Genomic DNA, 51,393 nt, shown 5'->3' on the forward strand with positions numbered 1-51,393 from the left:
AACAACTTTGGGCTGGGTAACTCGGGTGTTGGAAACACGGGCATCGGGAACGCGGCCGGTGGAAACACTGGCTTCGGGAATGGCGGGAGCGGTAACACCGGATTTGGGGATGCGGGCGCCGACAACACCGGCTTCTTCAACGCAGGCAGCGCCAACACCGGCTTCTGGAACTCCAGTGACGCCAATACGGGCAACGGGAACTCGGGCGTAGCCAATACCGGTTTCTGGAACTCTGGCAACGCCAATACGGGCTTCGGCAACACCACCAACAGCGGCGCGACCAACTCGGGCTACGACAACACCGGCACCTATGTCTCGGGCTTCGGGAACACGGCCAGCGGCGGCCAGGTTAACAATGGCATCTCGGGCGTTGGCAATAGGGCCTCCGGCGGCGCAGAAAACGTGTCTGTCTCCGGCTTCTTCAACACCTTCACCGCTGGCAATTACATTAACGGTTACGGCTCCGGCATAGGAAACACCGGCCTCGCGCTCAGCCTCCCGGACTTCGGCCTTCCGGGTGCCACTTACAGCGGGTCGACCTCGGGGTTTTTCAACATGGGCAGCGATTTGTCGGGCATCTTCAGCCTCGGCGCACTGTGAGCGAACACCCTTTTCGAACCCGTGCTATCGCGTTTGCGAAACGGCTAAAAGCCGGCCGGGCGGTACTGGAGGCACGAATGAAAACTCCAACGGGTCACAGGCCAGGGCACTGGACGGCTACACCTCAGGCATTGGCAACACCGTAAACATCAGCAGCAACACCTCGTTGTTGAATGGCGGCAACTCAGGCTTCTTCAACACCGGGTCCCTGAACCCTCTCATTACCATTCCTGGCCAAATCGGTGCCAACTCGGGCTTGTTCAATACCGGCACCTTTATCTCGGGCCTCTTCGGCCTCGCTCACCTGTAACACACGCATCACGGGTGCTGGCTGGAAACCGAAATCACCTCTCCGGTCAGGTAACTCGAGTAGTCGCTGGCCAGAAACGCAATGGTGGCCGCGACCTCCCAGGGCTCGGCGGCGCGCCCGAATGCCTCACCGGCCGACAGCCGGTCGAGCAGCTCGGACGACGACGTCTTCTCCAGGAACTTGTGCCGCGCGATGCTCGGCGACACCGCGTTGATGCGCACGCCATACTCTGCGGCTTCGATTGCGCTGCAACGGGTTAGCGCCATCACGCCGGCCTTGGCGGCCGCATAGTGGGACTGCGAGTGCTGCGCCCGCCAGCCCAGCACGCTGGCGTTGTTGACGATCACCCCACCGTGGCGCGCCTCACGGAAGTACCGCAGCACCGCCCGCGTGGCCCGGAACACCGACGTCAGTGTTACGTCCAGGACGCGATCCCACTCCTCGTCGGTCATGTCGGCCACCGGGGTCTGCCCGCCCAGCCCTGCGTTGTTGACCAGCACGTCGATGCGGCCCAGCCGGGCGGTGGCCGACGAGATCAACGCGTCCACCTGTGCGGTGGACGTCACGTCACACACCACGCTCTCGATCCGTCCAAGGCCCAGCCCCGCCAGTTCGTCGGCGGTCTCCCTCAGCCGCCGTTCGTGGTGGTCTGAGACGACGACGTCGGCGCCCTCGGCCAGCGCCCGCCGCGCGGTCGCCGAGCCGATTCCGGTGCCCGCGGCGGCCGTCACGACCACCACCTTGCCTTCCAGAAGTCCGTGTCCGGCAATCTCTTTCGGCACCTCGGACAGACTCATCCCTTAGCCTCTCGGGGTAATCCGAGCACCCGCTCGGCGATGATATTGCGCTGGATCTCGTTGGAACCGCCGTAGATGGTGTCGGCGCGGCTGAACAGAAACAGCCGCTGCCATTCGTTAAACTCACCGTCCGACAACACCACACCCGGCCGCCCGATCACGTCCATCGCCAGCTCGCCCAGATCGCGATGCCAGTTGGCCCACAACAACTTTGACACGTTGTCCTGGCCGGGCTGCTCCACGTCCATGGTCGCCAGGGCGTAGCTGCGCATCGCCCGCAACCCGGTCCACGCCCGGGTCAGCCGCGCGCGAATAACCGGGTCGTCAGCCGCACCGTTGCGCGCAGCGACGTCGGCCAGGTTGGAAAGCTCACGGGCATAGACGATCTGCTGCCCCAGCGTCGAGACGCCGCGTTCGAACGTCAGCGTTCCCATCGCGACCCGCCATCCGTCACCCGGCTGGCCGACGACCAACGAAGCATCGGTGCGAGCGTCGTCGAAGAACACCTCGTTGAACTCCGCAGTGCCGGTGATCTGCACGATCGGGCGGACTTCCACACCGGGTTGGTCAAGCGGCACCAGTAGGTACGACAAGCCGGCATGACGCTTGGAGCCCTTCTCGGTGCGGGCGACGACAAAGCACCACTGCGACAGATGCGCCAGCGATGTCCACACCTTCTGACCGTTGATCACCCATTGGTCGCCGTCGAGCTCGGCGGTGGTCGAGACGTTGGCCAGGTCGCTTCCGGCGCCGGGCTCCGAATACCCCTGGCACCACAACTCGGTCACGTCGAGGATCCGTGGCAGGAACCGCTGTTGCTGCTCGGGCGTTCCAAATGCGATCAGTGTCGGACCCAGCAACTCTTCGCCGAAGTGGTTGATCTTGTCCGGCGCGTCGGCTCGCGCGTATTCCTCGTAGAAGGCCACCCGGTGCGCGGTCGACAGCCCGCGGCCGCCATGCTCGGCCGGCCAGCCCAGGCAGGTCAGACCCGCGGCGGCCAGATGCTGGTTCCATGCCCGACGCTCTTCGAATGCCTCATGCTCGCGCCCCGGCCCGCCAAGACCCTTGAGCGCAGCGAATTCGCCGACCAGATTGTCGGCGAGCCAGTCGCGGACCTCCGCCCGGAACTCCTCGACGTCCTGCATGCCCTAGACGCTAACCTACCAAGCACTTGTTTGGTACCCTGGCGACGATGCGGCGGCGGAGAGGAGGCTCGATGGCCAGCGATCCCCGCACCATTCCCGCGGCGCTGGATCGTTTCGCGCGTCAGCTCCCCGACCATGACGCGCTGATCACCGAGGACCGCTCATTCACCGCGGCCACCCTGCGTGACGAGGTACATCGGGCCGCCTCGGCGCTGATCGGGCTGGGCGTCGCGCCCGGAGACCGGGTGGCGATCTGGTCGCCGAACACCTGGCACTGGGTGGTGGCCTGCCTGGCGATCCACCACGCCGGCGCCGCGATGGTCCCGCTGAACACCCGTTACACCGCGGCCGAAGCCAGCGACATCCTGGCTCGCACCGCCGCGCCGGTGCTGTTCACGGCGGGTCAATTCCTGGGTGCCGACCGCACCGCCAGCCTGGATCGTGCTGCCCTGCCCGCGTTGCGGCACATCGTGCGCATCCCGATCGAGGCGGACGACGGAACCTGGGACGACTTCATCGCGGGCGGCTCCGACCCGCAAGACATCGCCGAGGTCCAACACCGCGCCTCGGCCGTCACGCCCGACGACGTCAGCGACATCCTGTTCACCTCAGGCACCACCGGTCGCAGCAAAGGCGTACTGTGCGCGCATCGGCAATCGCTGGGCGGCTCCGCGTCGTGGGCGGCCAACGGAAAAATCACCAGCGACGACCGCTACCTGTGCATCAACCCGTTCTTCCATAACTTCGGCTACAAGGCCGGCATCCTCGCCTGCATTCAAACCGGCGCGACCCTGATCCCGCATCTCACGTTCGACCCGCTGCGCACGCTGCAGGCCATCGAACAGCACCGGATCACCGTGCTGCCCGGACCTCCGACGATCTATCAGGTGCTGCTCGACCACCCCGCGCGCGCCGACTACGACCTGAGCTCGCTACGGTTCGCGGTGACCGGGGCGGCCACCGTCCCCGTGGTGCTGGTGGAACGCATGCAATCCGAACTCGACATCGACATCGTGTTGACCGCCTACGGCCTGACCGAGGCCAACGGCATGGGAACCATGTGCCGTCCCGAGGACGACGCGGTGACCGTCGCGACCACCTGCGGGCGCCCCTTCGCCGACTTCGAGTTGCGCATCGACGCTGAAAGTCGTTCCGACACAGGTGAAGTCCTGCTGCGCGGGCCGAATGTCATGCTGGGTTACCTCGACGACCCGGAGGCCACCGCCGCCGCGATCGACGCCGACGGCTGGCTGCACACCGGCGACATCGGCACCGTCGACGACACCGGCAACCTGCGCATCACCGACCGACTCAAGGACATGTACATCTGCGGAGGGTTCAATGTCTACCCCGCCGAAATCGAACAGGTGCTGGCCCGGCTGGACGGCGTGGCCGACGCCGCGGTGATCGGGGTTCCCGACGAGCGCCTGGGCGAGGTGGGACGGGCCTTCGTGGTGGCGCGCGCCGGCGCCGGCCTCGATGAGCAAAAGGTGATCGCTTACACCCGTGAGCATTTGGCGAACTTCAAGACGCCACGATCGGTCCGGTTCGTCGAGAAGCTACCGCGCAACGCCGGCGGCAAAGTGCTCAAACCTCAACTGCGGGAGCTTGCCTAGAGATGGACCTAGCATTCGACGACGAGACCCTGGCCTTTCAGGCCGAGGTGCGCGAGTTCCTCGCCGCCAACCAGGAGTCGATACCCACAAAGTCGTACGACAACGCGGACGGCTTTGCCCAGCACCGCCTTTGGGACCGCGTGCTGTTCGACGCGGGACTCTCGGTGATCAACTGGCCGAAGAAGTACGGTGGGCGCGATGCCCCGCTGCTGCACTGGGTGGTGTACGAGGAGGAGTACTTTCGCGCGGGAGCGCCCGGCCGGGCCAGCGCCAACGGCACCTCGATGCTGGCTCCAACACTCTTCGCGCACGGCACCGAGGAACAACTGAACCGCATCCTGCCGAAAATGGCCAGCGGCGAACAGATCTGGGCGCAGGCTTGGTCGGAGCCCGAATCCGGCAGCGACTTGGCGTCACTGCGATCCACCGCAACCAAGACGGACGGCGGCTGGCTGCTCAACGGACAGAAGATCTGGAGCTCACGGGCACCGTTCGCCGACATGGGATTCGGGCTATTCCGCTCCGACCCGTCGGCCGAGCGACACAATGGGCTGACGTATTTCATGTTCGACCTGAAGGCCCAAGGCGTCACAGTTCGGCCGATCGTCCAACTCGGCGGCGACACCGGTTTCGGTGAGATCTTTCTCGACGACGTATTCGTTCCCGACGAGGACGTCATCGGCAGCCCGGACGACGGCTGGCGCGCCGCGATGAGTACGTCGAGCAATGAGCGCGGCATGTCACTGCGCAGCCCGGCACGGTTCCTGGCGGCGGCCGAACGGCTGGTGCGGCTGTGGCAGGACAGTGGCTCTCCCCCGGAGTTCGCCGATCGGGTCGCCGACGGCTGGATCAAAGCACAGGCCTACCGGTTGCAGACGTTCGGCACTGTGACCCGGCTGGCCGCCGGTGGCGAGCTGGGCGCGGAATCGTCGGTGACCAAGGTGTTCTGGTCCGACCTGGACGTGGAGTTGCACCAGACCGCACTGGACATCCGAGGCGCCGACGGCGAACTGGCCGGGCCGTGGACCGAGGGCCTGCTGTTCGCCCTCGGCGGCCCAATCTATGCCGGCACCAACGAAATCCAGCGCAACATCATCTCCGAACGTCTGCTGGGACTGCCCCGGGAGAAGCGCTAATGGAATTTGCCCTCGACGAACAGCAGCGAGACTTCGCGGCCAGCATCGACGCCGCGCTGGCCGCGGCCGACCTGCCCGGCGCGGTCCGAGCGTGGTCGCAAGGCGACACCGCACCGGGCCGCAAGGTGTGGGAGCAGTTGGCCAACCTCGGCGTCACCGCCCTGGCCGTGCCGGAGAAATTCGACGGCATAGCGGCACAGCCGATCGATCTGGTTGTCGCGCTCGAACGCCTGGGACGCTGGTGCGTGCCGGGTCCGGTCACCGAATCCATCGCCGTGGCACCGGTTTTGCTCGCAAGTGACGATCAAGCAGCTCGCAGCGCGGGACTGGCTTCCGGTGAACTTGTCGCGACCGTCGCGCTGCCGCCGGAGGTGCCGCGGGCGGTCGACGCGGACAGCGCGGGGCTGGTGCTGCTGGTGGGTGACGGCATCGTCACCGAAGCTACGGTGGGTGAGTGCCACAACTCCGTCGACCCTAGTCGCCGCCTCTACGACGTAACGGCGACCGGTGACTCGTGGCAGGCAGATACTCAGCGCGCCTACGCGTTTGGTGCATTGGCCACCGCAGCGCAACTCATCGGCGGGGCGCAGGCGCTGCTGGACGGGGCGGTCGAGTACGCCAAGCAGCGATCGCAGTTCGGCCGGGTGATCGGCTCGTATCAGGCGATCAAGCACAAGCTGGCCGACGTGCATATCGCGGTCGAGTTGGCCCGCCCCCTGGTCTACGGCGCGGCCGTGGCTATGGCTGATTACCCGAGCGCGCCCACTCGGGACATCAGTGCCGCCAAGGCGGCCGCATCCGAGGCAGCAATGCTGGCCGCGCGGGCGTCGCTGCAGACCCACGGCGCCATCGGGTTCACCCAGGAGCACGACCTGTCCCTGTTGCTGCTGCGCGTGCAAGCATTACGGTCGTCGTGGGGTACGCCGGAGGTGCATCGGCGGCGGGTGCTGGAGGCACTATGACCGGAATGAGTGCAGAACGCCAGTTGCTGGCCGAAACCGTCGCCGCCCTGGTGACCAAGCACGCCAACCCGGTGGCAGTGCGGGCGGCGATGGACTCCGATCGTGGCTACGACGAATCGCTATGGCAACTGCTGTGCGAGCAGGTCGGCGCGGCCGCGCTGGTGATTCCCGAGGAGCTGGGCGGCGCCGGTGGCGAACTAGCCGACGCCGCAACGGTTTTGCTGGAGCTGGGTCGTGCTCTGGTGCCTTCGCCGCTGTTGGGTACCACTCTGGCGGAGCTGGCTCTGCTGGCCGCACCCGAACCCGACGCCGAGAGCCTGGAAGCACTGGCCTCAGGCAGCTCAATCGGGGCGCTGGTGCTCGACCCCGATTACGTGGTCAATGGGGATATCGCCGACGTTGTCGTCGCCGCCTCCGAGGGGGAGCTCACCCGCTGGATCCGCTTCAAATCGGAGCCGGTCGCCACCATGGACCCCACCCGCAGGCTGGCCCGCGTGCAACCCGATCAGACGAAGCCAATCGGTACCGACCCGGGCCTGGCCGACATCGCCGCCATACTCCTGGCCGCCGAACAGATCGGCGCCGCCGAACGCTGCCTGGATCTCACCGTCGAATACGCCAAGAGCCGGGTGCAATTCGGCCGGCCGATCGGCAGCTTCCAGGCGCTCAAGCACCGGATGGCCGATCTGTACGTCAAGGTCTCGGCCGCCCGCGCCGTCGTCAACGATGCGTGCATCCAGCCCTCCGCAACCGACGCCGCCACGGCGCGGCTGGCCGCCTGCGAGGCGCTCAACGCCGTCGCCGCGGAGGGCATCCAGCTGCACGGCGGCATCGCCATCACCTGGGAGCACGACATGCACCTGTATTTCAAACGCGCGCATGGCAGTACACAACTGCTCGACACGCCGCGAGAACTGCTGCGCCGCCTGGAAGCAAAGGTCTGCCCGGTGGCGCCCGCCCCGTGAACGACCGTGTGGCGCTGCGCGCCGGAATCCCGCCGTTCCATGTGATGGACGTGTGGTTGGCGGCCGCCGAGCGTCAACGCAGCCACGGTGACCTGGTGAACCTCTCGGCGGGCCAGCCCAGCGCGGGTGCGCCGGAGCCGGTACGCGCCGCTGCAGCGTCCGCCCTTCATCTCAATCAGCTGGGTTACACCGTGGCACTGGGCATTCCGGAGCTGCGGGACGCGATCGCCATGGACTATCGGCGCAAGCACGGCATCGACGTCGACCGCAACGCGGTGGTAATCACCACGGGTTCTTCCGGTGGCTTCCTGCTCGCCTTTCTGGCGTGCTTCGACGTGGGCGATCGGGTAGCGATGGCCAGCCCCGGCTACCCGTGTTACCGAAACATACTGTCCGCGTTGGGGTGTGAAGTCGTGGAGCTGCAGTGCGGACCGTCAACCCGGTTCCAACCCACCACCAAAATGCTTGCCGAACTCGATCCGCCGGTACAAGGCATGATCGTCGCCAGCCCGGCCAACCCCACCGGAACCGTGATCCCCCCTGCGGAATTGGGCGCGATTGCGTCGTGGTGTGATGCCGCCGGGGTGCGGCTGATCAGTGACGAGGTGTACCACGGCCTGGTGTACGACGCGGCGCCGCCTACCAGCTGCGCCTGGCAGACCTCACGAAACACCGTGGTGGTCAACAGCTTTTCCAAGTACTATGCGATGACGGGCTGGCGACTGGGCTGGCTGCTGGTGCCGACCGAGTTGCAGCGCGCGGTGGACTGTTTGACGGGTAACTTCACCATCTGCCCACCGGTGCTCTCCCAGTTTGCCGCGGTGTCGGCGTTTACCGCCGAAGCGGTCGCCGAGGCCGACACCAACCTGCGGCACTACACGATCAACCGCTCTCTTCTGCTCGACGGCCTGCGACATATCGGGATCGACCGGCTGGCGCCCACCGACGGTGCATTCTACGTTTATGCCGACATCTCCGACTTCACCTCCGACTCAATGGCGTTCTGCTCAAAGTTGTTGGCGGACACGGGTGTAGCCATTACGCCGGGCATCGATTTCGATACCTCGCACGGTAACTCGTACGTCCGGCTGTCGTTCGCCGGACCGACCAGCGATATCGAAGAAGCCCTGCGCCGAATCGGCCCCTGGCTGCAGCGCCGGTAGAACATGGATCACCCGTTGGGCGGCTGTTAGCCGCCGAGGATCTGTCCGATCCGCAGCTCCAGAGCACGCTGGCCGACATCGTCGATGTTGATTCCGAACCGCTCGCGCAGCGCGCCGACGACCGCGGCCGCGTCGGCGAGAACGATCTTCTCCGTTCCGTCCCGGCGATGGATTGCCAGGTCGCGGCCGGCCAGGTTGATCCGGGCGTCCTCGGTGATCAACGCGGTCATCAAGCTGGTGACAAAGAACGACGACGGGTGGGTCGAGACATACCAACATCCCACTTGCAGGTCGATCTGCGGTTGGGTCTGCGTGGTGAACACGTAGAGGTCCTGCCAGTGCTCGCGGACCAGCGCCTGCAGCACCAGCCCGTCACCGCGGTCTTCGAGGCGGTACGGTTCGTGCGTCGTCGGCTGGACGCTGCCGGTTTCGAGGCGAATGGGTGAGGTCAGGGTCTGGCCCCCGAACCCGACGTCGACGAGGTAGGCGCCGCCGGAGCCCGGAAACGTCACCGCCAGCATGGTGTGGGTCTGTTCCGGTGGCGGGGCAACCGGCTCGCGCATCCAGACCACCCGGCCGGCCAGGCGCCGCACCCCGAATCCGAGTTCCGCCAGCACGGAGCCCATCAACCCGTTCTGTTCGTAGCAGTAGCCGCCGCGGCGCCGGCGTACCAGCTTGTCGGTCAGAGCTTCCGGGCTGAGGTCGAAGACAGGTGTGCCCAGCAGCGGATCCAGGTTCTCGAACGGAATGGTCCCGGTGTGAGCGGTCATCAGACCCTGCAGCACCTCCAGGGTTGGCTCGGTGCCGCCGCGGTAGTTGACGCGATCGAAATATCCGGCGAGATCAACTGACATAGGGCCATTCTGGCCCCGCGTTTCTCGGCGCCGCCTCCGAGCTTGTTTTATTTCCGTCAAATACGGGGATTCGGACCTAACCACGGAATACGGATACACCAATTGGAGCTCATGATGAGTACCAGCACTATCGTCTGGATTGTCGCCGCCGCAGTAGTAGCGATCCTGCTGATTGCCGGGTTGGTCATCTTGGCCGCTAGAGCGACGAAGCGGCGCCGCCAGCGGCAGGCCGAGGAGATCCGGGAGCAGGCCAGATTAGAGACCGCCAGGGTGGAACGGCGTGAAGCCCTCGCTCAGGAGACGGCCGCCAAAGCCCGTGCCGCGCAGGCCGAAGCCGAGGCCAAGGCCGCCGAGGCCGCTCGATTGCAGGAGCGAGCGGCCAATCACCAGAGCGAAGCGGCAACGTCGCGTGAGCAGCTTGACGAGCAGTGGCATCGTGCCGACAGCATCGATCCGAAAACCAGGAATCAGCAGCGCGAGAGCACTGATACCGAGCAGCTGTCGACGGACACCGCGTGGAGCCAGGAGTCCGGTGAGCCGGCGACCAGCCCGGAGGCCGCCCGCTAGGCAGACCGACTCAGCCGCCGCGAGTGAACCTCGCGGCGGCTGATGTCGGCTGATGTCGATGTTTCAAATGTTTCTTGCCGCAGCGCGGCTTTGGCGGGCGATCTGCTGTTCACGCGCGTACAGGATGCCGAAGGTGAAACCGTTCTCGCCGTCGGTGGTTCCGGCCGCCACCGCCATCCGGCGAAGCGTTTCGATGGCGACCATCGTGTCCTGATGGTCGCCGAGCACGCTCTGTATCTCCTTGTAGTGCTTGGCCGTTCGCTTCATCCGCTTGTCAAACGGCCGGCACAGCTCGGCGGCGTAACGGGCACGCTTAGCGGCTTTACGCGCGCGGTGAAGCACGGCGTCGTCTCCGGATTCAAGCGCCGCGGCCAGCCGCCGGTCGGCCTTCCGCCCGGCGCGTCGCGTTTTGTTTCTCAGCGCGCTCACGGCAATGTCGCGGTCGACGGGCGGTTGCAGGCGCCAATGGCACAGCGTCGCCATGACGGTCAGATAACGCTCGGACTCCATCGCCTCGCTGACCTGAGTCCGCGCGGGAAATTCGACGGCTTGCAGGTCCTGGCGGATCCGCGACTGGACCGGACCAAGGATCAACTTGTCGGGGACGTCCTGTAACGCTTCGGTGAAACGGCGTCGTTGGACCTGGCAATCGCGAACGGCGCCAAGCAATCCCGCGAACCACTTGAGTTCACCCTCCAGCGTGTCGACCGAGGGATCGTCGAACTGGTTGCCAAATACTCGTAGCGTGCTGCGCAATCGCCGGATCGCCACACGGGTGTCGTGAATGGGATCCCGCCCGCGGCGCAGCGCAATGTCGCCCGCGATCACCTGATCGATCTGTGCGTTCAGGTAAGCGACGAGCGCCCGAGAGCCCGGCGTTGCGGGCTTGGGTGTGGCTGCTGGCGGGCAGGCACGAGCGAGTCGCGACGAGTAGCGGACCGGTCGGGCCCCTCCGGAACGCAGCCGCTTGGCGAACCGCTTGGCGAGCGAGGAAGCACCGGATTCAACTTTGATCTCACGCCACGCCAGCAGACGCTCACCGACCGATGCGCGGACGCGATCATCATCGACCTCGACGCACCTTTGCGGTGTGCCGATCCGGTGGTGTTCGCGCACGGTGTGAATCTTGGCGAGGGTTTCGATCGGCTTGCGCAGCGTGACGCCGGTGAGCAGGGCGATGGCCTCGGCAGGTGGATCGTCGGAAGGCAGCCAACGCAATTCAGCCGGCCCGTGACCGTCGGGAATCTTTAGCAGCCAACCGGTTTCGCGGTCGCCGTCGCGGCGGCGCAGCTCGATCCCGTGCGCCCGCAGATCCTGGTCGGCAGTGTCGTAGTAGACGTTCGTCATGTCGATGGTGTCGTGTTGGGCTTCGCTGTTGTCAACCAGGTCTTCCAGCGTCGGCAGTACGAATTGATCATCGATGTCCCACTTGTCTCGCATATTGAACGCATTGCCAAAAACGCCGTCACCAAACGTCGGCACGCCGTCACCAAACGTCGGCACGCCGTCGCACACTGGTGCGACGCGGTTGTGCCACGAAGTCGAAAAAGTTATTGGCCCACCCAGGCCAGGGCTGATGCCGGAATCGTGAAGCGACTGCCGTGAACGACTCGAAGCGATTAGAGCCAGGTGTCCTGTGTGGTCGTCGTGAGGAAGGCTTCCAGGTCGTCGCGCCACTGTGCGGGTGTCGTCTTGTCCGGCTCGATACCGGTGTAGTCGCCGCGGTAGAAAAGCAGCGGCCGCGGCTTGATCTTGGGCGCCTCCGACAGCGACTGAACCGCGCCGAACACCACGAAGTGATCACCGCCGTCGTGCACGGACGCCACCGTGCAGTCGATGTACGCCAGCGAACTGTCGATGATTGGCGAGCCAAGCTCCGAAGGGTGCCAGTCGATTCCGGCAAACTTGTCGGGCTCCTTCGAACCAAACCTCGCCGAGACCGGCTTTTGCTTCTCTGTCAGCACGTTGACGCAGAACCGCCCGCTGGCCTCGATGGCTTTCCACGATCGCGACACCTTGGTCGGGCAGAACAGCACCAGCGGCGGGTCCAGCGACAGGGCCGCGAACGACTGGCACGCAAAGCCGATCGGCACGTCGTCGTGCACCGTGGTGATGATGGTGATCCCGGTGCAGAACTGACCCAGCACGCTGCGGAAGGTACGTGGGTCGAGCGACGCGGCAGACATGGCTAGCCGCGCATGCCTACCGTGAAGTCGTGGCCCCACAGACTGACCGCGGTGCTCTCCCGGGCGATCCACTCGCCATCGTCGACGGTTCGCCCCTCGCAACCGAATTCGACGTCGAACCCACCGGGTGTCTTCATATAGAACGACAGCATCAGGTCGTTGACGTGACGGCCCAGCGAGGCCGACATCGGCACCTTGCGGCGCAGTGCCCGGTCCAGACACAGGCCCACGTCGTCCGCGTTTTCGGCTTCGACCATAAGGTGCACGATGCCGCTGGGCGTCGGCAACGGCAGAAACGCCAACGAATGGTGACGGGGGTTGCAGCCAAAGAAGCGCAGCCATGCCGGCGCCCCATCGGCGGGTCGCCCGACGACCTGTGGGGGCATCCGCATCGAGTCGCGCAGCCTGAAGCCCAGTACGTCCCGGTAGAAGTGCAGCGCCTCGTCGTCGTCGCGGGTGGTCAGCACTACGTGCCCGAGGCCCTGCTCAGCGGTGACGAACTTGTGCCCGTAGGGACTCACCACGCGGCGGTGCTCCAACGCGGCACCGTGGAAGACGGCCAGCGGGTTGCCCGACGGGTCGGAGAACTGGATCATCTCGTCCACTCTGCGTTCCGCCAGGTCGGCGGCGGTGGCTTCCTTGTAGGGCGTGCCCTCGATGTCGAGTCGGTTCCGGATCTCCTGCAGGCCTTCGGCATTCGCGCATTCCCAGCCCGCTTCGGCCAGCTTGTCCTGCTCGCCGGGCACGATCACCATCCGGGCCGGGAAGTCATCCATCCGCAGATAAAGCGCGCCCTCGGTGTTGCCGCTACCCTCCACCATGCCAAGGACTTTCAGGCCGTACTCACGCCACGCGGCCATATCGGTGGCCTCGATGCGCAGATAACCCAGCGACCGGATGCTCATCTCGCGCCTCCCAGGAAGTCTATGGTCAGCCTGTTGAATTCGTCGAACTTCTCGACTTGGGCCCAATGTCCACATTGCCCGAAGACGTGTAGCTGCGCGCGGGGTATGGTCTTCAGCGCCACCAGCGCGCCGTCCAACGGATTGACCCGGTCCTCGCGTCCCCAGATCAGCAGCACCGGCTGTCGCAGCTTGTACACCTCGCGCCACATCATCCCAAGCTCGAAATCGGCTCCGGAGAACGACATTCCCATCGCCCGGGTCGCCGTCAGCGACTCCGGCGTGCTGGCCAGCTCGAAACGCTGGTCTATCAATTCGGGAGTGATCAGCTTCTGGTCGTAGACCATCACCCGCAGGAACGCCTCGAGATTCTCCCGGGTGGGCTCGACGGAGAACTTCCCCAGTCGTTTGACGCCCTCCGTGGGATCGGGCGCGAACAGGTTGACGCTCAACCCGCCCGGCCCCATCAGCACCAGCTTGCCGGCCAGGTCCGGGTAGTCGAGTGCGAACCGCACCGCGGTGCCTCCGCCTAGCGAATTGCCCACCAGCGGAACACGTCCCAGACCCAGCTGGTCGAAGAGGCCTTTGAGGGCGCTTGCCGCATAGTGGTTGAACTGCCCATGCTCGGCGCGCTTGTCGGAGTGCCCGTAACCGGGCTGGTCGACGGCGAGCACATGAAACCGCTGGGCCAGCACCGGGATATTGCGCGAGAAGTTTGTCCAGCTCGCCGCGCCCGGTCCGCCACCGTGCAGCAGCACCACGGTCTGATCGTTGCCGACGCCGGCCTCGTGGTAATGCAGTTTCAGCGGTCCGCCCAAGGCCGGGCCGTCGACCACTGCGAAGCGCGAGGTCGACTCGAACGTCAGCTCCTCGGTGGCAGTCATCAGACCATTGTGTCCGCGGGTGGCAACCCGAATTCGTGGTTTCCGAAGATCAGGTATGCGCGCTCCGGGTCGTTGGCCGCGTGTACCCGGCCCGCGTGCGCGTCGCGCCAAAACCGTTGCACCGGTTGGTCATTGCCCAAAGCAGTGGCACCCGACGCCTCGAACAGCCGGTCGACCGAAGCGATCGCACGCCCGGTGGCGCGCACCTGGTCGCGGCGGGCGCGGGCGCGCAATTCGAACGGGATCTCCTTGCCCGCCGCCAATAGCGCGTACTCGTCGCCGACGTTGCCGATCAGCTGGCGCCAGGCCGCGTCGATGTCGCTGGCCGCCTCTGCGATACGGATCTTGGCGAACGGGTCGTCCTTGGCTTTCTCGCCGGCGAACGCCGCCCGCACCCGCTTGCCCTGATGCTCGACGTGCGCGTCGTAAGCGCCGTAGGCCATACCCACGATGGGCGCCGAGATGGTGGTGGGGTGCACGGTGCCCCACGGCATCTTGTAAACCGGCGCGGCGTTGGTCTGGTAGCCACCGGCAGTCCCGTCGTTCATCGCCTTGTAGGACAGGAACCGGTGCCGGGGCACGAAGACATCCTTGACCACGAGCGTGTTGCTGCCGGTGCCGCGCAGCCCGACAACGTGCCACACGTCGTCGATCTCGTACTCGCTACGCGGGATCAGAAAGCTACCGAAGTCCACAGGCCGGCCGTCCTTGATGACCGGACCACCCACAAACGTCCAGGTGGCGTGATCGCAGCCTGATGACCAGTTCCAGGAGCCGTTGACCAGGTACCCGCCGTCGACCACGGCGCCGGCGCCCATCGGCGCGTACGACGACGAGATCCGCGTCCTGGTGTCCTCGCCCCACACCTCTTCTTGGGCCCGTTGGTCGAACAAAGCCAGATGCCAGTTGTGCACGCCGATGATGGAGCTCACCCAACCGGTCGAACCGCACGCGCTGGCCAGCCGCCGCACCGCCTCGTAGAACAGCGTGGGATCACATTGCAGGCCACCCCATTGCTCGGGCTGTAGCAGTGTGAAGAAGCCGACCTCATCGAGCGCATCGACCGTCTCGGCGGGCAGCCGGCGCAGGTCCTCGGTCGCCTGGGCACGGTCCCGAATCTGGGGAAGCAGATCATCGATCCCAGCCAACACCGATTGAGCATCACGCTGTTGAATGGACGTCACTTATGTTTGCCTCCTGGGAGTACGGACTTACACAGCAGACTAGAACACGTTCCGATTTGTGTCGAGCAGGGTAATCCTGCGGCTGGTAGCGGCGTGAATTGGGTTTTCTGTAACATGTTCTAGTTGCCAGCGAAGAGAGGGCGGGTCGTTGACCGAGGGCATTCCCGACGAGCCACTGGGCGACCATGTCCTTGAGCTGCAAATCGCGGAGGTCGTCGCCGAGACCGACGACGCGCGGTCACTGGTGCTCGCGGTGCCGGATGCGTCCGGCGACCCCGCGATCCCGCCGGAGCGGCTGCGCTACGCACCCGGCCAATTCCTGACGCTGCGCGTGCCGAGCGATCGCACCGGTTCGGTGGCCCGCTGCTATTCGTTGTGCAGCTCGCCGTCCACCGACGAGGCCCTCACCGTCACCGTCAAGCGAACCGCGGACGGTTACGCCTCGAACTGGCTGTGCGAGCACGCGCACCCGGGCATGCGCATCCACGTACTGGCTCCGTCGGGCAATTTCGTACCCAAGTCACTCGACGACAACTTCCTGCTGCTGGCCGCGGGCAGCGGGATCACCCCGATCATGTCGATCTGCAAATCGGCGCTCGCCGAAGGCGGCGGCCAGGTCGCCCTGCTCTACGCCAATCGCGACGACCGCTCGGTGATCTTTCGCGACGCATTGCTCGAGCTGGCCGCCAAGTATCCCGACCGGCTCACGATCGTGCACTGGCTGGAATCGCTGCAGGGGCTGCCCGACGCCGCCGCACTGGCGAAGCTGGCCGCTTCCTACACAGATCGGCAGGCGTTCATCTGCGGGCCCGGCCCGTTCATGGAAGCCGCGCGCGAAGCCCTCGAGACGCTGAAAGTGCCTGCGCCGCAAATACATATCGAAATCTTTAAATCGCTGGAATCCGATCCGTTCGCGGCGGTCAAGATTGCCGACACCGCAGAGGGCGACGAGGCGCCGGCCACCGCGGTGGTCGAACTCGACGGTGAAACCCACACCGTGTCCTGGCCGCGTAGCGCCAAGCTGCTCGACGTGCTGCTGGCCAAGGGCCTCGACGCACCGTTTTCGTGCCGGGAGGGTCACTGTGGTGCCTGCGCCTGCACCATGCGCAGCGGCAAAGTGACGATGGAGGTCAACGATGTGCTCGAGCAGCAGGACCTCGACGACGGGCTAATTCTGGCCTGTCAATCTCACCCGGAATCTGATTCGGTAGAAGTGACCTACGACGAGTAGTCGCCGGGTTATGTTCACCCTTGAGTCGGGCTCGGGAAGGGGACCATGATGAAGCGCCTGGTATCGCGTCTGCCGGCGGTCGGAGGCCTCGTCGCGTCGATGCTCATGTTCGTGTCGACGCCGGCCTCCCTGGCGGCCAGCAACACCGCGACCACCCTGTTTCCGCTGGACGGCCCCAACCAGCTGGAGACGCACACCTTCCTCAATTGCTTCAAAGCCGACGGCCACTGCGATTTCGTCGCCGGGGCGGACATGCAGACACCTGACGGTGTCACCGGGTTCCCGCCCAGCCTGTGGGCCCGCCAAACCACCGAAATCCGATCGACCAACCGGATGGCGTACCTGGACGCCCACGCCGCCGGACAGTACGAGAGGATCAACAAAGCGATGGGATCCGACGAGATAACCACCGTCTATTTCGGTGAGGGACCGCCGGATAAGTACCAGACGACGGGTCGGATCGACTCGACCGATTGGTCGACGGGCCAGCCCAAGACCGACGTCAACGTCATCGTCTGCACCCACGTGCAGGTGGTCTACACGGGCGTCAACATCACCTCGCCCAGCACCTGCGCGCAGACGACGTTCTCCTAAGTCTCGTCGCCGAGATTGCCGCCAGGGCTGCGATTTTCGGAAATCAACGACCACCACGGCAATTTCGCTAGATCGCCGCCGGACTCATCCGCCCGTCTTCGGCGCACCCTCCACCCCGGACAACACGGCCGCCAGGTTGTACCCCGACATCCGCAGCGTCGTGTGATCGCCCGTGCCGTCGTCGCGGGCATACTCTGCGTGCCCGCTGGCGCCGGTGCGGTGCTCGCTGAGGCGCATCGGGTCGGCGCCGCCGGTCGTCGACAGCTGCGTGATGCCGGGCATCTCGTTGGGGGTGTCGCCGAACCACTGATCGTGGTCGCCGCTGCCGAATACCCAGTTAAGCGGGGGCCCTAGGAACGGAATTGCGTCCAACACGACCGGTAGGCGCTGAACCCACCCGATGGCGTCGCCGGGAGCCTGCTCGTAATAGGCCTGCCCACCGGGCGCCAAGTGCAGATCGCTCACCTGACCCAGTTCCAGCCCGGGCGATCCGTAGAAGACGACGTTACGCACCGGGGCGCCCTGTTGCAGGGCCAGGCTGGTGACCAGCGAGCCATAGGAATGGCCGAACGCGGTGATCTCCTGGTGGTGGCTTTCGCTGGTGACCGCCAACCCGGTGAAGAAGCTGCTCAGGTGGGGGGCCGCCGAGCGGGCCAGGCCGTCGCCCAGGACTCTGAGGTCGCCCATGTGGGCGGGCGGCTCGTAACCTACCCACGCGATGGTGGCCACCGAATTCGGGTCCGGGTCACCCGCCCTGCCGAGGATGCTCACGGTGGTTTCGCGAAGGTTCGTAGCCTCGTCGGTCATGGCGGCCAGGCTGTCTGCGTTTGTGGCTACACCGCCCGTGGTGACCCCGACGTGCGTGGCCCGGTCGACATCCCCGATCCCGATCGCGCTGAGCACGTGAGGCGAATTAGATTGCGTGTCAAGCAGAATCAGCGTGCGGCGATCCTTGCGCGGGACGCTCCGCGGCGACCCGTCCGGGTTCTTCGGGTACAGCGTCGTCTGGATTGCGAGCAGATCGTTGTATCGCGTCGAAGCGTTGGCGAGTGCCGCCACCGGGTCAGCGTGGGTTCCGGGAGGCGGTTCGCCGCGCGTATGCACGTATTGCCAGTAAACGGCTTCGTCGTGGGTAGCCGTGTCTAGCGACGCTTTGGCCGCCGCGATCTCACGGGGTAGCCGGATCCGGTTGGCGGCGTCGCGGATATCGGTCGGAATCCCATCCCGGTCGAGCGCGCCGGGTTGCAGCCGTATGCAGTCGACCTGTTGTTGCGGCGTGAGAGCGTCCCACCAGCGCTTGACATCCGCCGGCGGCGCCGAACCGGGCGGTGATGGCGGCATCGGCGGCGTTCGCGTCGGCGCGCCGGATGGTCCGCCGGGGGCGGTCCCGTCGGCGATCTCGATCGCGGCGGCCAGATCGTGGTCGGCCGCGTCAGCGTCGTCCAACAGTTGCGCGATACGACCCGGCAGCTCAGCCGTGACGGATTGTTGATGCCGCATCTGGCTGACCGTCAGCACCGCGGTCTTCCGGGTAAGCGCCCCGGTGCGACTGTCGATGGTGATGAACGCCTGATCGGCGTCGGCCCGGACCTGCGCCAGCCGGTACTTCAGGTCGGCGATCTCGGCCGACGCCCTTTGCGCCGCCTCGGCCACCCTCCTGCACAGCTCGCCGTGGTCGACCAGGGTGATTTTGGCCAGATGCGCCGAGTCTCGGGCCGCGTCGGCGGCCCGGCCCTCCCACGGCAGGAAAGACAGCAGGTCGCCAACGGTATTGCCGGCGGTCTCGGCGCCCTCGGCGCGCGCCGTCGCCGCGGCGAATACCTGATCGATAGCCGCCGCGTCCCAGGTGTCGATATCAGCCAACGTGAGTGTCATCGATATGGATCAGACGTTGGGCGCAGGCGCCCCGATCCATCTCGACAAACGTCACCGCCGCGGCATCCAGACCGTCGTGGTGAGCATTCAGCATCGCGTGCTGTGCGGCCGCCGCCGATTGCCAGCGGTCCAGCATCGCCGATAAGGCTGAGGCGGAGCGGCCAACCCAGCCGGCCTCGGCGTCCCACGCCTGCGACTGCGTGGCCGCGTAGACGGCGGCCAGCTGCTCATGCTGCCCGCGTCCCGCTGCGGCGGCACCCCAAACCAGTTCCGGGACAACGCCAAGACGTCCGCCGCGCATGGACCGCGATGGTACGAGACCCCCGACGGCCCCACAATTCAGTTAATGGGTCAGTTAGCGCGGCAGCCCCAACAGCCGCTCGGCGGCCAAGGTGAGCAGGATCTGCTCGGTACCGCCGGCGATCGTCAGGCAGCGACTGTTGAGGAAGTCGTAGACCGCGTGGCTGTCGACGGCGCCGGCGCCCTCGGAGATGTCCATGGTCATTTCGGCTAACGCCTGCCGGTAGCGAACTCCGATGAGTTTGCGGACGCTGGATTGCGCGCCCGGGTCCTGACCGCCGACGGCAAGTTGGGCGATGCGTTGATCGAGCAGCGCGCCGGCCTGGGCGAGGACGATCAGGCGCGCCAGCCGGTCCTGCTCGGCGACGTCGAAGTCGATCTCGCCGACGAGCTTGAGCAGGTCCTCCATCGGGTTGCCCAGCGCGGTGCCGGATGCCATCGCGATCCGCTCATTGGCCAGCGTGGTCCGCGCCAGCCGCCAACCGTCGTTCACCGTGCCCACGATCATCTCGTCGGGAACGAACACGTTGTCCAGGAACACCTCGTTGAACAGCGAGTGGCCGGTCATCTCACGCAGTGGTCGGATCTCGATTCCGGGCGATTTCATGTCCACCAGGAAGTAGGTGATGCCTTTGTGCTTGGGAGCATTTTGGTCCGTTCTCGCCAGACACACGCCCCAACGCGCCTTATGCGCGGCCGACGTCCACACCTTCTGCCCGGTGAGCAGCCAACCACCGTCACCGCGCACCGCTTTGGTGCGCAGGGACGCCAGGTCGGATCCGGCCCCCGGCTCGGAAAACAGTTGGCACCAAAGGAAGTCGCCGCGGACGGTGGCTGGGACGAAGCGCTCGATCTGTTCGGGTGTGCCGTGCTCGAGGATGGTCGGCGCTGCCCACCAGCCGATCACCAGGTCCGGCCGCGCCACCCCGGCCGCCGCCAACTCCTGATCGATCAACAGCTGCTGGGCGGGTGTGGCGCCGCGGCCGTAGGGCGGCGGCCAGTGCGGCGCCTGCAGGCCGGTCTCGGCCAGGGCCACTTGCCGCTTCTCCTCGGGCAGCGCGGCGATCTGCGCGACGGCCGCAGCGATCTCCGGTCGCTGCCCCTCCACCTCAGTGAGGTCGATACCCAGCTGGCGCCGAACGCCGTCCTGAGTCAGCGCCGTGACGCGGCGCAGCCAGCGTTCCACGCCTCCGAGGAACTGACCGGTGCCGTGGGCACGGCGCAGGTACAGATGCGCGTCGTGTTCCCAGGTGCAACCGATGCCACCGAGCACCTGGATGCAGTCTTTGGCGTTCGCCTTTGCCGCGGCGATGCCGATGCTCGCGGCCGTGGCCGCCGCGATCGACAGCTGCTGGGCGTCTGAATCTCCCGCGGCGCGGGCCGCATCTGCGGCGGCCACCTCGGCCTGCTCGGCGCGGCACAACATCTCCGCGCACAGGTGCTTGATGGCCTGAAAGCTGCCGATCGGCTTGCCGAACTGTTCGCGCACCTTGGCGTAGGCAACCGCGGTATCCAGCGCCCATCGCGTCACGCCGGCCGCCTCGGCCGCCAGCACGGTAGCCGCCAGGTCCTCGACCCGCCGGCCCGCCGCGGCCAGGGCGGTCGCCGGCGCCGACTGCAAGCTCACCCGGGCCAAGGGCCGGGAAAAATCGGTGGCCTTCAGCGGTTCTACCGACACGCCGTCGCTGGTGGCGTCGACCAGCAGCCAACCCCCGTCGGAGGGAAGCAACAGCACACCGCCAGCCGCAGCGCCGTGCACCCACGGCGCGGTGCCCGACGCGCGCGACGCTGCGGCGTCAAAGTGGATGTCAGCGCTTAGAGCTGCCCCGGCGGAGAGTTCGCCCGAAGCGAGCGCGGCCAACAATTCAGGGTCGTCGACGACGAGGGTACCCAGCGCGGTGGTCGCGACGGGCCCCGGAACCAGTGCCTTGGCGGCCTCTTCGACCATTGCGCAGAGATCCTCGATGCTGCCGCCCGCGCCACCGTGCTGCTCCGGCACTGCGACGCCGAACAACCCCAGCTCGGCCAGTCCGGCGAAGACTGGTCGCCACGCGTCCGCATCCCCTCGTTCGACGCTGCGGGTCGCCGCACTGCAGGCCGTACTTTGAGCCCAGTCGCGCACCAACTCCCGCGCTGCGAACTGTTCGTCGGTGACGGTCGCTACCACGTGTGAGTCCTTCGCCTCGTCGAGATCACAGGTCCGATTCCTCCTCGGGTTACTGCGCAACCCGCATCGTCATCCGACTCGTCCTGATTGTCCGATTCCTCCTCGGGTTACTGCGCAACCCGCATCGTCATCGGACTAGAACGTGTTCTAATAGTGCAATAGATCCAGCGTCAAGTCGAACCGCATTACAGCAGGAACAGGCGGTTGTCCCGAGCGCGGGAGGTGGGAAATTTACGCGCATCATGCGTATCGTTTGCGAACGAACCGCCCGGAACAGGAGCAGCCCATCAGATGTCGCCAGCGAACACGAGTTCCGACCGCGCAGCTGATGCCCAGCCCCGCGAGGTCATGAACGTGGCGGTACTGGCTGAATCCGAACTCGGCTCCGAGGCGCAGCGCGAGCGTCGCAAACGCATCCTGGACGCCACTATGGCCATCGCCTCGAAAGGCGGCTACGAGGCCGTACAGATGCGTGCCGTCGCGGACCGCGCCGACGTGGCGGTCGGGACCCTGTACCGGTATTTCCCGTCGAAGGTGCACCTGCTCGTATCAGCCCTGGGCCGGGAGTTCAGCCGCATCGACGCCAAAACCGACCGCTCCCCGGTTGCCGGCGCCACCCCATTCCAGCGGCTGAACTTCATGGTCGGCAGGCTCAACCGCGCGATGCAGCGCAACCCGCTACTCACCGAGGCCATGGCTCGCGCGTACGTCTTCGCCGACGCTTCGGCGGCCAGCGAGGTGGACCAGGTCGAGAAGCTCATCGACTCCATGTTCGCGCGGGCGATGAGCGACGGTGAGCCGACAGAGGACCAGTACCACATCGCCAGGGTGATCTCCGACGTGTGGCTGTCGAACCTGCTGGCTTGGCTCACCCGGCGCGCCTCAGCGACTGATGTCAGCAAACGGCTGGACCTGGCCGTGCGGCTGCTCATCGGCGACCAGAACGGCGGTAACACGGGCTAAGCAGGGGGCCCTGCGGTGCGCCCGCGGATCAGCTCGGTGTCCAGCAGCTCGACGACCGGCAGGCCCGACCGGGGCGGCTTTTGCAGCAGTTCGCCTGCCCGACGACCCTTGTGCAGGCTCGGCTGCGACACCGTGGTCAGGCCGCGGTTGATCGCCTCGGCCCCTCCGTCGAAGCCGGTCAGAGTCATCTGCCCCGGGACATAAATGCCATGTGCCCGAAGGTAATCCATTGCCGACAGCGCCAGCACGTCGGCGGTGCACATCAAGGCGGTAATCCGTGGATTGGCCTCCAGTGCGACCTTGGCGGCGGCTCCTCCGGACGTGGGCAGGTTTTCATAGCTTTCCACCACGGTCAACGAATCCGGGTCTAGGCCGGCGGCCGTCATCGCCTCCCAGACTCCGACGATGCGTTCGCGTTGCACATCGAAAGTCGCCGACTGCAGTCGCTCGGCGTCCACCAGGTCTTGCCGCCGATCCCGGCCCAACCGCATGGTCAGCAAACCGATATCACGATGTCCCAGCCCGATGACGTAGTCGGCGAGGCCGCGCATCGCTGCCCGGTCGTCGATGCCCACCCGCGAGACGCCGGGAAGGTTCTTGGGCTGATCAACCACCACGACAGGCAGCCGACGCTGCAGAACGACCTGCAGGTAGGGATCGTCCTCGCACACCGAATACACCACGAAGCCGTCCACGCCCGCAGACAGCACGGCCGCCGTGCCGTCGGCCTGACTGCGGCTGGGGCCGACTGCCACCAACATCAGCCCCTGCCCGGCTCCTTCGCATGATTGCGCCACTCCCGCAACGAAATCCCGCGCTGCCGGGTCGCTGAAGAAATGCGTCAGCGGTTCGGCCATGACCAACCCGACGGCACCGGCCTTGCGGGTTCGCAACGACCGCGCCACCGGGTCGGGTCCCGCGTAGCCCATCCGCTTGGCCGTGGCCAGCACCCGCTCGCGCAGTTCCGGCGAGAGCTGGTCCGGTCGGTTGAAGGCATTGGAGACGGTGGTGCGCGAGACCTTGAGTTCGGCTGCCAACGACGCCAGAGTCGCCCGCCTGCGCGGTGTGGGACTCACGATCGGTGAGGCTACTCGAACGTCGGGCGACTCGACGGCTGCCGCATACCGCCTCAGCTGCCCACTTTCTGATGGAAACGATTTTCATTAGTATTATGGGTCGGCCGATGGGGCGGCGGAGAGGAAACGAGCGTGCGACGGGCTCATCGGGCAGCAACCGCGTTGGTCCTTGCTGCCTTCCTGATCGCTTCGACCGCGCTGACCGGCTGCGGTGATCGGTCAGGCACGAATTCCGCGACGGTGGTGGCATCCACCGACGTGTGGGGCAGTGTCGCGCGCGCCGTCGCCGGCGGCCACATCCCGGTCCAGTCCATCCTGACCGGCGCCAACGCAGATCCACACTCGTACACGGCCAGTCCGTCCGACGCCGCGGCGATCGTCGACGCCGCCCTGGTGATCTACAACGGCGGCGGTTACGACCCCTGGGTTGACCAGGTGCTGGCCCGGCATCCATCAGTCAAATCGGTTGATGCGTATGCATTTCTCAGGGCACCCGCCCAGGGTGCCGAGCCCGCCAACGAGCACGTGTTCTACGACCTGAGCGTCGCCAAGGCCGTCGCCTCCTCGATCGCCGACAAGCTGGCGAGCATCGACCCGGGCCATGCTGCCGACTATCGGAGCAACGCCGCGGCCTTCTGCCGCAGCGCCGACGCGATTGCCAGCTCCGAACGCGCCATCGCCAGCGCATACCCCGACGCGGGCGTCGTCGCGACCGAGCCGGTGGTGTACTACCTGCTGGCGGGCTCTGGCCTGGTTGACCGCACCCCTGCCGCCTTCAGCGCGGCAACCGAGGACGACACCGATCCCTCCCCGGCGGACATGGCGTCCGTCCTCGAGCTGATCAAGCGGCGCCAGGTGGCCGCCCTGCTGGTCAACCCGCAGACCTCCACCGCCGCGACAACCGGCCTGGAAGACGCCGCCCGGCGGGCGGGCGTGCCGGTGACCGAGGTCACCGAAACCTTGCCGGACGGCACCGACTACCTGACCTGGCAGCGCACCACCGTCAACCGCCTGGTCGCCGCCCTTCAATCGAGCCGATAGACCATGCTGGTAACCCGCGACCCCACCGTTTCGCTCACCGACGCCCGGCTCGCCTTCGGCGACCGGGTGCTGTGGGACCACCTGGACCTCTCGGTGTCACCCGGCGAGTTCATCGCGGTGTTGGGTCCCAACGGCACCGGCAAGACATCGTTGCTCAAGGTGCTGCTGGGACAGTTGCCGCTGAATGCCGGCGTCGCGTTGCTGGACGGCAAGCGGATCACCTCGAGAAGTGGACGCATCGGCTACGTGCCGCAACACCGTGCGATCGATCACGACGTGGTCCTGCGCGGACGCGACCTGGTTCAGCTGGGCATCGACGGCCGCAATTGGGGCGGTATGCCGCTGCGGTCCGCCGGGCGGGCACGGCGGCGCGCGGCGGTACGAGAAGCGCTGCGCCAGGTCAATGGCGAACAGCTCGCCGACGTCCGGGTCGGAGTGATGTCGGGTGGGGAGCTGCAGCGGGCGCGCATCGCCCAGGCATTGGTCAGCGACCCGATGCTGTTGCTGTGCGACGAACCGTTGCTGGCACTGGACCCGGCCAACGCCAAGCTGATTTCGGCGCTGATCGACCGTCGCCGCCGCGAGGCCGGCACCGCGGTCATCGTCGTCACCCACGAGGTCAACCCCATCCTGCCGTATGTGGACCGGGTGTTGTACCTGGTTGACGGCCGGTTCCGGATCGGCACCGTCGAGCAGGTGATGACCACCGAGACGCTGTCCGAGCTCTACCGCGCCGACATTCAGGTGGTCAAGGTCAAGGGCCGCTACGTCGTGGTCGGCGAGGCAGCGCCCGGCTATCCGCCGCACGACGACCTGGCAGACGGGCGGGCCGGATGAACAACAGGCTCGCCGAGCTGCTGGCCCATCTGTTCTCCTTCGACATCACCGCGCACCTGCTCACCCACGACTTCGTCCAACAGGCGCTGGCGGCGGCGGCCCTGCTGGGGCTGGTCGCCGGGTTGATCGGCCCGTTCATCGTGATGCGTCAGATGTCGTTCGCTGTGCACGGCTCCAGCGAATTGTCGTTGACAGGAGCCGCTTTCGCGCTGCTGGCCGGGTTCGAAGTGGGCATCGGGGCGCTGATCGGCAGCGCCCTGGCGGCAGCGCTCTTCGGCGTGCTGGGTCAGCGCGCCCGGGAACGCGATTCGGTGATCGGGGTGGTGCTGGCTTTCGGGATGGGCTTGGCCGTCCTGTTCATCCATCTCTATCCGGGCCGGTCCGGGACCAGTTTTGCCCTGTTGACCGGCCAGATCGTCGGGGTGGGTTACTCCGGGTTGGCGATGTTGGCGCTGGTGTGTGTGCTCGTCGTCGCCGTGCTGGCGATCTGCTACCGGCCGTTGTTGTTCGCCACGGTCGATCCGGACGTCGCGGCGGCGCGCGGTGTTCCGGTGCGCGCGCTGGGCATCGTGTTCGCCGCGCTGGTTGGCGTGGTGGCAGCGCAGGCCGTGCAGATCGTCGGGGCGTTGTTGGTGATGTCGTTGCTGATCACACCGGCCGCCGCGGCCGCCCGGGTGGTGGCCTCGCCGGTGGCGGCGATCGTGGCCTCGGTGGTCTTCGCTGAAGTCTCCGCCGTCGGCGGCATCGTGCTGTCTTTGGCGCCCGGCGTCCCCGTCTCGGTATTCGTCGCAACGATCTCGTTTGTGATCTATTTGCTGTGCTGGCTACTCCGGCCTCAGCGTTAGCCCGCGATTAAGCTTGTCGGACACCGGACAGGCAGGGGGACCAATAAGTGCGTCGGCAACTCGCGGGCCTTGCTTTGGCGAGTGTGTGCATGGTCGCCGGTGGCTGCACCACCGTGGTCGAAGGCAATGCCGTCGCGGCCGATAAGTCCGGCCCACTGCCCCAGACTCCGGTCCCGGTTAGCGCCCTTGACGGGTTGCTGCTGGACGCCAGCCAGGTCAACAGCGTGTTGGGTGCGACGTCGATGAAGGTCTGGTTCAGCACCAAGGCGCTGTGGGACTGGAGCAAAAACGTGTCCGACAAGAACTGCCTGGCCATCGACGGGCCCGCACAGGACGAGGTCTACTCCGGGACGGGTTGGACGGGCATGCGCGGCCAGCGCCTCGATGACAGCGTCGACGACTCCAAGAAGCGCCAGCATTACACGATCCAGGCCGTCGTCGCCTTCCCGGCTGCGCAGGATGCCAGCGCGTTCTACAGCAGTTCGGTGCAGAGCTGGCAGAACTGCTCGAATCGCCGGTTCGCCGATGTCACACCCAATCAACCCGACACGGTGTGGACGGTGGCCGGCGTCACCAACGACAACGGCACGCTCAGCACGTCGCAGGTCCAGGAGGGTGGCGACGGGTGGACCTGCCAGCGCGCCCTCACGGTGCGTAACAACATCTCCATCGACGTCGTGACGTGCACGTACAACCAATCGGGTTCGACGGCCATCGAGATCGCTCAACAGATAGCGGCCAGGGCGGCTAAGCAGTAGGCATGACATTGCGGCGCACCGTGTTGGCGGTGATCTGGGTGACCGCCGTCTCCGCCACCGGAGGCACCGGGTGCATGAAGACGGTCGACGGGAGAGCGCTCGCCGCCCAAGCCCCGGGCCACGCCTCCGGGGCGGCGCCGACCGCGACCAGCGCGGCGCCGCGAACCGTGCCGGTGACGGCGCTGGACGGACTCCTGCTGAGCCGCGACCAGATCGTCGCCGTGTCGGGTGGCGCCGACATGTCCCTGGTCAACACCATCAACAACACGTCGGACTCGGCGCAGCTGATCGACGATCGGGCCTGCCTCGGCCTCGCTTCGGTGGGTGATGTGACGGTCTATTCCGACAGCGGATGGGTGGGGATGCGCGGCAATCAATTCAGCACACCCAACGCCGTTTTGGCCGACGCGACCCAGCTCGCCTCGTCGTACACCGCCGCACGCGACGCCGGGGGTTTGCTGCAGCGCGCGGGTCAGGATTGGCAGGGGTGCGCGAACAAGCGCTTTGGCTTCCACTCCTCCAACGGCAACCACAGCCACTTTGACACCGGTCCCCTGAGCGCCACCGACACCCGCATCGCACTCACGATGCGGCAGGTCGAGGATGCCCGGTGGGCGTGTTCGCACGGACTGGCCGTGCAGAGCAACATTGTCATAGAAGCGCGAGTCTGCCTGCTCAACAAGGACACCGCCGCGGCGGTCAACAACCTGCTCGACCAAGTGGTTGCCAAGATCCCGCAGTAAGCGCAATAAGCTAGTGACCGTGGCCCGCATCGACCTCAACGCCGACTTGGGCGAAGGCTTCGGCGTGTGGCGACTCGGTGACGACGACGCGATGCTGGGCATCGTTACCAGCGCCAACGTGGCGTGCGGCTTCCATGCCGGAGACCCGGCCGGTTTGTTGCGGGTGTGCCGCTCGGCCGCCGAGCGCGGCGTGCGGATCGGCGCACAAGTGAGTTACCGCGATCTGGCCGGGTTCGGGCGGCGCTTCATCGACGTCGCCGCGGACGACCTGCTCGCCGATGTCGTGTATCAGATCGGTGCATTGCAGGCTCTGGCGCAGGCCTCGGGATCGTCGGTGAGCTACGTCAAACCCCATGGCGCGCTGTACAACACGATTGTGAGCAACCGCGAGCAGGCCGCCGCCGTAGCCGCGGCGGTGCAGCAGGTGGACGCGGCGCTGCCGGTGCTGGGTATGGCGGGTTCGGCGTTTTTCGAGGAGGCCGGCCGCGTCGGCCTGCGCACCGTGGCCGAGGCGTTTGCCGACCGGGCCTACCGGCCCGACGGGGCGCTGGTCTCCCGTCGTGAACCCGGGGCGGTGTTGCGCGATCCGGAGGCAATTGCGCAGCGCGTGCTGAGCATGGTGATCGCGGGTGAGGTTACCGCAGTGGACGGCACAAGGGTTGCCGTCAGTGTGGAATCCGTTTGTGTGCACGGTGATTCACCGGGGGCGGTGCAGATTGCCGAGGCGGTGCGCGACGGGCTGGCCGCTGCGGGCATCGAGATCGGGGCGTTCTGCTGATGCGGCTTCGATACGGACGCCCCGACCTGACCCGGTATTCCGATCGGTTCAATGTCCCTGCCGCAGAACCAGATTCACCTTTGTCGGTGACGTGGTTGGGGGTGGCGACGCTGCTTGTTGACGACGGGTCGTCGGCGCTGATGACCGACGGTTACTTCTCTCGTCCCGGCCTGGCGCGGGTGGCGGCCGGCAAGGTGGCACCGTCGACGGCCCGCATCGACGGCTGCCTTGCCCGGGCCAAGGTATCGCGTCTTGCGGCCGTCATTCCGGTGCACACGCACATCGACCACGTGCTGGACTCCGCGCTGGTCGTCGATCGCACGGCCGCGCAGTTGGTCGGCGGCGAGTCGGCGGCCAACGTCGGCCGCGGCCACGGGCTGCCAGAGGATCGCCTTGTCATTGCGGCCTCTGGTACACCAATTACGTTGGGCTCCTACGACATAACGTTGGTCGAATCGCACCACTGCCCGCCCGACCGGTTTCCCGGGGTGATCAGCGAACCGCTGATCCCACCGGTCAAGGCGTCGTCCTACCGCTGCGGGGAAGCGTGGTCGGCGTTTGTGCACCACCGGCCGTCGGGCCGGCGACTACTGATCCAGGGCAGCGCCGGGTTCGTCGAGAGCGCGTTGGCCGGCTACCACGCCGATGTCGTCTACCTCAGCGTCGGCCAACTCGGCCTGCGACCGAGGTCATACATGCTCGAGTACTGGACGGAAACCGTGCGCGCGGTCGGTGCGCGCCGGGTGATCCTGATCCATTGGGACGACTTCTTTCGCCCATTGTCAAAGCCGTTGCGGGCCTTGCCTTATGCGGGCGACGACTTGGACGTGTCCATCAGCATTCTCGACGAGCTGGCGGCGGCCGACGGCGTCGCGTTGCATCTGCCTACGGTGTGGCGACGCGAGGACCCCTGGGCTTAGAAGTTGCTGCTGACCCTCTCGCTACTGCTGCTTGCTGCCGTCCTCGGGTTCGCGGTCGTCCGCCCGCGGGGTTGGCCGGAGGCGGTGGCCGCCGTTCCGGCTGCCGGCATTCTGATCGCGATCGGCGCAATCTCACCGCAGCAGGCCGCGGCCCAGGTGTCGGAACTGGCTCGGGTGGTCGGGTTCCTGGGCGCGGTGCTGGTGCTGGCCAAGCTGTGCGACGACGAAGGCCTGTTCGAGGCCGCCGGAGCGGCCATGGCGCGGGCGAGCTCCGGTTCGTACGGGCTGCTGCGACAAGTGTTCGTCATCGCGGCCACAATCACGGCCGCGCTCAGTCTGGATGCGACCGTCGTTTTGTTGACACCGGTGGTGCTGGCCACCGTCCGCCGGTTGCGAACCCCGCCGCGGCCATACGCATATGCGACCGCACACCTGGCCAACACGGCCTCGCTGCTGCTTCCGGTGTCAAACCTGACCAACTTGCTCGCCTACCACGTCGCGAACATCTCGTTCACCAAATTTGCCGTGGTGATGGCGCTGCCGTGGGTGTCAGCGGTGGCGACGGTGTACGTGGTCTTCCGACTGTTTTTCGCCCGCGAATTGCGCACGGAACCTGACCATCACGAAACCGGGCAGCCGCCGAGGCCCCCCGTGTTCGTTTTCGCGGTCGTGGGGCTCACGCTCGTCGGATTCGCGACCGCCGAATCGGTGGGCGTGGCACCGGCCTGGGCCGCGCTGGCCGGCAGTGCGGTGCTGGCGGTGCGCAGTCTGTGGCATCGACGCACCTCGGTGGTGGACATCGCGCGCTCCGCGCAAGTGTCTTTTCTGGTGTTCGTGCTGGCGCTGGGGGTGGTCGTGCAGGCGGTCATGCTCAACGGGATGTCGACTCGGATGTCGTCGGTGCTGCCGGCTGGCTCGGGGCTACCGGCACTGTTGGGCATCGCAGCGGTGGCGGCCGTGCTCGCGAACTTGGTCAACAACCTGCCCGCGACGCTGGTGCTGATGCCGCTGGTCGCGCCCACGGGACCGGTGGCCGTGCTGGCGGTCCTAATCGGCGTCAACATCGGCCCCAACCTGACCTACGTCGGATCCCTGTCCAACTTGCTGTGGCGGCGCGTGCTGCGCGGGCACGACGTCGAGGCCGGCGTCGGTGAGTACACGAGGCTCGGGCTGTGCACCGTGCCCCCTGCCCTGGTGGTCGCCGTGCTCGCGCTGTGGGCAAGCGCGCGGTTCCTCGGTAGCTGATCTCGCTAGCCGATTTCGGTGGCGCCGATTTCGGTGGCGCCGATTTCCGTGGCGAGCAGACGCAAAAGCACCGTTTTCGGCCGGGATTTGGTGCTATTGCGTCTGCTCGGCCAAAGAAATCAGCCGCGTCGCTGGCGGGCAATTTCGGCGAGCACCACCCCGGCCGCCACCGACGCGTTCAGCGATTCGGTTGGACCTGCCATCGGGACGGACACCACCTCATCGCAATTCTGCCGCACGAGCCGGGACAGGCCCTTGCCTTCCGAGCCGACGACCACCACCAGCGGCTCGGTGCCGTCCAGGTCGTCGAGCACGGTGTCACCGTCGGCGTCCAGTCCGACCACCCGGACCCCGCGGTCTGCCCAATCCTTCAGTGTCCGAGTCAAATTGGTCGCTCGAGCGACCGGGATGCGGGCCGCCGCGCCGGCGCTGGTGCGCCAGGCAACCGCCGTCACCGACGCCGACCGGCGTTGCGGGATCAGCACGCCATGGCCCCCGAATGCCGCCACCGAGCGCACGATCGCACCGAGGTTGCGGGGGTCGGAAATATTGTCCAACGCGACCAGCAGCGCCGGGGGTGCAGCGATGGCCGCCGCGAGCAGATCGTCGGGATGGGTGTAGTTGTACGGCGGCACCTGCAGCGCGATGCCCTGATGCAGGTGGTTGGAGCTCATCCGGTCCAGATCGGTACGAGCCACCTCGAGGATCGCGATGCCCAAATCGGCTGCCCGGGAAACGGATTCGGTCAACCGTTCGTCGGCCTCGGTGCCCAGCGCGACATACAAAGCGGTGGCCGGGACACCGGCGCGTAGGCATTCGAGCACCGGATTGCGGCCGAGCACAAGCTCGGTTTCGTCGTTTCGCTTGACGGGCCGTCGGGGCTGCGATTGCACGCGCTTGGCGGCGGGATGGTTGGGGCGCATGTGTGCCGGTGGGGTGGGACCGCGCCCCTCCAGCGCCCGGCGCCGCTGGCCGCCCGAGCCGACGGTGGGGCCTTTCTTGGTGCCGGCCTTGCGTATCGCCCCCCGCCGCCGCGAGTTACCGGCCATCTACTTGCCGTCACCACCCAGCGTCCATTGCGGGCCGTCGGCGGTATCGGTGACCTCGATGCCGGCTTCTTTGAGGCGGTCCCGGATCTCGTCGGCGAGCGCCCAGTTGCGGTCCTTGCGGGCCCGTTCCCGGTTGTGCAGTTCGGCCTGCACCAGGACGTCGACGGCGGCCAGTGCGGCCGACGTTTCGTCGCGGGATTCCCACCGCTCGTCGAGCGGGTCGCAGCCCAGGATGCCCATCATCGCGCGGATGGCGATGGCGGTCGTCAGGGCCGCTTCATGGTCGCCCGCGTCGAGCGCCCGATTGCCCTCCGCACGGGCCTGATGGATTTCGGCGAGCGCGATGGGCACCGACAGGTCGTCGTCGAGCGCTTCGGCAAACCGCTGGGTCCACTCGCCGGGTACGACGGCACCCACCCGGCTGCGGACGCGGTGCAGGAATTCCTCAACTCCGACATAGGCTTTCACCGCGTCCTGCAGGGCGGTCTCGGAGAACTCCAGCATCGAACGGTAGTGCGCGCTGCCCAGGTAGTAGCGCAGTTCCGCCGGCCTGACCCGCTGCAACAACGCCGGTATGGCCAGCACGTTGCCCAGCGACTTGCTCATCTTTTCCCCGCCCATCGTCACCCAGCCGTTGTGCAGCCAGTAACGGGCGAACCCGTCGCCGACGGCATGGCTCTGGGCGATTTCGTTCTCGTGGTGCGGGAAAACCAAATCCATTCCACCGCAATGAATGTCGAACTCGGCACCGAGATATTCCCGGGTCATGGCGACGCATTCCGTATGCCAGCCGGGTCGCCCCCGCCCCCACGGTGTCGGCCACGACGGTTCGCCGGGCTTAGCACCCTTCCACAGCGTGAAATCGCGCTGGTCGCGCTTGCCGGTGGCAACACCCTCGCCCTGGTGGACGTCGTCGATCCGGTGTCCGGACAGCCGGCCGTACTCCGGGTAACTGAGCACGTCAAAGTACACGTCGCCAGCGCCGACATAGGCGTGACCGGTTTCGATCAGCCGTTCAATTAACTCGACCATCTGCGTGATGTGCCCGGTGGCGCGCGGCTCCGCCGACGGCGGCAGGACGTCCAGCGCGTCGTAAGCCGCGGTGAAGGCGCGCTCGAAGGTGTACGCCCATTCCCACCATGGCCGGCCCGCGGTGGCGGCCTTGTTCAGGATTTTGTCGTCGATGTCGGTCACGTTGCGGACGAACGCGACGTCGTTGCCGCGCGCCATCAACCAGCGCCGCAGGATGTCGAATGCCACGCCGCTGCGAACGTGCCCGATGTGCGGCAGGCCCTGCACGGTGGCACCGCACAGGTAGATGGAAACGTGCCCCGAGCGCAACGGCACGAAATCACGCACGGCACCGGCCGCCGTGTCGTGTAGCCGCAACTGGGCGCGATCGGTCACGACGTGCCAGCTTACCTGGCCAATTGCCGCGAGCCGCGACCGCGAGCTATCAGCCGTGAACCACCAGCGCCGTCGCGATGGCCGCCAGGCCCTCGCCCCGTCCGGTCAGACCCAGCCCGTCGGTGGTGGTGGCCGACACCGAGACCGGCGCCCCCATCAGGCCCGACAACACCGCCTGCGCCTCGGCCCGACGCGGACCGATCTTGGGCCGGTTGCCGATCACCTGTACAGCGGCGTTGCCGACCTGGTAGCCGTGCCGTGCGACGAGGCTGACGACGTGGCGCAGCATGTCCGCACCGCTGGCGCCCTTCCACCGCGGGTCGTCGACGCCAAAGATTCCCCCGATGTCGCCCAACCCGACGGCCGACAACACGGCGTCGCACAGCGCATGCACCGCCACGTCGCCGTCGGAGTGCCCGGCGCAGCCGTCGGCGTCGGGAAACAGCAGCCCGACCAGCCAGCACGGCCGCCCGTGTTCGATTGGGTGCACGTCGGTACCCAGGCCGACGCGCGGTAAGTCGTTCACCGGCGCACGATCGCTTGGGCCAGCAGCAGATCCAGCTGGGTGGTGATCTTGAATGCGAGCGGATCGCCATCGACCACTTGGACCTGTCCGCCGACATGCTCGACCAGCGAGGCATCGTCGGTGAAACTGGCCGCGCCCACACGCTGGTAAGCCCGGCGCAGCAGCTCGGTGGTGAATCCCTGCGGTGTCTGCACGGCGCGCAGGCCGGCCCGCTCAGGCGTGCCCAGCACCGCCCCGTTGGCATCCACGGCTTTGATGGTGTCAGAGAGCGGCAGCGCGGGCACAACGGCAGCATGTCCGGCCCGCAGCGCGTCGACGACCCGCGCGATCATTGCCGGCGGCGTCAGCGCCCGCGCCGCGTCGTGCACCAGGACGAAATCGGCTTCATCCGAAACGGCCGCCAATGCCAGGTTCACGGATTCGGTGCGGTTCGGCCCGCCGGCCACGACTGTTGCTCTCGCGCCCAGGATCCGCTTCGCATCATCAATGAGATTCGTCGGGACGGCGACGACGACGGTGTCGACGACGGTGGACTGCAGAAGGCCGTCGACGGCCCGTTCGACGAGAGTCTGCCCTTCGAGTGGGTAGAAAGCCTTGGGCACACCGGCAGCCAAGCGCACCCCGACCCCTGCGGCCGGGACGACTGCGACTACGGATGTCTTCAGGAGGCGTCTAGGACGCCGCCGCTAGGACCTCGTCGAGGATGATTTCCGCTTTGGCGTCGTCAGTGCTCTCGGCGAGCGCCAATTCACCGACCAGAATCTGCCGGGCCTTGGCCAGCATGCGCTTCTCGCCCGCGGACAGGCCACGCTCCTGGTCGCGGCGCCACAGGTCGCGCACTACCTCGGCGACCTTGTTGACGTCCCCGGAGGCGAGCTTTTCGAGGTTGGCCTTGTAGCGGCGCGACCAGTTGGTCGGCTCCTCGGTATGCGGGGCACGCAGAACTTGGAACACCTTGTCCAGGCCTTCTTGCCCGACAACGTCACGGACGCCGACGTACTCGGCGTTGTCGGCGGGTACTCGAACGGTCAGGTCGCCCTGCGCCACTTTCAAGACGAGATACTCTTTTTGTTCCCCTTTTATGGTTCGGGTTTCGATCGCCTCGACTAGCGCAGCACCGTGGTGTGGATAGACAACGGTGTCGCCGACCTTAAAAATCATGTGGTTCGAGCCCCTTTCGTTAATAACCACTCTAACACGGCAGCCCGACACGTGCGGAACAACGATGCAGGTCAGGGGCACATCGGGCCGAGATTGGGGGTTGACAGACGGGCCTAGACGTGCAACGCCCAATAGTATCGGGAGGCGATTCACGGCCCGCCTCGACCCCGCCTCGACCCCGCCTCGACCCCTCCGAGACCCCTCTGAGGCCCATGTCTGGCGTATTTATGGCCCAGCTAACGAACGCACCATGGCCGCGCGAGGGACGCTCACGGCACCCTCAAGAGAGGCTCCACGGCCTAGCTCGGCTACCCCCGGCATCCGCGTGAAAACCACGTGTGGACCCCCAATCGGCCCTGGCGTGTCGGGCACCGGTTCTCCCGCGGAGTCCCCGGCTACCGCCGAAGGCACCTGAGCTACTACCCTGCATAGTTGATTCTGCGAAATTGACATCGCCACTATCGCGCTCCAGCCAGCAGGAGGCATCGAGTGAACCGCTTCAAGACCCGCCTGCCGGTCAGCTGCCTTCTCGCCGCGATGGTCACGTTGATCAGCGGCTGTGGCACCGGTCAGGTCGCGCAGACGGCCAATCAGGAACCCGCCGTCAACGGCAACAGGGTCACGTTCAACAACGTGGCGCTGCGCGATGTCCGCATTCAAGCCCCACAGACCGGTGACGCCATCGACAAGGGCAAGACGGTGGAGCTGGTGCTGGTGGCCGTCAACCAGTCGCCGGACCAGGCCGACCGGTTGGTGGGAATCACCAGCGATGTCGGGACCGTGACGGTGGCCGGCGATCCACGGCTGCCGGCCGGCGGGATGCTGTTCGTCGGGACGCCCGAAGGCCAGAACGTGGCGCCGGGGCCCGCGGAGGCCAACTCGTCCGGGACGGCCAAGGCGACGATCTCCCTCAACCAGCCGATCAGCAACGGCCTGACCTACAAATTCACCTTCATATTCGAGACGGCCGGACAGGGCAGCGTGCTGGTGCCGATCTCGGCCGGGTTAGCTTCCCAACAAGGCTGAGCGCGTCGATCCGCCGGGCTGTCATACCAGCCCGATACCGTCATTGGCGTGGCAGGCACGCGAACCCAGTATCGCTGCTCGGAATGCCGCCGCCTCACCGCTAAGTGGGTTGGGCGCTGCCTCGAGTGCGGAACGTGGGGCACGGTCGACGAAGTAAAAGTGCTCAGTTCGGCCGGTGGCAACGGCCGACGGGCGGGTCTGGCCTCGGCGCCGGCGTCGCGCGCCGTTCCGATCAGTTCGGTACAGCCCAACCTCAGCCGGCACCGCTCGACGGGCATAGACGAACTGGACCGGGTGCTCGGCGGCGGTGTGGTGCCCGGGTCGGTCGCGCTGCTGGCCGGTGATCCCGGTGTCGGGAAGTCCACGCTGCTGCTCAAGGTCGCCCACCGGTGGGCCCAGTCGGGGCGGCGCGCGCTGTATGTCTCCGGCGAAGAGTCGGCCGGCCAGATCCGGCTACGCGCGGACCGGATCGACTGCGGCAGCGACGAGGTCTACCTGGCCGCCGAATCCGACGTGCACGCCGTGCTCGAGCACATTGAAACCGTCCGTCCTGCCCTGGTCATCGTCGATTCGGCGCAGACCATGTCCAGCACCGAAGCCGACGGGGTCGCCGGTGGCGTCACCCAGGTGCGCGCGGTCACGTCGGTGCTGACGGCCGCCGCGAAGAGCACCGGCGTCGCGCTCATCCTCGTCGGGCACGTCACGAAGGACGGCGCCATCGCCGGTCCGCGCTCACTCGAGCACCTCGTCGACGTGGTGTTGCACTTCGAGGGCGACCGCAACGGCACGCTGCGGATGGTCCGCGGGGTCAAGAACCGCTTCGGCGCCGCCGACGAAGTCGGGTGTTTTGTACTGCACGACAACGGAATCGAAGACGTTCCGGACCCGTCGCACCTGTTCCTGGATCAGCGGCCGGCGCCCGTTGCCGGCACGGCCATCACGGTGACGCTGGATGGCAAGCGACCACTGATCGGCGAAGTCCAGGCCTTGCTGGCGACGCCGTCCCCCGGTGGCTCACCGCGGCGGGCCGTCAGCGGTATCGACCATTCCCGGGCCGCGATGATCACCGCGGTGCTGGAAAAGCACGCAAGGTTACCCGTCGCCGTCAACGACATCTACCTGTCCACTGTCGGCGGCATGCGGCTGACCGACCCGTCCTCGGACCTGGCGGTGGCGACCGCGCTCGCATCGGCTTATGCCGACCTGCCGTTGCCCACCACCGCGGTGATGATCGGCGAGGTGGGGCTGGCGGGCGACCTGCGGCGGGTCAGCGGTATGGAACGGCGCCTGGCCGAAGCCGCCCGTCAGGGGTTCACCCTGGCGCTCATTCCGCCGGGCTGCAAGGCCCTCCCGCAGGGTCTGCGCGCCTTGACGGCACCCAACATCGTCGCGGCACTGGAGCACATGGTCGACATCGCCGACCATCGCACCACCAGGCCCACCGGACCGCAACGGCTGGACGGACCACCCAACGGGACCGCACAATGACACGCTGTGACCCGTCCGACCCTGCGTGAATCTGTCGCCCGTCTGGCACCCGGAACCGGACTGCGCGACGGCCTGGAACGCATCCTGCGCGGCCGCACCGGCGCCCTGATCGTGCTCGGCCACGACGAGAATGTCGAGGCCATCTGCGACGGCGGCTTCTCCCTCGATGTCCGCTACGCGCCGACACGGCTGCGCGAACTGTCCAAGATGGACGGTGCCGTGGTGCTGTCCACCGACGGCAGCCGTATCGTGCGTGCCAACGTGCAGTTGGTGCCCGATCCGTCGATACCCACCGACGAGTCCGGAACCCGCCACCGCTCGGCGGAACGGGCCGCGATCCAAACGGGTTACCCGGTGATCTCGGTGAGCCATTCGATGAACATCGTGACCGTCTACGTGGGCGGAGAGCGCCACGTGCTCACCGACTCCGCAACCATCCTGTCGCGCGCCAACCAGGCCATCGCAACGCTGGAACGCTACAAGACCCGGCTCGACGAGGTCAGCCGGCAACTGTCGAGGGCGGAGATCGAGGACTTCGTGACGCTGCGCGACGTGATGACGGTGGTGCAACGGCTCGAGTTGGTCCGGCGAATCGGTCTGGTGATCGACTACGACTGCATCGAGCTCGGCACCGACGGGCGTCAGCTACGACTACAGCTGGAGGAGCTGCTGGGCGGCAACGACACCGCGCGGGAGTTGATCGTGCGCGACTACCACGCCAACCCCGAGCCCCCATCTACACCGCAGATCGTCGCCACGCTGGACGAGCTGGACGCCCTGTCGGACACCGAACTGCTCGAGGTGACCGCGCTCGCGAAGGTCTTTGGCTATCCGACCACCACGGAGGCACAGGACTCGGCGCTGAGCCCGCGTGGCTACCGCGCGATGGCGGGCATTCCCCGGTTGCAGTTCGCCCATGCCGACGTACTGGTTCGGGCGTTCGGAACGCTGCAAGGGCTGCTGGCGGCCAGCGCCAGCGATCTGCAATCCGTGGACGGGATTGGCGCAATGTGGGCCCGCCACGTGCGAGAGGGCCTGTCCCAACTGGCCGAGTCGACGATCGCCGACCACTAGGGCAGCTGGGCGTTGATTCTGCGCTGAGGGCGGGGCCTACTCGAACAACTCCGCCCTCAGCGCAGAATCAATTGCTCAAACGCGCCAATGCAGGCCCAACGAGTTACCCGCCGGGCGCGGGGGCCGCGGTCGGCGGCGCCTCAGGCGGCGGAGCCGCAGCGGGCGCGCCCTGCCCCGGCGCCGGACCAGGCGGCGCCGGCGGCTGATTCAGGATGAACGGAACCGGCTGCGAGCGCAGATTGCCCAGCTGAACGACCAGGTTGTAGGTGCCCGCCCCGATCGCCGGCCGCGGCAATGGGCAATGCGGCGACGATCCCATCCCGGTCCAGGTCACCGCGGTAGTGACCTGCTCGCCCGGCGTGAACGTCTTGACCAGCGTTTCATTTGACGGCGCGCAGTCCAGGTTGGACCACAGCCGCTTGTTGTCCAGCGAATAGACGTAGGCGGCCAACACCGCGGCGCCCACGTCGCGCTTGCAGGCCACCAGCCCGATGTTGGTCACCACCATCGTGAACTTCGGCTGATCGCCGATGTAGTACTGGGGCGAATTGGTCAGGCCCTTGACCGCCAGCGTGGAGTCGGGGCAGTCGTCGCCTTCCTTGAGCACGGGCGGCGGCTGCACGGCGGCAGTGGGGGTGGGCGCTTCCGGGTTTTGCGCCTGGGGCGCCTGTGCCGCCGGAGTGTTGCCCTCGGTTTGCCCGGCCGGCTGTGGCGTCTGGGGCGCTTGGGGTGCCGCTGATCCCGGGTGGCCCTGCGCGTTTCCCGTTTTGTCGGCACTGGTTGGCTTCGCGCCGGCGTTGCCACTGACAAAGGCGATGACGATCGCGACGGCTACTCCGATTACGACTACCGCGATGCCCAGGGCCAAGCCCCTGCGCCGCCAGTAGATCTCCGTAGGTAGCGGGCCACGCGGTTCCAGATCCAGCACATTTACACGGTAGGGCCAGGTCACGCAGACTCGTCCGACCCGCCCCGGCGTGTCGCGAAGGTTAGCGGGCGCCCCTACCTGCTAGGACCGGGTCAGTGGCGAGCGGGAAGTCACTCTCCGATATCGCCGGTGTGGTCCAACAGCACCGCACGACCGTCGGCCAGCTGGTAGATCGCGGCGACGATCGCCAGTTTGCCCGCGGTGACCCGCTCGGCGATGGCCGTCGAACGCGCCACCAGTTGCGCCACCGTCTCGCGGGCGTGCCGTTCCTCGAACTCGTCGATGCGGCTCAGGCCCTCGCTACGGCCGAGCAGTATGGACGGCGTAACTCTTTCGACCACGTCCCGGACGAAACCGGCGGGGACAGCGCCGTCCTCGATCGCGCCGACGGTGGCCTTGACGGCGCCGCAACTGCCGTGGCCGAGGACCACGATGAGCGATACGTTCAGCACCGTCACCGCGTACTCGAGGGACCCCAGTACCGCCGCATCGATGGCCTGCCCCGCGGTGCGGACCACAAAGATGTCGCCGAGGCCCTGGTCGAACACCAGCTCGGCCGGCACCCGGCTGTCCGCACAACCGAATACTGCGGCGATCGGCTGCTGGCCCGCGGCCAGGCTGGCCCGATGGTCGACGCCCTGGCTGGGGTGTTCGGGCTTGCCGGCAACGAATCGCTCGTTACCCTCTTTGAGTGTTTTCCACGCGCTGGCCGGATTGGTGTTGGGCATGGCACACATTGTGCCGCACGGCCGGGTGAAGCTGTCGCCCGATGACCTGATCGCCTGGTATGACCGGTCGCACCGCGACCTGCCCTGGCGAGGCCCCGGCGTCAGCGCGTGGCAGATTCTGGTCAGCGAGTTCATGCTGCAGCAGACGCCGGTGTCCCGCGTGTTGCCGACCTGGACGGACTGGGTGCGGCGTTGGCCCACCCCGTCGGCCACCTCCGCGGCAAGCGCGGCAGATGTGTTGCGGGCGTGGGGCAAACTTGGCTATCCGCGGCGGGCCAAGCGGTTACACGAATGCGCCACGGTTATCGCCCGCGAGCACAACGACGTGGTTCCCGCCGATATCGAGGTGCTGCTCACCCTGCCCGGTGTCGGCAGTTACACCGCGCGGGCGGTGGCAAGCTTCGCCTACCGCAAGCCGGTGCCGGTGGTGGACACCAACGTGCGCCGCGTGGTGGCCCGGGCCGTGCACGGCCGCGCCGACGCCGGTGCGCCGTCGGCTACCCGGGACAACGCCGACGTCGCGGCCCTGCTGCCCAATGACGAAGCGGCGCCTAGGTTTTCGATCGCCTTGATGGAGCTCGGCGCGATTGTGTGCACGGCGCGCTCGCCGCGATGCGGGTTGTGTCCGCTCCGCGAATGCGCGTGGCGTAGTGCGGGGTATCCGCCGGCGCAGGGGCCACCGCGCCGAGTCCAGCAATACGCCGGGACCGACCGCCAGGTGCGTGGGCGACTGCTGGATGTGTTGCGCGACAACGATTCTCCCGTAACCAGGGCAGAGCTGGACGTGGCGTGGCTGACCGATACCGCGCAGCGCGACCGGGCACTGTATTCGCTGTTAGCTGACGGCCTGGTGACACAGACCGGCGACGGCCGCTTCGCGCTGGCCGGCGAAGGAGACTAGTCCCGACACGCCGCCGCGCGCCCGTTCCCTGGTGAACGCTTTATCTGGCCATACCCTGCCGTTGTGCCCAGCGACGGGACCCCCCTGTCGTCGCCGGTGTCGCGGCGCGCGATGCTCGGCGGGCTGAGCCTGCTTCCGCTGGCCGCCGCTTTGCCGGGCGTGCTCCCGACTGCTTGCGCAGAATCGACGTACCGATTCCTGTCGCCACACCAGGCGGCGGTGCTCGACGCCGCCACCCGCCGCCTCGTCCCGGGGCCGGAAGACTGCCTGACCGAGCTCGGCCACCCCGGGGCGCACGAAGCGAACGTGGTCGTCTACCTGGACCGGCTGCTGTCGGTGTTCGACACCACGCCGGCCGACGTGCACGCGGGCGGGCCGTGGAGCAACCGCAGCGGCGGCTCGCAGGACTTCATGGCCAATTTCGTGCCGCTCAACCGAGCACAGACCTACGCGTGGCGCCAGCGGCTCAACGACCTTCGCGGCCAGTACACCAACGGCATCGCGCTGCTCGATCAGCTCGCGGGCGGCGACTTCACCTGCGTGCCACGCGTGCAGCAGGACCTGATCTTGGCCCAGGGTCAGGCCTTGGGCTTCACGAATTTGCTGTTCGGTCACACCATCGAGGCGATGTACTCCAACCCCGAGTACGGCGGCAACGCGAACCAAGTTGGTTGGCAAGACATCTATTTCCCCGGGGATTCGCAGCCCCGTGGCTATACCGACGCCCAGGTCGAAGCGACTCAGCTTGACCCGCTTGGGATTCCGCCCAACGGGATCATAGCCCGGCTCCTCAACGGCGGCTGGGAACATGTCGTCGCCAAAATCGGCGGAAAGGGCGGCGTGGGTGCCGGCCACTAAGGCGGTCGTTGTCGGCTCGGGCGCCGGCGGATCGGTGGTGGCGATGGAACTCGCGGAGGCCGGTTGGGACGTCGTGATATTCGAGAAGGGCTCGAACTACTTCACCGACCTGCTCGGCAACCTGTATGGCACTACGACGTTCTCCAACGACGAGCTCAAGGCGAAGTCCCGCTACTTCGAGCAGCCGGACCCGCTCGCCTATCCCCGCACATTTCGCCAATCCGCCGGCCAGAACGCGGATTACATCGGTCCCGTCAACGAGCTACCGGTGACCGTCGGCGGGGGCACCACGCACTGGGACGCGAAGGTCCCGCGGTTCTGGGACATCGACTTCAAGGGACTGTCGATGCTCGGCCCGCAGCCCGGCGCGGACATGGCGGATTGGCCGTTCGAGTACGCCGATATCGCGCCCTACTACGACGAGATCGAAGCGCTGCTCGGGACCCAGGGCGACGTCGGGAAGTTACCCGCACTGGTTCAGAAGCACGCGCCGCGGTCGAGACCCTACCCGATGCCGCCCGGGGCGCAGCAGCGCTCGTCCACGCTGATCGCCAAGGGAGCGAAGCGCCTTGGGCTGCACCCTTTTCCGTTCCCGTCGGCGATCAACTCAGTGCCCAACGACGGACGCCCGGCCTGTAATAACTGCGGGTTCTGCGCGAATTACGGGTGCCCGATCGCCGCCCGGGTCGGTGCCCTGGCCCCGCTGCGGCGCGCGCTGCAGACCGGGCGTGCGCAGTTGCGGCCGGAGACGACCGTCACCTCGGTCGGATTCACCGGACGCCGGGCGACCGGCGTCGCCTATCTCGACCCGCAAGGTAATGCCGGCGGGGAGAGCGCCGACCTGGTGGTGCTGGCAGCCTCGGCGATCGAGTCGGCGCGGTTGGCGCTGCTTTCGGGCCTGCCCGACGCGAGCGGACGGGTCGGTGCACGGCTGATGTTTCACAACTTCATCGACGGGTTTGGCATCTATCTCGATCAGCGAGCGCACGCCTACCGCGGGCGCTCAATCACGCAGTGCATGGAGGACTTTGCCAACCCCGACTTCCCCGGGGCCCGAGTCGCGGCAAAACTGGCCGGACTGCCCTACATCCGCGGCGGCCTGTGCGAGCTCGGTGGGAGCCAGGAACCGATCGCGGAGGGCAAGTTCTACCAGGAGATTCTGGGACTCCTGCCGGGGGTGCAATTGTTCGGCGCGGGGTTCAAGGAGCTGATGCGCGCCTCGCTCCTGCGCGACCGGCTCGCCGGCGTGGATTTCATCGGCACCGACCTGCCGTACCTCACCAACAACGTGACCCTCGACCCGAGCGTCAAGGACCTCAACGGCCAGCCGGTGCCCCGCATCACCTACGCGCTGGGCAAGCACGAGCAGGTCGCGCAGACGTTCTATGTGCCCGTGGTCACCGCGATGATTGCGGCGGCCGGCGCGACCCTGTTCGCCGCCATACCCGACAGCGTGACGCGCTCCGTGGGGGGCGGCACTCCACCGGACACCAAGCACGTCATGGGCGGGATGCAGATGGGCGTGTCCCCGGCAACGAGCGTGGTTGACCCGAATGGACGAATGCACCAGATGGACAACGTTTTCGTGGCCGACGGCAGCGTGTTCGTTACGTCAGGTTGCCAAAATCCCACCAACACGCTTATGGCGGTGGCGCTGCGTACCGCGCGCGGAATCACCGGCAGGCGTTGAATCTAACCGGCACCGGGCAGCGTCGCGAAGAAGGATTCGACCACCTGGCGGTACGTCCGGGGCGCGTCATCGTGAATCAGGTGGCCGGCCTCAGGCACCTTCAAATATTCTGTTGGACAGCCGGTTCGGGCCATCTCGAACATCTGGCCCGGGGGGGTGACCGAATCACCGGCTTCGATCAGCAGCGCGGGTGAACGCACGCTTTGCCAGTCCTGCCAGTAATCACGAGTGCCCCACTCGGCGGCGATCTCGATCCACTTCGAGGTGTGCCCGTGCAGGCGCCAACCGGTGGCGGTGCGATCAAAGGCGTCCAGAAAATACTGACCCGCGACGGGCCCGAATTCGACGAATACCTGTTCGGCGGAATGGAATTCGACCGGCAGCGCGTGTAGCCACGGCTCCCACGGACCGGTGGTTCGGCCGCGGAAGTCCGGAGCCATGTCCTCGATAACCAACGCCGACACCAGGTTTGGATGCCGTGCGGCCAGGCACCAGGAATGCAGCGCACCCATAGAATGACCGACCAGTCGGACCGGTACACCCAACGCGTTCACGGCATCGCCCAGGTCCGCCACGAATCGCTCGGTGCTGATCGGGTACGGATCGGCAACGTCGCGGCCACGATGCCACGGCGCGTCATAGGTGTACACGCTCCCCAGCCGGGTCAGCCAGGGTAGCTGGCGCGACCAGGTGCTGCCACGCCCCATCAGCCCGTGCACGAGTATCAGCGGCTCTCCTTCGCCGCCGCGACGGGTCAACAGATCCGCTGCCATTCAGGGCACGGTAGCCTAGCCCCATGCCAGTGGTGAAAATCAACGCAATCGAAGTGCCCGCCGACGCTGGCCCCGAACTGGAGAAGCGGTTCGCTCACCGCGCCCACGCGGTGGAGAACTCGCCCGGCTTCCTCGGCTTTCAGTTGCTGCGCCCGGTCAAAGGGGAAGACCGCTACTTCGTGGTGACGCATTGGGAGTCCGATGAAGCATTCCAGGCGTGGGCAAACGGGCCCGCTATCGCGGCCCATGCCGGAGTTCGGACCAACCCGGTGGCGACCGGCGCGTCGCTCCTGGAATTCGAGGTTGTGCTCGACGTTGCCGCTTCCGGCCAGTCTGGTTAGCGGGCGTCGGGCGCGGCATCGCGCGGCGGCGCTCAGCGCCGCCGCCGCACTGGTCGTCTCCCTGGCCCCGGCGTGTGCCCCCGCACCATCCCCGCAGGCCAACGCGGCGAACCCGGGACGGCAGATCGACACGCGGACTCCCCCCGGTCTGCGGGCCCAGCAGACCATGGACATGCTCAACTCGGACTGGCCGATCGGCCCGATCGGAGTCGGGACCCTTGCTGCGCCCAAGCACCTCGACTCGGTCGAGACCACGATGGAGTCGCTGTGGTGGGATCGTCCGTTCAGGCTCGACAGTGTGGACATCGGGGCCAGCGTTGCCACGCTGCATCTGATTTCCTCCTACGGCGCGCGACAGGACATCCGGATCCATACCGACGATGACGGGTGGGTGGATGGTTTCGAACTCGAAACTCAGCCACCGTCAGTTAAGTCGTGGCAGGACGTCGACGCCGTGTTGAGTCGGACCGGCGCCCGCTACTCCTACCAGGTCGCCAAGGTGGACCAGACCGCTCAAGGCCAATGCCACCCGGTGGCGGGCACCAATACCGGCGAATCTTTGCCGCTGGCATCGATTTTCAAGTTGTACGTGCTGCACGCGCTGGCCGATGCCGTCAAGGCCGGAACGGTGTCCTGGGACGATCAGCTGACGGTCACCGAGAAGAGCAAGGCGGTGGGGTCGTCAGGCCTGGAACTTCCTGTCGGAGCGCAGGTTTCGGTGCGTACCGCCGCCGAGAAGATGATCGCCGCGAGTGACAACATGGCCACCGACTTGCTGATTGGCCGGATGGGCACGCATGCCATCGAGCAAGCTTTGGTCACGGCAGGCCATCACGATCCGGCAAGCATGACACCGTTTCCGACTATGTATGAGCTGTTTTCGGTCGGATGGGGACAATCCGATTTGCGCGAGCAGTGGAAGCAGGGCTCTCCGCAAGTTCGGGCTCAACTGCTACAACAGGTGGATTCCGCCGTCTACCAACCTGATCCAACCCGCGCCCACTCGCCTGCTTCCGCCTACGGCGCGGAATGGTACGGCAGCGCCGAGGACATCTGTCGAGTCCATACCACACTCCAGGCCGACGCGGTCGGCGCGGCCACGCCCATCCGCAAGATCCTGTCCGCCGTCGCCGGTATCCAGCTGGATCGCAACGACTGGCCCTACATTGGCGCGAAAGCCGGTGGCCTGCCTGGTGATTTGACGTTCAGCTGGTACGCCGTGGACAAGACAGGTCAGCCGTGGGTGGTCAGCTTTCAGCTGAACTGGACCCGTGATCACGGGCCGACCGTCACGAGCTGGATGCTGCAGCTGGCCAAGCAGGTCTTCGCGCTGATCGGTCCGCACTAGGCCGCGTCGCGCTGGGGCGGTGACTGAAGTCAGGGCACATGGGCGTGGTTGGCAACCCGAGGCAGGCGGGCACGCCGCAGAAAGCGCTAGCCCATGTGCTAGCGCATTTGAAGTTGTTGTGCCCTTTGGACAGCGGCTCAACTAAGCGGCCTCGGCCAGCATCTGTGCGTGCCGTGTTCTCAGCTATCGCCACTACGGGCGCAACTCCTCAAAGCGGGCGAGGGCAGCGTCGAGGTCCGTCTCGTCGAACATCTCGCAGCGGCTGATCAGGTCACCGTCGACGGTGAAGATGTCGATCATGCGCCACTCGACGTTGAAGTCCTCGGGCGAAATGCCGTGCGCGGTGTGAGTGACGACCACTCCGAGGTCACTCAACCGGTGCACCGCCTCCATGTGGATGCTGATCTCCGGCGTGAGTTCCCAACCGGCACTGATGAATGCGGGTAGATCACTCGCCTCGATGGAGATGACCGACCTATTGTCGACGTAGGTCCAATCGGGCGTTGTGGCCGGAAGTTCGCGCCGGTTGAATCCGGCGTACAAGTCTGCAACCACCGACCAAGTGTGCGAGTGGGCCGCCCCTTCGCCGGCGAGATACCGGGCGTCGAGCTCCTCGAAGGCGGCGTTGATGTCGGCGATGTCATACCCGATGCGCCCCACGATCCGTTCCTCGGCGTCGATCTCGACGATGCAGAGTGCTTCGGTGTGGAACTCTTCGGGCCGCGGGTGGCGCCCCGAGAAACAGCTACGCGTGAGTGCAAGGCGCTCCCCGCGAGTCGCAACGACGGCCGAAGTAATCCTCTCCACACCGACGCCGACGCGGGCCCGCATGTTGGCGACTTCAGCATCCCGACCGTGCCGGAGACCGGAATTCACCACGTGACGCCGATCGTCAATTGAAATGGCGTCGGCCATTAGCCCCGCCATCGCCTGCCGCTCTCGGGCGGCGAAATGCGCCGCGAAGCGCTCGTCCACTCGGCTTGCCGCGTTTTCGAGCTGCCGCGCCTTCGGTTGCAATTCCTCGAAGCGCGCGAGCGCGGCGTCCAGGTCTGTCTCGTCGAAGATTTCGACGCGGTTGACCAGGTCGCCTTCGACGGTCAGCAGGTTGACTCCGTGGAACTCGACGTCGGAGCCGTCTTGCGAAGTTCCATAACCCACCCAGCTGTACACCGCGCCGAGATCGCTCAGGCGATGTGCGGTCTTGGCATATATGCCTCCGCCGGACAACAGGTTCCATGCGGAACGGATGTACTCCGTCAGGTCACCGGACTTGAACGCTATCCCCCGCCTGTGGTCAACATTCACCCAATCCGGCGTCGTCGGGAACAACCCGCGCTGACTAAGCGCGGCGCATGCTTTCGCGACGACCGACCACGTGTGCGCGAGCGCGGCCGCCTCACCGGCGAGATACCGAACGTCGAGTTCGGCGAAGGCACTGTCGAGATCGTCGAGGCTGAACAACACCTGCGCCCTGATCCGCTCGTCGGTGTCGATCTCGATGATGGTCAGCATCTCGACGTCGAAGTTCCCATACCGCAAGTCGCGGTTAGACGAACAGATTCGAGTAAGGGCGAGGCGCTCGCCGCGGGTCGCGACGACGGTCATGGTGAGGTTCGTCCAACCCTCGGCCAGCGCTTGCATGTTTGTGATCACGGAGTTGCGGCGGTCCCAGCGCCCGGCATTCACCACGCGACGGCGATCGTCGACGGAGCTGTCCTCGGTCAGCGCCTTGGCTATCGCCTCCCAATCGCGGGCCCGGAAGAGCGTGAAAAAGCGGTCACCTGCTCGGGTCGCCGCGTTTTCCAGCCGTCGCGGCCGCGGTTGGAGTTCCTCAAAGCGGGTGATCGCGGCGTCGATGTCCGCTTCGTCGAAGACTTCGACGCGGCTGATCAAGTCGCCTTGGACTATGAAAACGTCGATCATCCACCATTCGGCGTCGAAGCCCTCTTTCGAGGTCCCTTTCAGCGCCTGGGTGATGACGGCTCCGGCTTCACTCAGCCGGTGCACGGCCTCTATATAGACGCTGGCTTGCGGCGTGAGGTCCCAAACGGCACGGAGAGTTGCGGCCAGATCAACCTCCTCGACCGATACGAGCGGTTGATGATCGATGTAAACCGGATCCGACGTCGTAGCGGGAAGCTCGTGCCGATTGAACCCGGCGTGAGCTTCTGCGATCACCGACCACGTCTGCGCGTACGGCGCCGCTTCGCCGGCTAGATATCGAGCGTCAAGCTCCTTCAACGCTGTGTCCATGTCGTCGGGGTCGAACATGATGATCGCCGCGATCAGTTCGTCGCTCTCCATCTCGGTGATGCACAGCGCCTCGCTGCGGAATGCCTCCGGCCCGTGCTCGCTAATCGACCATCGGACCTGACTGAGCGCCAGGCGCCGCCCTCTGATCGCCGAGACCGCGGAAATTTCGACCTCGACGCCAGGATCGGTGGTCTCGCGCAGTTTTGCGATCAAAACGTCGCGACCGTGCCAAACTCCGGCATTCACCACGCGCCGGCGGTCGTCGCTAAAACTGTTGTCAACCAGAATGTCGGCCATCGCCACCCAGTTGCGGGCTCCTAAGGACGCAAAGAAGCGTTGGGCCGCTTGACTTGCCGGATTCTCCACTCGATGCGCCCGGCGATGCAATTCCTCGAAGCGGGCGAGCACAGCGAACGCTAAGAATCGGTCAATCGTTCGGCTTGCCGCATTCTCCGGCGCCCGCATCTGTGGGTGCAGTTGCTCAAATTTCGCGAGCGCGGCGTCGATGTCCGCCTCGTCGAACAGCTCGCACTGGTTGACCGCGTCGCCATCAGCCGTTAGAAGATTGACTTCTCGCCATTCGGCTTCGAAGCCCTCACTCGAGGTTCCATACGCCGTATGGGTCACAACCGCGCCGAGATCACTCAGTCGGTGCACAGCCTCGATATAGATCCTGAATCGCGGCGAGACGTCCCAGCTGGCACGGAGATATGGCCTCAGGTCACCGGGGGCGAACGCCCTGCCTCGCCGATGGTCGATATTCGCGAAGTCCGTTGTCGTCGCGGGAAGTTCGCGCCGGTTGAGCGAGGCGTAACCTTCCGTGATCACCGACCAGCTGCGGGCGTGGGCGGCGGCCTCGCCTGCGAGGTAGCGGGTGTCGAGCTCGGCGATGGCCGCCTCGAAGTCGTCGATGTCGAACACGACGATCGCCCGGATCTGGTTGTGCGAGCTGACTTCGACGACGGCCAGCGCTTCGCTGAGGAACTCCTCGGACCCGTCATCGCGGCCCGCGGCACGCGCGAGGATGAGGCGCTCCCCACGGCCTGCGATGACGACGGACGTCATGTACGTGAACCCGGCGTCGGCGGTCGCCCGCAGGTTTGCGATCTCGGTCTCTCGACCGTGTCGGGTGCCTGCGTTTACGATCCGCCGGCGATCGTCGATAACGATGTCGTCGGCCAGCACCTCCGCGAGCGCATCCCAATCGCGCGCTACGAAATGCGCCACGTAGCGCTCGACCGCTTGGCTTGCCGCGTTCTCCAGTCGCGGTGCCGGCTGGCTGAGTTGTTCGAACCTCGCGATCGCGGTGTCTATGTCTGATTCGTCGAACATCTCGACGCGGTTGATGTTCTCGCCTTCGAACATCGTGGTGTTGTTGATCCGCCATTCGGCCTCAAAGCCCTCTTCCGAGGTTCCCTTCACCGCCTGGGTGAAGACTGCGCCTATGTCGCTCAGCCGATGCACGGCCTCGATGTAGAGGCTCAAGTTGGGCACGAGGTCCCAAGAAGCGCGGAAGTTTTCGAGCATGTCATTGGGCGGGATTGTGATCACTTGCCGATGGTCAACGATCTGCCAGTCGTGAGCCGTCGCGGGCCATTCGCCCCTATTCAGTCCGGCGTAGGTCTGTGTGACAACCGACCAGACGTGCGCGTGGGCGGCTGCCTCGCCGGCGAGGTATCGGGCGTCGAGCTCGGCGATGGCGGCGTCGAAGTCGTCGAGATCGAACACGACGACCGTCGAGAACCTTTCATCGGCGTCACTCTCGACGACGTTGAGGGCTTCGGATTCGATTGCCCCGGGGTCTTGGCCAGACCCGCGAACATGAGTGAGGGCGAGGCGCTCACCGCGGATCGCTATGACACCCACCAGTGTCAACCTGAAGCCCACGTCGGCGAGCGCACGCAAATCGTCGACAGCATCTCGGTCATATCGGATTCCGGAATTGACCACTCGGCGGCGATCCTCGGTATAGGAGTTATTGCCCACCGTTTCAGCCAAGGCATCCCAGTCGCGCGTCGACAAGTGCGCCTGGAAGCGCTCGTATAGCCGGCTTGCCGCATTTTCGAGTCGCCGTGTCTGCCTGCTGAGTTCCTCGAATCTGGCGAGCGCGGTGTCGAGATCGGCCTCGTCGAACAGCTCACAACGGTTGACCAAATCGCCATCGATGGTCAGAAGGTGATTGTCCCGCCACTCGGCATCGAAGCCACCTTGAGAGACCCCACGCGCAGCATGGGTGACGACCGCGCCGATATTGCTGAGCCGATGTACCGTCGCGATGTAGATCTTTGTGTCAGGCGAGTCCTCCCATGCGGCTCGGAGGTACGCGATCATGTCGCCGGGAGCGAAACCTGCTCCGCGACGATGGTCAATGTTCACCCAGTCTGGCGTTGTCGTGGAGGATTCGCGCCGGTTGAATGCGGCATAAGCTCCTGCGACCACCGACCATGCGTGCGCGTGCGGTGCCGCTTCGCCGGCGAGGTAGCGCGCATCGAGTTCGGCTATGGCGGCATCGAAGTCGTCGGGGTCAAACGTGAGGGCCGCCGCGATCCGTTCGTCGGCGTTGATCTCATAGACGAGGAGGGCATCGACGTGAAACTTCTCGGCCGGCTCGGCGCTAGTCGAGTAGTGGGTCCGGCAAAAGACGAGGTGCTCGCCGCGCGTCGCGACAACGGTTGACGCGACCAACTTGGCGCCGAGCTCTGCGTTCGCGCGCGCATCTTGCACCGCGACGTTGCGACCGCATCGGACTCCGGCACCTACCACTTGCCGCCGATCGTCGGTGGAAATGTCGTCGGCCAGCATCTCGGCCATCGCCTCCCAGTCGCGGGCGTCGAAAAGCGCTTGGTTGCGTTCGACGACTCGGCTTGCCGCGTTTTCGAGCCGCGGCGCCCTTCGCTGTCCCTCCAAACGCTCGTGCGTGGCGTCGAGTTCAGCGATCGCTGCTTCGATGTCTTCGAGGTCGAACGACACCTGCAGCGCGATCCGGCCCTCCTCGTCGATGCCGAATAGCTGAAGAAATTCGTCATGGGGTGCTCCAGGGCTCGCGTCGGCACTACCCAACGCCAACCGAGTGAGAGCGATGCGCTTTCCGCGCACCGCAATAACGTCGACTGAGTTGAGCCGTACCTCGCCCGTCTCGAGAAGCCTCCGCGCCTCACGTAGCCATCCGTGCCGGAGGTCGTTCTGCGTAAAGCCGAC

The 51,393-nt window shown here is 66.3% G+C and carries 46 protein-coding genes and 1 pseudogene; 26 read left to right on the top strand and 21 right to left on the bottom strand.

Annotated elements, in window-relative coordinates:
- Positions 1-600 (top strand): annotated as a pseudogene (locus JO236_RS01030) (pentapeptide repeat-containing protein); the annotation flags it as partial.
- 318 nt (positions 601-918) lie between these two features.
- On the opposite strand, the gene ipdF reads toward JO236_RS01030, so the two are convergent.
- Both ipdF and ipdE1 read right to left on the bottom strand, forming a co-directional pair.
- Positions 919-1,707, bottom strand: a complete 789-nt coding sequence (gene ipdF, locus JO236_RS01035; RefSeq protein ID WP_293323518.1) for a (5R,7aS)-5-hydroxy-7a-methyl-1-oxo-2,3,5,6,7,7a-hexahydro-1H-indene-carboxyl-CoA reductase — start codon at positions 1,705-1,707, stop codon at positions 919-921.
- Entirely contained in the window at positions 1,704-2,852 is a 1,149-nt protein-coding gene (gene ipdE1, locus JO236_RS01040) for an acyl-CoA dehydrogenase IpdE1 (protein ID WP_293323520.1), read from the bottom strand. Before ipdE1 ends, ipdF begins: the two co-directional genes overlap by 4 nt.
- 71 nt (positions 2,853-2,923) lie before the next feature.
- Between ipdE1 and fadD3 the strand changes: the two genes are divergently transcribed.
- Genes fadD3 through JO236_RS01065 form a run of 5 tightly spaced genes read left to right on the top strand, consistent with a single transcriptional unit; the run spans position 2,924 to position 8,694 of the window.
- Entirely contained in the window at positions 2,924-4,468 is a 1,545-nt protein-coding gene (fadD3, locus tag JO236_RS01045) for a 3-((3aS,4S,7aS)-7a-methyl-1,5-dioxo-octahydro-1H-inden-4-yl)propanoate--CoA ligase FadD3 (protein WP_293323523.1), read from the top strand.
- 2 nt (positions 4,469-4,470) lie between these two features.
- Positions 4,471-5,604: an acyl-CoA dehydrogenase family protein gene (locus JO236_RS01050; protein ID WP_293323525.1), complete on the top strand. Its 1,134-nt coding sequence runs from the start codon at positions 4,471-4,473 to the stop codon at positions 5,602-5,604.
- On the top strand, positions 5,604-6,566 hold the full coding sequence (locus JO236_RS01055) for an acyl-CoA dehydrogenase (protein WP_293323527.1): 963 nt from the start codon (positions 5,604-5,606) through the stop codon (positions 6,564-6,566). Before JO236_RS01050 ends, JO236_RS01055 begins: the two co-directional genes overlap by 1 nt.
- Positions 6,567-6,571: 5 nt before the next feature.
- A complete protein-coding gene (locus tag JO236_RS01060; protein ID WP_293323530.1) occupies positions 6,572-7,531 on the top strand; it encodes an acyl-CoA dehydrogenase family protein in 960 nt (319 codons plus the stop codon).
- Positions 7,528-8,694, top strand: coding sequence for a pyridoxal phosphate-dependent aminotransferase (locus tag JO236_RS01065; RefSeq protein ID WP_293323533.1), 1,167 nt, complete (start codon positions 7,528-7,530; stop codon positions 8,692-8,694). The genes JO236_RS01060 and JO236_RS01065 overlap by 4 nt, the downstream gene beginning before the upstream one ends.
- Positions 8,695-8,720: 26 nt before the next feature.
- Here the strand turns inward: JO236_RS01065 and JO236_RS01070 are convergent, their stop codons facing one another.
- Positions 8,721-9,548, bottom strand: coding sequence for an arylamine N-acetyltransferase family protein (locus JO236_RS01070; RefSeq protein WP_293323536.1), 828 nt, complete (start codon positions 9,546-9,548; stop codon positions 8,721-8,723).
- Between the two features lie 114 nt (positions 9,549-9,662).
- Here JO236_RS01070 and JO236_RS01075 point away from each other — a divergent pair, with 114 nt between their 5' ends.
- Complete coding sequence (locus JO236_RS01075) at positions 9,663-10,115, top strand: hypothetical protein (protein WP_293323539.1); 453 nt, start codon at positions 9,663-9,665, stop codon at positions 10,113-10,115.
- A 63-nt stretch (positions 10,116-10,178) separates the two neighbouring features.
- Here the strand turns inward: JO236_RS01075 and JO236_RS01080 are convergent, their stop codons facing one another.
- The 5 genes from JO236_RS01080 to hsaA all read right to left on the bottom strand — a co-directional run bounded on the left by JO236_RS01080 (position 10,179) and on the right by hsaA (position 15,271).
- The gene (locus JO236_RS01080; RefSeq protein WP_293323542.1) at positions 10,179-11,618 is read right to left on the bottom strand and encodes a CYTH and CHAD domain-containing protein; all 1,440 of its coding nucleotides are present in this window, start codon (positions 11,616-11,618) and stop codon (positions 10,179-10,181) included.
- A gap of 116 nt (positions 11,619-11,734) precedes the next feature.
- Entirely contained in the window at positions 11,735-12,301 is a 567-nt protein-coding gene (gene hsaB, locus JO236_RS01085) for a 3-hydroxy-9,10-secoandrosta-1,3,5(10)-triene-9,17-dione monooxygenase reductase subunit (RefSeq protein ID WP_293323544.1), read from the bottom strand.
- Positions 12,302-12,303: 2 nt separating this feature from the next.
- A complete protein-coding gene (hsaC, locus tag JO236_RS01090) occupies positions 12,304-13,206 on the bottom strand; it encodes an iron-dependent extradiol dioxygenase HsaC (RefSeq protein ID WP_293323547.1) in 903 nt (300 codons plus the stop codon).
- Complete coding sequence (hsaD, locus tag JO236_RS01095; protein ID WP_293323550.1) at positions 13,203-14,087, bottom strand: 4,5:9,10-diseco-3-hydroxy-5,9,17-trioxoandrosta-1(10),2-diene-4-oate hydrolase; 885 nt, start codon at positions 14,085-14,087, stop codon at positions 13,203-13,205. Before hsaD ends, hsaC begins: the two co-directional genes overlap by 4 nt.
- Entirely contained in the window at positions 14,087-15,271 is a 1,185-nt protein-coding gene (gene hsaA, locus JO236_RS01100) for a 3-hydroxy-9,10-secoandrosta-1,3,5(10)-triene-9,17-dione monooxygenase oxygenase subunit (protein ID WP_293323553.1), read from the bottom strand. Before hsaA ends, hsaD begins: the two co-directional genes overlap by 1 nt.
- Before the next feature lie 148 nt (positions 15,272-15,419).
- Here hsaA and JO236_RS01105 point away from each other — a divergent pair, with 148 nt between their 5' ends.
- Positions 15,420-16,502, top strand: coding sequence for a ferredoxin--NADP reductase (locus tag JO236_RS01105; protein ID WP_293323556.1), 1,083 nt, complete (start codon positions 15,420-15,422; stop codon positions 16,500-16,502).
- 48 nt (positions 16,503-16,550) lie between these two features.
- Positions 16,551-17,096 (top strand): hypothetical protein, encoded by a 546-nt coding sequence (locus JO236_RS01110; protein WP_416362126.1) that lies wholly within the window; start codon positions 16,551-16,553, stop codon positions 17,094-17,096.
- An 84-nt stretch (positions 17,097-17,180) separates the two neighbouring features.
- Here JO236_RS01110 and JO236_RS01115 read toward each other — a convergent pair whose 3' ends face one another.
- Genes JO236_RS01115 through JO236_RS01125 form a run of 3 tightly spaced genes read right to left on the bottom strand, consistent with a single transcriptional unit; the run spans position 17,181 to position 21,438 of the window.
- A complete protein-coding gene (locus tag JO236_RS01115; RefSeq protein WP_293323559.1) occupies positions 17,181-18,971 on the bottom strand; it encodes an alpha/beta hydrolase in 1,791 nt (596 codons plus the stop codon).
- On the bottom strand, positions 18,952-19,272 hold the full coding sequence (locus JO236_RS01120) for a WXG100 family type VII secretion target (RefSeq protein WP_293323562.1): 321 nt from the start codon (positions 19,270-19,272) through the stop codon (positions 18,952-18,954). Before JO236_RS01120 ends, JO236_RS01115 begins: the two co-directional genes overlap by 20 nt.
- A gap of 54 nt (positions 19,273-19,326) precedes the next feature.
- Entirely contained in the window at positions 19,327-21,438 is a 2,112-nt protein-coding gene (locus JO236_RS01125) for an acyl-CoA dehydrogenase (RefSeq protein ID WP_293323565.1), read from the bottom strand.
- Positions 21,439-21,792: 354 nt separating this feature from the next.
- Here JO236_RS01125 and kstR point away from each other — a divergent pair, with 354 nt between their 5' ends.
- Positions 21,793-22,401, top strand: a complete 609-nt coding sequence (gene kstR, locus JO236_RS01130) for a cholesterol catabolism transcriptional regulator KstR (protein ID WP_293323567.1) — start codon at positions 21,793-21,795, stop codon at positions 22,399-22,401.
- On the opposite strand, the gene JO236_RS01135 is transcribed toward kstR, so the two are convergent.
- On the bottom strand, positions 22,398-23,477 hold the full coding sequence (locus JO236_RS01135; RefSeq protein WP_293323570.1) for a LacI family DNA-binding transcriptional regulator: 1,080 nt from the start codon (positions 23,475-23,477) through the stop codon (positions 22,398-22,400). The two genes, kstR and JO236_RS01135, sit on opposite strands and share 4 nt — an antisense overlap.
- A gap of 132 nt (positions 23,478-23,609) precedes the next feature.
- Between JO236_RS01135 and JO236_RS01140 the strand changes: the two genes are divergently transcribed.
- From JO236_RS01140 to JO236_RS01175, 8 genes are read left to right on the top strand one after another with little or no spacing between them, the layout of a single operon-like run.
- Positions 23,610-24,518, top strand: coding sequence for a metal ABC transporter solute-binding protein, Zn/Mn family (locus tag JO236_RS01140; protein ID WP_416362127.1), 909 nt, complete (start codon positions 23,610-23,612; stop codon positions 24,516-24,518).
- A 3-nt stretch (positions 24,519-24,521) separates the two neighbouring features.
- Positions 24,522-25,355 (top strand): metal ABC transporter ATP-binding protein, encoded by an 834-nt coding sequence (locus tag JO236_RS01145; protein WP_293323573.1) that lies wholly within the window; start codon positions 24,522-24,524, stop codon positions 25,353-25,355.
- Entirely contained in the window at positions 25,352-26,200 is an 849-nt protein-coding gene (locus JO236_RS01150) for a metal ABC transporter permease (protein ID WP_293323576.1), read from the top strand. The genes JO236_RS01145 and JO236_RS01150 overlap by 4 nt, the downstream gene beginning before the upstream one ends.
- Before the next feature lie 47 nt (positions 26,201-26,247).
- A complete protein-coding gene (locus JO236_RS01155; protein WP_293323578.1) occupies positions 26,248-26,958 on the top strand; it encodes a sensor domain-containing protein in 711 nt (236 codons plus the stop codon).
- 2 nt (positions 26,959-26,960) lie between these two features.
- Positions 26,961-27,701, top strand: a complete 741-nt coding sequence (locus JO236_RS01160; protein ID WP_293323581.1) for a sensor domain-containing protein — start codon at positions 26,961-26,963, stop codon at positions 27,699-27,701.
- Between the two features lie 19 nt (positions 27,702-27,720).
- Positions 27,721-28,479 carry a LamB/YcsF family protein gene (locus tag JO236_RS01165; RefSeq protein ID WP_293323584.1) on the top strand — a complete coding sequence of 253 codons (759 nt, stop codon included), beginning with the start codon at positions 27,721-27,723 and terminating at the stop codon, positions 28,477-28,479.
- Positions 28,479-29,399 (top strand): MBL fold metallo-hydrolase, encoded by a 921-nt coding sequence (locus JO236_RS01170; RefSeq protein WP_293323587.1) that lies wholly within the window; start codon positions 28,479-28,481, stop codon positions 29,397-29,399. Before JO236_RS01165 ends, JO236_RS01170 begins: the two co-directional genes overlap by 1 nt.
- A 3-nt stretch (positions 29,400-29,402) precedes the next feature.
- Entirely contained in the window at positions 29,403-30,644 is a 1,242-nt protein-coding gene (locus JO236_RS01175; RefSeq protein ID WP_293323590.1) for an SLC13 family permease, read from the top strand.
- A 119-nt stretch (positions 30,645-30,763) separates the two neighbouring features.
- On the opposite strand, the gene rlmB is transcribed toward JO236_RS01175, so the two are convergent.
- From rlmB to carD, 5 genes are read right to left on the bottom strand one after another with little or no spacing between them, the layout of a single operon-like run.
- Positions 30,764-31,693 carry a 23S rRNA (guanosine(2251)-2'-O)-methyltransferase RlmB gene (gene rlmB / locus JO236_RS01180; protein ID WP_293323593.1) on the bottom strand — a complete coding sequence of 310 codons (930 nt, stop codon included), beginning with the start codon at positions 31,691-31,693 and terminating at the stop codon, positions 30,764-30,766.
- Positions 31,694-33,100, bottom strand: a complete 1,407-nt coding sequence (gene cysS, locus JO236_RS01185; protein WP_293323595.1) for a cysteine--tRNA ligase — start codon at positions 33,098-33,100, stop codon at positions 31,694-31,696. It lies immediately after the preceding gene.
- A gap of 49 nt (positions 33,101-33,149) precedes the next feature.
- A complete protein-coding gene (gene ispF / locus JO236_RS01190; protein ID WP_293323597.1) occupies positions 33,150-33,626 on the bottom strand; it encodes a 2-C-methyl-D-erythritol 2,4-cyclodiphosphate synthase in 477 nt (158 codons plus the stop codon).
- A complete protein-coding gene (ispD, locus tag JO236_RS01195) occupies positions 33,623-34,291 on the bottom strand; it encodes a 2-C-methyl-D-erythritol 4-phosphate cytidylyltransferase (RefSeq protein WP_293323640.1) in 669 nt (222 codons plus the stop codon). The genes ispF and ispD overlap by 4 nt, the downstream gene beginning before the upstream one ends.
- Before the next feature lie 7 nt (positions 34,292-34,298).
- The gene (gene carD / locus JO236_RS01200; RefSeq protein ID WP_293323599.1) at positions 34,299-34,787 is read right to left on the bottom strand and encodes an RNA polymerase-binding transcription factor CarD; all 489 of its coding nucleotides are present in this window, start codon (positions 34,785-34,787) and stop codon (positions 34,299-34,301) included.
- A gap of 489 nt (positions 34,788-35,276) precedes the next feature.
- Between carD and JO236_RS01205 the strand changes: the two genes are divergently transcribed.
- The 3 genes from JO236_RS01205 to disA are packed head-to-tail and all read left to right on the top strand — an operon-like array spanning position 35,277 to position 38,375.
- Positions 35,277-35,813: a hypothetical protein gene (locus JO236_RS01205; RefSeq protein ID WP_416362128.1), complete on the top strand. Its 537-nt coding sequence runs from the start codon at positions 35,277-35,279 to the stop codon at positions 35,811-35,813.
- 48 nt (positions 35,814-35,861) lie between these two features.
- Positions 35,862-37,301, top strand: a complete 1,440-nt coding sequence (gene radA, locus JO236_RS01210; RefSeq protein ID WP_293323602.1) for a DNA repair protein RadA — start codon at positions 35,862-35,864, stop codon at positions 37,299-37,301.
- 6 nt (positions 37,302-37,307) lie between these two features.
- Complete coding sequence (gene disA / locus JO236_RS01215) at positions 37,308-38,375, top strand: DNA integrity scanning diadenylate cyclase DisA (RefSeq protein WP_293323605.1); 1,068 nt, start codon at positions 37,308-37,310, stop codon at positions 38,373-38,375.
- Positions 38,376-38,478: 103 nt separating this feature from the next.
- Here disA and JO236_RS01220 read toward each other — a convergent pair whose 3' ends face one another.
- Both JO236_RS01220 and JO236_RS01225 read right to left on the bottom strand, forming a co-directional pair.
- A complete protein-coding gene (locus JO236_RS01220; RefSeq protein ID WP_293323608.1) occupies positions 38,479-39,303 on the bottom strand; it encodes a hypothetical protein in 825 nt (274 codons plus the stop codon).
- Between the two features lie 110 nt (positions 39,304-39,413).
- The gene (locus tag JO236_RS01225) at positions 39,414-40,031 is read right to left on the bottom strand and encodes a carbonic anhydrase (RefSeq protein ID WP_293323611.1); all 618 of its coding nucleotides are present in this window, start codon (positions 40,029-40,031) and stop codon (positions 39,414-39,416) included.
- Between JO236_RS01225 and JO236_RS01230 the strand changes: the two genes are divergently transcribed.
- The 3 genes from JO236_RS01230 to JO236_RS01240 all read left to right on the top strand — a co-directional run bounded on the left by JO236_RS01230 (position 40,030) and on the right by JO236_RS01240 (position 43,480).
- Positions 40,030-40,932 carry an A/G-specific adenine glycosylase gene (locus JO236_RS01230; protein ID WP_293323614.1) on the top strand — a complete coding sequence of 301 codons (903 nt, stop codon included), beginning with the start codon at positions 40,030-40,032 and terminating at the stop codon, positions 40,930-40,932. The genes JO236_RS01225 and JO236_RS01230 overlap by 2 nt on opposite strands.
- 63 nt (positions 40,933-40,995) lie before the next feature.
- On the top strand, positions 40,996-41,790 hold the full coding sequence (locus JO236_RS01235) for a gluconate 2-dehydrogenase subunit 3 family protein (protein ID WP_293323617.1): 795 nt from the start codon (positions 40,996-40,998) through the stop codon (positions 41,788-41,790).
- Positions 41,777-43,480 carry a GMC oxidoreductase gene (locus JO236_RS01240; RefSeq protein WP_293323619.1) on the top strand — a complete coding sequence of 568 codons (1,704 nt, stop codon included), beginning with the start codon at positions 41,777-41,779 and terminating at the stop codon, positions 43,478-43,480. Before JO236_RS01235 ends, JO236_RS01240 begins: the two co-directional genes overlap by 14 nt.
- 2 nt (positions 43,481-43,482) lie before the next feature.
- Here the strand turns inward: JO236_RS01240 and JO236_RS01245 are convergent, their stop codons facing one another.
- Positions 43,483-44,253 (bottom strand): alpha/beta fold hydrolase, encoded by a 771-nt coding sequence (locus JO236_RS01245; protein ID WP_293323622.1) that lies wholly within the window; start codon positions 44,251-44,253, stop codon positions 43,483-43,485.
- Positions 44,254-44,276: 23 nt separating this feature from the next.
- Here JO236_RS01245 and mhuD point away from each other — a divergent pair, with 23 nt between their 5' ends.
- Together mhuD and JO236_RS01255 are read left to right on the top strand one after the other, a co-directional pair.
- Positions 44,277-44,594, top strand: coding sequence for a mycobilin-forming heme oxygenase MhuD (gene mhuD / locus JO236_RS01250; RefSeq protein WP_293323625.1), 318 nt, complete (start codon positions 44,277-44,279; stop codon positions 44,592-44,594).
- Entirely contained in the window at positions 44,557-45,942 is a 1,386-nt protein-coding gene (locus JO236_RS01255; protein ID WP_293323628.1) for a serine hydrolase, read from the top strand. The genes mhuD and JO236_RS01255 overlap by 38 nt, the downstream gene beginning before the upstream one ends.
- Before the next feature lie 192 nt (positions 45,943-46,134).
- Here the strand turns inward: JO236_RS01255 and JO236_RS01260 are convergent, their stop codons facing one another.
- Positions 46,135-51,291 (bottom strand): hypothetical protein, encoded by a 5,157-nt coding sequence (locus tag JO236_RS01260; protein WP_293323631.1) that lies wholly within the window; start codon positions 51,289-51,291, stop codon positions 46,135-46,137.
- Between the last annotated feature and the right edge of the window lie 102 nt (positions 51,292-51,393).

The organism is Mycobacterium sp. (genome assembly GCF_019247635.1).
Taxonomy (GTDB): Bacteria; Actinomycetota; Actinomycetes; order Mycobacteriales; family Mycobacteriaceae; genus Mycobacterium.

Coding starts and splice junctions, on each gene's coding strand:
- fadD3 (WP_293323523.1), top strand. CDS start 2,924: ATGGCCAGCGATCCCCGCACCATTCCCGCGGCGCTGGATCGTTTCGCG.
- JO236_RS01230 (WP_293323614.1), top strand. CDS start 40,030: ATGGCACACATTGTGCCGCACGGCCGGGTGAAGCTGTCGCCCGATGAC.
- JO236_RS01145 (WP_293323573.1), top strand. CDS start 24,522: ATGCTGGTAACCCGCGACCCCACCGTTTCGCTCACCGACGCCCGGCTC.
- JO236_RS01225 (WP_293323611.1), bottom strand. CDS start 40,031: ATGCCCAACACCAATCCGGCCAGCGCGTGGAAAACACTCAAAGAGGGT.
- JO236_RS01060 (WP_293323530.1), top strand. CDS start 6,572: ATGAGTGCAGAACGCCAGTTGCTGGCCGAAACCGTCGCCGCCCTGGTG.
- JO236_RS01170 (WP_293323587.1), top strand. CDS start 28,479: ATGCGGCTTCGATACGGACGCCCCGACCTGACCCGGTATTCCGATCGG.
- JO236_RS01120 (WP_293323562.1), bottom strand. CDS start 19,272: ATGCGCGGCGGACGTCTTGGCGTTGTCCCGGAACTGGTTTGGGGTGCC.
- JO236_RS01245 (WP_293323622.1), bottom strand. CDS start 44,253: ATGGCAGCGGATCTGTTGACCCGTCGCGGCGGCGAAGGAGAGCCGCTG.
- rlmB (WP_293323593.1), bottom strand. CDS start 31,693: ATGGCCGGTAACTCGCGGCGGCGGGGGGCGATACGCAAGGCCGGCACC.
- JO236_RS01160 (WP_293323581.1), top strand. CDS start 26,961: ATGACATTGCGGCGCACCGTGTTGGCGGTGATCTGGGTGACCGCCGTC.
- JO236_RS01150 (WP_293323576.1), top strand. CDS start 25,352: ATGAACAACAGGCTCGCCGAGCTGCTGGCCCATCTGTTCTCCTTCGAC.
- carD (WP_293323599.1), bottom strand. CDS start 34,787: ATGATTTTTAAGGTCGGCGACACCGTTGTCTATCCACACCACGGTGCT.
- JO236_RS01075 (WP_293323539.1), top strand. CDS start 9,663: ATGAGTACCAGCACTATCGTCTGGATTGTCGCCGCCGCAGTAGTAGCG.
- JO236_RS01055 (WP_293323527.1), top strand. CDS start 5,604: ATGGAATTTGCCCTCGACGAACAGCAGCGAGACTTCGCGGCCAGCATC.
- JO236_RS01070 (WP_293323536.1), bottom strand. CDS start 9,548: ATGTCAGTTGATCTCGCCGGATATTTCGATCGCGTCAACTACCGCGGC.
- mhuD (WP_293323625.1), top strand. CDS start 44,277: ATGCCAGTGGTGAAAATCAACGCAATCGAAGTGCCCGCCGACGCTGGC.
- hsaB (WP_293323544.1), bottom strand. CDS start 12,301: ATGTCTGCCGCGTCGCTCGACCCACGTACCTTCCGCAGCGTGCTGGGT.
- hsaD (WP_293323550.1), bottom strand. CDS start 14,087: ATGACTGCCACCGAGGAGCTGACGTTCGAGTCGACCTCGCGCTTCGCA.
- JO236_RS01110 (WP_416362126.1), top strand. CDS start 16,551: ATGAAGCGCCTGGTATCGCGTCTGCCGGCGGTCGGAGGCCTCGTCGCG.
- ipdF (WP_293323518.1), bottom strand. CDS start 1,707: ATGAGTCTGTCCGAGGTGCCGAAAGAGATTGCCGGACACGGACTTCTG.
- JO236_RS01050 (WP_293323525.1), top strand. CDS start 4,471: ATGGACCTAGCATTCGACGACGAGACCCTGGCCTTTCAGGCCGAGGTG.
- ipdE1 (WP_293323520.1), bottom strand. CDS start 2,852: ATGCAGGACGTCGAGGAGTTCCGGGCGGAGGTCCGCGACTGGCTCGCC.
- hsaC (WP_293323547.1), bottom strand. CDS start 13,206: ATGAGCATCCGGTCGCTGGGTTATCTGCGCATCGAGGCCACCGATATG.
- JO236_RS01115 (WP_293323559.1), bottom strand. CDS start 18,971: ATGACACTCACGTTGGCTGATATCGACACCTGGGACGCGGCGGCTATC.